Origin of the sequence: Sutcliffiella horikoshii, from assembly GCF_021991925.1 — a bacterium.
Lineage (GTDB): Bacteria > Bacillota > Bacilli > Bacillales > Bacillaceae_I > Sutcliffiella_A > Sutcliffiella_A horikoshii_F.
In genome coordinates this window covers 172161-229831 of the sequence record NZ_RXZI01000003.1, presented here as the reverse complement: position 1 = coordinate 229831, position 57671 = coordinate 172161, and the positions used below count along the sequence as shown (strand labels likewise).

Annotated in this window: 51 protein-coding genes and 2 other annotated features (1 of these 53 only partly in view); of the genes, 7 read left to right on the top strand and 44 right to left on the bottom strand. The window is 42.6% G+C overall.

Annotated elements, in window-relative coordinates; all coding sequences use genetic code 11:
• From rpmI to EKQ44_RS10580, 23 genes are all read right to left on the bottom strand, one after another.
• Nucleotides 1–108 carry the 5' portion of a 50S ribosomal protein L35 gene (gene rpmI, locus EKQ44_RS10690; protein ID WP_010195692.1) on the bottom strand. Its footprint begins 93 nt before the window's first position, so only the first 108 of its 201 coding nucleotides appear in the window; its start codon is at nucleotides 106–108; the stop codon falls past the left edge of the window.
• A 21-nt stretch (nucleotides 109–129) separates the two neighbouring features.
• On the bottom strand, nucleotides 130–648 hold the full coding sequence (infC, locus tag EKQ44_RS10685; protein ID WP_083800939.1) for a translation initiation factor IF-3: 519 nt from the start codon (nucleotides 646–648) through the stop codon (nucleotides 130–132).
• 56 nt (nucleotides 649–704) lie between these two features.
• Nucleotides 705–843 (bottom strand) — a sequence feature (ribosomal protein L20 leader region).
• A 437-nt stretch (nucleotides 844–1280) separates the two neighbouring features.
• Nucleotides 1281–3212 carry a threonine--tRNA ligase gene (gene thrS / locus EKQ44_RS10680; protein ID WP_237663537.1) on the bottom strand — a complete coding sequence of 644 codons (1932 nt, stop codon included), beginning with the start codon at nucleotides 3210–3212 and terminating at the stop codon, nucleotides 1281–1283.
• 219 nt (nucleotides 3213–3431) lie between these two features.
• Nucleotides 3432–3664 (bottom strand) — a binding site (T-box leader).
• Nucleotides 3665–3733: 69 nt separating this feature from the next.
• Nucleotides 3734–4570, bottom strand: coding sequence for a sporulation protein YtxC (gene ytxC / locus EKQ44_RS10675; protein WP_237663535.1), 837 nt, complete (start codon nucleotides 4568–4570; stop codon nucleotides 3734–3736).
• Between the two features lie 120 nt (nucleotides 4571–4690).
• The gene (locus EKQ44_RS10670) at nucleotides 4691–5590 is read right to left on the bottom strand and encodes a diacylglycerol/lipid kinase family protein (protein ID WP_237663534.1); all 900 of its coding nucleotides are present in this window, start codon (nucleotides 5588–5590) and stop codon (nucleotides 4691–4693) included.
• Nucleotides 5591–5977: 387 nt separating this feature from the next.
• Nucleotides 5978–7435 carry a replication initiation and membrane attachment family protein gene (locus EKQ44_RS10665; RefSeq protein ID WP_237663532.1) on the bottom strand — a complete coding sequence of 486 codons (1458 nt, stop codon included), beginning with the start codon at nucleotides 7433–7435 and terminating at the stop codon, nucleotides 5978–5980.
• A gap of 171 nt (nucleotides 7436–7606) precedes the next feature.
• A complete protein-coding gene (gene nrdR / locus EKQ44_RS10660; RefSeq protein ID WP_223490629.1) occupies nucleotides 7607–8068 on the bottom strand; it encodes a transcriptional regulator NrdR in 462 nt (153 codons plus the stop codon).
• A 24-nt stretch (nucleotides 8069–8092) separates the two neighbouring features.
• Entirely contained in the window at nucleotides 8093–8497 is a 405-nt protein-coding gene (locus EKQ44_RS10655) for a cytosolic protein (RefSeq protein WP_237663531.1), read from the bottom strand.
• Nucleotides 8498–8804: 307 nt separating this feature from the next.
• Nucleotides 8805–9179, bottom strand: coding sequence for an adenosylmethionine decarboxylase (gene speD / locus EKQ44_RS10650; protein WP_010195679.1), 375 nt, complete (start codon nucleotides 9177–9179; stop codon nucleotides 8805–8807).
• 325 nt (nucleotides 9180–9504) lie between these two features.
• Nucleotides 9505–10536, bottom strand: coding sequence for a glyceraldehyde-3-phosphate dehydrogenase (locus tag EKQ44_RS10645; protein ID WP_237663529.1), 1032 nt, complete (start codon nucleotides 10534–10536; stop codon nucleotides 9505–9507).
• 150 nt (nucleotides 10537–10686) lie between these two features.
• A complete protein-coding gene (gene coaE / locus EKQ44_RS10640) occupies nucleotides 10687–11286 on the bottom strand; it encodes a dephospho-CoA kinase (RefSeq protein ID WP_237663528.1) in 600 nt (199 codons plus the stop codon).
• 519 nt (nucleotides 11287–11805) lie between these two features.
• Nucleotides 11806–12447 (bottom strand): sporulation membrane protein YtaF, encoded by a 642-nt coding sequence (gene ytaF, locus EKQ44_RS10635; protein WP_237663527.1) that lies wholly within the window; start codon nucleotides 12445–12447, stop codon nucleotides 11806–11808.
• Between the two features lie 219 nt (nucleotides 12448–12666).
• On the bottom strand, nucleotides 12667–13497 hold the full coding sequence (gene mutM, locus EKQ44_RS10630) for a DNA-formamidopyrimidine glycosylase (protein WP_237663525.1): 831 nt from the start codon (nucleotides 13495–13497) through the stop codon (nucleotides 12667–12669).
• 38 nt (nucleotides 13498–13535) lie between these two features.
• Nucleotides 13536–16166, bottom strand: coding sequence for a DNA polymerase I (polA, locus tag EKQ44_RS10625; RefSeq protein WP_237663523.1), 2631 nt, complete (start codon nucleotides 16164–16166; stop codon nucleotides 13536–13538).
• Between the two features lie 296 nt (nucleotides 16167–16462).
• The gene (gene hflC / locus EKQ44_RS10620; protein ID WP_237663522.1) at nucleotides 16463–17395 is read right to left on the bottom strand and encodes a protease modulator HflC; all 933 of its coding nucleotides are present in this window, start codon (nucleotides 17393–17395) and stop codon (nucleotides 16463–16465) included.
• Nucleotides 17388–18356, bottom strand: coding sequence for an FtsH protease activity modulator HflK (gene hflK / locus EKQ44_RS10615; protein WP_237663520.1), 969 nt, complete (start codon nucleotides 18354–18356; stop codon nucleotides 17388–17390). Before hflK ends, hflC begins: the two co-directional genes overlap by 8 nt.
• Nucleotides 18357–18743: 387 nt before the next feature.
• Complete coding sequence (gene pnpS, locus EKQ44_RS10610; protein ID WP_237663519.1) at nucleotides 18744–20513, bottom strand: two-component system histidine kinase PnpS; 1770 nt, start codon at nucleotides 20511–20513, stop codon at nucleotides 18744–18746.
• Entirely contained in the window at nucleotides 20506–21234 is a 729-nt protein-coding gene (locus tag EKQ44_RS10605) for a response regulator transcription factor (protein ID WP_237663517.1), read from the bottom strand. The genes pnpS and EKQ44_RS10605 overlap by 8 nt, the downstream gene beginning before the upstream one ends.
• A 390-nt stretch (nucleotides 21235–21624) precedes the next feature.
• Nucleotides 21625–22101, bottom strand: coding sequence for a MaoC/PaaZ C-terminal domain-containing protein (locus EKQ44_RS10600; RefSeq protein WP_237663516.1), 477 nt, complete (start codon nucleotides 22099–22101; stop codon nucleotides 21625–21627).
• Between the two features lie 251 nt (nucleotides 22102–22352).
• Nucleotides 22353–23291, bottom strand: a complete 939-nt coding sequence (gene mdh, locus EKQ44_RS10595) for a malate dehydrogenase (RefSeq protein WP_237663515.1) — start codon at nucleotides 23289–23291, stop codon at nucleotides 22353–22355.
• A 241-nt stretch (nucleotides 23292–23532) separates the two neighbouring features.
• On the bottom strand, nucleotides 23533–24801 hold the full coding sequence (icd, locus tag EKQ44_RS10590) for an NADP-dependent isocitrate dehydrogenase (RefSeq protein WP_060664806.1): 1269 nt from the start codon (nucleotides 24799–24801) through the stop codon (nucleotides 23533–23535).
• 115 nt (nucleotides 24802–24916) lie between these two features.
• Nucleotides 24917–26035, bottom strand: coding sequence for a citrate synthase (citZ, locus tag EKQ44_RS10585; protein ID WP_237663513.1), 1119 nt, complete (start codon nucleotides 26033–26035; stop codon nucleotides 24917–24919).
• 354 nt (nucleotides 26036–26389) lie between these two features.
• Entirely contained in the window at nucleotides 26390–26851 is a 462-nt protein-coding gene (locus EKQ44_RS10580; RefSeq protein WP_237663512.1) for a DUF441 domain-containing protein, read from the bottom strand.
• 179 nt (nucleotides 26852–27030) lie between these two features.
• Here EKQ44_RS10580 and ytvI point away from each other — a divergent pair, with 179 nt between their 5' ends.
• Nucleotides 27031–28152 (top strand): sporulation integral membrane protein YtvI, encoded by a 1122-nt coding sequence (gene ytvI, locus EKQ44_RS10575; RefSeq protein ID WP_237663511.1) that lies wholly within the window; start codon nucleotides 27031–27033, stop codon nucleotides 28150–28152.
• Nucleotides 28153–28333: 181 nt separating this feature from the next.
• On the opposite strand, the gene EKQ44_RS10570 is transcribed toward ytvI, so the two are convergent.
• The 9 genes from EKQ44_RS10570 to dnaE form a co-directional block, all read right to left on the bottom strand.
• Nucleotides 28334–29248, bottom strand: a complete 915-nt coding sequence (locus EKQ44_RS10570) for a DUF1002 domain-containing protein (protein WP_237663510.1) — start codon at nucleotides 29246–29248, stop codon at nucleotides 28334–28336.
• Nucleotides 29249–29366: 118 nt separating this feature from the next.
• A complete protein-coding gene (locus EKQ44_RS10565; protein WP_237663509.1) occupies nucleotides 29367–29762 on the bottom strand; it encodes an FxsA family protein in 396 nt (131 codons plus the stop codon).
• Between the two features lie 192 nt (nucleotides 29763–29954).
• Nucleotides 29955–31709 (bottom strand): pyruvate kinase, encoded by a 1755-nt coding sequence (gene pyk, locus EKQ44_RS10560; RefSeq protein ID WP_237663508.1) that lies wholly within the window; start codon nucleotides 31707–31709, stop codon nucleotides 29955–29957.
• Between the two features lie 127 nt (nucleotides 31710–31836).
• On the bottom strand, nucleotides 31837–32796 hold the full coding sequence (pfkA, locus tag EKQ44_RS10555) for a 6-phosphofructokinase (protein WP_237663506.1): 960 nt from the start codon (nucleotides 32794–32796) through the stop codon (nucleotides 31837–31839).
• Between the two features lie 816 nt (nucleotides 32797–33612).
• Entirely contained in the window at nucleotides 33613–34599 is a 987-nt protein-coding gene (gene accA / locus EKQ44_RS10550) for an acetyl-CoA carboxylase carboxyl transferase subunit alpha (protein WP_237663504.1), read from the bottom strand.
• Complete coding sequence (gene accD, locus EKQ44_RS10545) at nucleotides 34593–35456, bottom strand: acetyl-CoA carboxylase, carboxyltransferase subunit beta (protein ID WP_237663502.1); 864 nt, start codon at nucleotides 35454–35456, stop codon at nucleotides 34593–34595. Before accD ends, accA begins: the two co-directional genes overlap by 7 nt.
• Before the next feature lie 252 nt (nucleotides 35457–35708).
• Nucleotides 35709–36323 (bottom strand): FadR/GntR family transcriptional regulator, encoded by a 615-nt coding sequence (locus tag EKQ44_RS21445; protein WP_269151624.1) that lies wholly within the window; start codon nucleotides 36321–36323, stop codon nucleotides 35709–35711.
• A 3-nt stretch (nucleotides 36324–36326) separates the two neighbouring features.
• Nucleotides 36327–37565: an NADP-dependent malic enzyme gene (gene ystJ / locus EKQ44_RS10535; RefSeq protein ID WP_237663500.1), complete on the bottom strand. Its 1239-nt coding sequence runs from the start codon at nucleotides 37563–37565 to the stop codon at nucleotides 36327–36329.
• A gap of 321 nt (nucleotides 37566–37886) precedes the next feature.
• Complete coding sequence (dnaE, locus tag EKQ44_RS10530; protein ID WP_237663499.1) at nucleotides 37887–41213, bottom strand: DNA polymerase III subunit alpha; 3327 nt, start codon at nucleotides 41211–41213, stop codon at nucleotides 37887–37889.
• A gap of 151 nt (nucleotides 41214–41364) precedes the next feature.
• On the opposite strand from dnaE, the gene ytrH reads away from it, so the two are divergent.
• Both ytrH and ytrI read left to right on the top strand, forming a co-directional pair.
• Entirely contained in the window at nucleotides 41365–41700 is a 336-nt protein-coding gene (gene ytrH, locus EKQ44_RS10525; RefSeq protein WP_237663497.1) for a sporulation membrane protein YtrH, read from the top strand.
• Nucleotide 41701: 1 nt separating this feature from the next.
• Complete coding sequence (gene ytrI, locus EKQ44_RS10520; RefSeq protein ID WP_237663495.1) at nucleotides 41702–42202, top strand: sporulation membrane protein YtrI; 501 nt, start codon at nucleotides 41702–41704, stop codon at nucleotides 42200–42202.
• A 49-nt stretch (nucleotides 42203–42251) separates the two neighbouring features.
• Here the strand turns inward: ytrI and EKQ44_RS10515 are convergent, their stop codons facing one another.
• Entirely contained in the window at nucleotides 42252–43202 is a 951-nt protein-coding gene (locus EKQ44_RS10515) for a DHH family phosphoesterase (RefSeq protein WP_237663494.1), read from the bottom strand.
• 181 nt (nucleotides 43203–43383) lie between these two features.
• Between EKQ44_RS10515 and EKQ44_RS10510 the strand changes: the two genes are divergently transcribed.
• Nucleotides 43384–43716, top strand: a complete 333-nt coding sequence (locus EKQ44_RS10510; protein WP_237663493.1) for a YtpI family protein — start codon at nucleotides 43384–43386, stop codon at nucleotides 43714–43716.
• A gap of 204 nt (nucleotides 43717–43920) precedes the next feature.
• On the opposite strand, the gene EKQ44_RS10505 is transcribed toward EKQ44_RS10510, so the two are convergent.
• From EKQ44_RS10505 to EKQ44_RS10490, 4 genes are all read right to left on the bottom strand, one after another.
• Nucleotides 43921–44898, bottom strand: coding sequence for a nuclease-related domain-containing protein (locus EKQ44_RS10505; RefSeq protein ID WP_237663492.1), 978 nt, complete (start codon nucleotides 44896–44898; stop codon nucleotides 43921–43923).
• Nucleotides 44899–45269: 371 nt separating this feature from the next.
• The gene (locus EKQ44_RS10500) at nucleotides 45270–46577 is read right to left on the bottom strand and encodes a CBS domain-containing protein (RefSeq protein ID WP_237663490.1); all 1308 of its coding nucleotides are present in this window, start codon (nucleotides 46575–46577) and stop codon (nucleotides 45270–45272) included.
• Between the two features lie 111 nt (nucleotides 46578–46688).
• Complete coding sequence (locus tag EKQ44_RS10495; RefSeq protein WP_269151623.1) at nucleotides 46689–46931, bottom strand: hypothetical protein; 243 nt, start codon at nucleotides 46929–46931, stop codon at nucleotides 46689–46691.
• Between the two features lie 96 nt (nucleotides 46932–47027).
• A complete protein-coding gene (locus tag EKQ44_RS10490; protein WP_237663488.1) occupies nucleotides 47028–47711 on the bottom strand; it encodes a metal-dependent hydrolase in 684 nt (227 codons plus the stop codon).
• A gap of 314 nt (nucleotides 47712–48025) precedes the next feature.
• Here EKQ44_RS10490 and EKQ44_RS10485 point away from each other — a divergent pair, with 314 nt between their 5' ends.
• Entirely contained in the window at nucleotides 48026–49129 is a 1104-nt protein-coding gene (locus EKQ44_RS10485) for a M24 family metallopeptidase (RefSeq protein ID WP_237663486.1), read from the top strand.
• Between the two features lie 52 nt (nucleotides 49130–49181).
• On the opposite strand, the gene ald is transcribed toward EKQ44_RS10485, so the two are convergent.
• The gene (ald, locus tag EKQ44_RS10480; RefSeq protein ID WP_237663485.1) at nucleotides 49182–50303 is read right to left on the bottom strand and encodes an alanine dehydrogenase; all 1122 of its coding nucleotides are present in this window, start codon (nucleotides 50301–50303) and stop codon (nucleotides 49182–49184) included.
• A 147-nt stretch (nucleotides 50304–50450) separates the two neighbouring features.
• On the bottom strand, nucleotides 50451–51215 hold the full coding sequence (locus EKQ44_RS10475) for an SDR family oxidoreductase (protein ID WP_237663483.1): 765 nt from the start codon (nucleotides 51213–51215) through the stop codon (nucleotides 50451–50453).
• Between the two features lie 132 nt (nucleotides 51216–51347).
• Between EKQ44_RS10475 and EKQ44_RS10470 the strand changes: the two genes are divergently transcribed.
• Nucleotides 51348–52655, top strand: a complete 1308-nt coding sequence (locus EKQ44_RS10470) for a purine-cytosine permease family protein (RefSeq protein WP_237663482.1) — start codon at nucleotides 51348–51350, stop codon at nucleotides 52653–52655.
• Between the two features lie 53 nt (nucleotides 52656–52708).
• On the opposite strand, the gene EKQ44_RS10465 is transcribed toward EKQ44_RS10470, so the two are convergent.
• A complete protein-coding gene (locus tag EKQ44_RS10465; RefSeq protein WP_237663480.1) occupies nucleotides 52709–52876 on the bottom strand; it encodes a hypothetical protein in 168 nt (55 codons plus the stop codon).
• 132 nt (nucleotides 52877–53008) lie between these two features.
• On the opposite strand from EKQ44_RS10465, the gene EKQ44_RS10460 reads away from it, so the two are divergent.
• A complete protein-coding gene (locus tag EKQ44_RS10460; protein ID WP_237663479.1) occupies nucleotides 53009–53359 on the top strand; it encodes a hypothetical protein in 351 nt (116 codons plus the stop codon).
• 42 nt (nucleotides 53360–53401) lie between these two features.
• Here the strand turns inward: EKQ44_RS10460 and EKQ44_RS10455 are convergent, their stop codons facing one another.
• The 4 genes from EKQ44_RS10455 to tpx form a co-directional block, all read right to left on the bottom strand.
• Nucleotides 53402–54262: an EcsC family protein gene (locus tag EKQ44_RS10455; RefSeq protein WP_237663478.1), complete on the bottom strand. Its 861-nt coding sequence runs from the start codon at nucleotides 54260–54262 to the stop codon at nucleotides 53402–53404.
• Between the two features lie 111 nt (nucleotides 54263–54373).
• Nucleotides 54374–55561, bottom strand: coding sequence for an acetate kinase (locus EKQ44_RS10450; RefSeq protein WP_237663477.1), 1188 nt, complete (start codon nucleotides 55559–55561; stop codon nucleotides 54374–54376).
• Nucleotides 55562–55758: 197 nt separating this feature from the next.
• On the bottom strand, nucleotides 55759–56754 hold the full coding sequence (locus EKQ44_RS10445) for a class I SAM-dependent methyltransferase (protein ID WP_237663476.1): 996 nt from the start codon (nucleotides 56752–56754) through the stop codon (nucleotides 55759–55761).
• A gap of 248 nt (nucleotides 56755–57002) precedes the next feature.
• Nucleotides 57003–57503: a thiol peroxidase gene (tpx, locus tag EKQ44_RS10440; protein WP_237663475.1), complete on the bottom strand. Its 501-nt coding sequence runs from the start codon at nucleotides 57501–57503 to the stop codon at nucleotides 57003–57005.
• Nucleotides 57504–57671 lie beyond the last annotated feature (168 nt).

The following is a 57671-nucleotide window of genomic DNA, read 5'->3' as shown; positions in this document are numbered from 1 at the left end:
CTTGTTAGCGAACAAGTGACTTGTGTATGCGTGAGAACGCTTCAAGCTACCAGATCCAGTTTTTTTGAATCTTTTTGCTGATCCGCGATGAGTTTTCATTTTAGGCATTGGAGTTCCTCCTCATATGAATTACTTTTCGTTTTTAGGTGCCAGTATTAAGAACATGCTGCGCCCATCCATCTTTGGATGAGATTCAATTGTTGAAACTTCTGCACATGCTGCAGAGAAACGATCAAGCACACGCTGACCAATTTCTTTATGTGTAATCGCACGTCCTTTGAATCGGATCGATGCTTTTACTTTGTCTCCTTTTTCAAGGAACTTAATTGCATTGCGAAGTTTCGTATTGAAGTCATGCTCATCAATAGTAGGACTTAAACGAACTTCCTTTAAGCTGATTACTTTTTGGTTTTTACGCGCTTCTTTGTCTTTCTTCTGTTGCTCGAAACGGAACTTTCCGTAGTCCATAATTCGGCATACAGGAGGTTTCGCATTAGGCGCAACCATTACTAAGTCAAGGTTAGCACGTGCTGCAATTTCCAGCGCTTCTACTTTTGACTTAATTCCTAGCTGATCTCCATTTTGACCGATAAGACGTACTTCACGGGCACGAATGCCATCGTTTACCATCATGTCCTTGCTAATAATTAGCCACCTCCAAGGTTTTTTCCGAACACCGTTTGACGAACAATTTACTCTTTTGTACAAACAAAAAAGTGTGGGTATACACATACACCCACACTTTACGATTACATAAGTAAAAGATAAAATCTTTCTCGTAAAACCTGCCAACTGCATGAGATGCGTCAATCAGGTGAGAAGCGGGTGCTTCTTCTTGTCCTCAAACAAGTATTCAATTTGACCTTGTATAATATATCATTAATGATGATTGATTGTCAAGAATTCGTATCAAATGAAACAACGTTTTAAATGATATCAGATAAATTGTGATTGTGCAATAGTTTTTTTCTTAAGTGTGAAAAGATAGAATTGTTGCGTTAACCTCCTGCCTCCTTCCGTTCCGGGTGGTCGCTTTCCGCGGGACGGTGCTTGAGCCTCCTCACTGCGTTGCGGGGTCTCAACCAACCGTTATCCCCCGCAGGAGTCGACCACCCTGCACTTCAGTCGGCAGGGGGAAACATTTTAACTTTGTTTATTGTCGGAAACTACCTGGAATACAAGCCGAACCAATAGCATCGCCAATTTCTGACAAGCAAAAAATAAAAGAGAAGAAACGCCCTGGCATCCTCAGCAAGGGCATTCCCCCTTTCATAAAAAGCTTATCTCTTCGCTTCTTTCACCAAGTTATCCACAAATTTCTCTAGGGAAAATGTATCTGATTTTTGTTCGCCGTATTTACGGACGTTTACTGCGCGATCTTGGATTTCATTGTCGCCAAGTACTAGCATGTATGGGATCTTCTGCATTTGTGCTTCGCGGATTTTGTAGCCGATTTTTTCGTTTCTTTCATCCATTTCCACACGGATGCCTTTAGACTTCAAAAGATCTTGCACTTCTTTTGCATAATCAAAGTGCGCATCTGGTGATACCGGGATCACTTGGACTTGTACCGGCGCCAACCAAGTAGGGAATGCACCTTTGTACTCTTCGATCAAGAATGCCACAAAGCGTTCCATTGTGGATACGACACCGCGGTGGATAACAACCGGACGGTGCTGCTTGCCATCTTCCCCAACATAAGTGAGGTCGAATTTCTCTGGAAGTAGGAAGTCAAGCTGTACAGTGGATAGAGTTTCTTCTTTTCCAAGGGCAGTACGGACTTGAACGTCTAGCTTAGGGCCGTAGAATGCTGCTTCGTCGATTGCTTCGAAATAATCTAGACCAAGTTCATCCATTGCTTCCTTCAGCATGCCTTGCGCTTTTTCCCACATTGCATCGTCATCAAAATACTTCTCTTTATTTTCTGGATCACGGTAGGATAGGCGGAAGGAATAGTCATCCAGACCGAAATCTTTATATACTTCAAGAACCAGGTTCACGACACGTTTTAGTTCATCTTTGATTTGATCAGGGCGAACGAAGATGTGTGCATCGTTCAAAGTCATTCCACGTACACGCTGTAGTCCTGCTAGTGCCCCGGACATTTCATAGCGGTGCATTGTTCCAAGTTCAGCAATACGTACTGGAAGCTGACGGTAACTGTGGATGCTATTTTTGTACACCATCATATGGTGCGGACAGTTCATTGGACGAAGAACAAGTTGCTCGTTATCCATTTCCATTGGAGGGAACATGCCGTCCTGATAGTGATCCCAGTGACCGGAAGTTTTGTATAGCTCCACACTACCCATTACAGGAGTATAAACGTGGTCATAACCAAGTTCCACTTCTTTGTCGACGATATAACGCTCGATTACGCGACGGATTGTTGCACCTTTTGGCAACCATAGCGGCAAGCCTTGCCCAACTTTTTGGGAGTTGAAGAAAAGGTCGAGCTCTTTTCCGATTTTACGGTGATCGCGTTCTTTTGCTTCTTCCAACAGGCGAAGGTGCTCATCAAGTTCTGCTTTTTTGAAGAAGGCAGTTCCGTAGATACGTTGAAGCATTTTATTTTTGCTGTCGCCTCTCCAGTATGCACCTGCAATGCTTAACAATTTGAATTCTTTGATTTTCCCTGTCGATGGTACGTGGATACCACGGCAAAGGTCAAAAAACTCGCCTTGTTCGTAGATGGAGATAGTTTCTCCTTCAGGCAGTTCGCGGATCAATTCAAGCTTTAACTCATCATTCAGCTCTTCGTAGCGGCGCAATGCTTCTTCTCTACTCACTTCTACACGGACAACGTCCAAGTTCTCGCTGACGATTTTTTTCATTTCTTTTTCGATTTTTTGAAGGTCTTCTGGAGTTAGTGATTCCTCCATGTCGATATCGTAGTAGAATCCGTTCTCAATTACTGGACCGATTCCTAGTTTTACGTTGCCGTATAGGCGTTTGATCGCTTGTGCCATCAAGTGGGCAGTACTGTGACGCATGATTCCAAGCGCTTCGTCGGAGTCTTGCATGATGATACTGATTTCTCCGTCTATTTCAATCGGGGAACGCAGGTCAATGAGTTCTCCGTTTAGTTTTCCAGCGATTGCTTTCTTTTTCAGACCCGGACTGATGGATGCAGCGATATCTTCTGTTGTCGTACCACGTTCAAACTCCTTTACCGCTCCGTCTGGAAATGTGATCTTCATTAATTCCGACATCTCTGTCACCTCTTCTTTAGAATTTTTTAGGTTCTGTTAGACACCGCTGTTGATTTCCGCAAATGGCTTCGCTTTCCTAGGGGCGCTGCTGGAGCCTCCTCGGCTTCGCCTGCGGGGTCTCCACCAAGCGCTATCTCCCTCAGGAGTCTTCGCCTTTTGCTCCAATCAACAGCTAGAGATTAACTGAACCAAAATAAAAAAACCCGCCCCTTATATAATATAAGGGACGAGTTTAATATCCGTGTTTCCACCCAAGTTCCCATCTTTTAAAAATCTAAAAGACGGCTTCATTTTTAGATAACGAGGGATTTCCCCGTCAACAGCTACTGCATTGTTCACCGTTGAAGTTCAGAGGTGGTTAGGGTTTTAATCGTGATAGGAAGCTTACAGCCGGTGACTTCCCTCTCTAAAATCCGTTTTAAAAACACTCTTGTCCTCATCGATACTTTTTGAGCTATGAAGTTAAAATTGATTATGTAGGTTATTATATTCTCCTGTTACAGGAAAATCAAGTAGTCACTTTAATCAATTTTACTTTTATTATGCCCAAAATAATGAAAAGGTAAAACAACGGCACGTTCGTCAAAGATGTTCCGGATCGTTTCCACCAATTGATGCTCTGTATTGTCTGTATACAGGTAGAGTTTTTCTGGTGCAATGGATACGAGAGGAGCTAGCACTACGGAATCAATATAATAGGAATAATTGTTAAAGTGCGTCCTATTCATATATTTAATAAGCTGACTCTTTGGAATATGAGAAAATGCCTTATCATAAAAATCGAATTGGTATTGATAGACGAGATGCAATTCATCCATTTTTGATTCGGTCGTTGCCAATAGATCACGGAGTTGGTGAACGAATGATTGGTACTCTTGTTCCAGCTTGTACTCATCAATTGCCGCCTCCACATAGACTTGAAGACTTTCAAAATACTCTTTTAACCTGAATGTCAGGAATGAGTCAAAAGAAAAAGAGACAGGCTCTAAAAAAAAGGATTCCATCACCTCTTCCAATTGATCCCCTCGATGATCAATAGATGGAAGGTTCGGGATGTCGGACCGTTCTCCTTGAAGGATCGACTGCAGGATACAAAGGATCTGCTCTTGCTCCTCCACCTCTTTGTAGTAAAACGTATTCTCTAATACTTGTAAGATCCACTCTTTTTCTTTCGTCCGTTGAATATATTTCTTCAACACCGGGGTAATGGTGTTCTTGTAAAAATGAATATCCTTTGATTCCAAGACGATTTTTTCTTTATGTAAAGAAAGGATAGAATCACTTTCAGGATTTTGTTCCATGATATTCACATAAATGGCACTTGCATCCGATTCATTTCGAAAGGAAATCTCAAACAAGTTTGTCCCCCCTTTGGTACACCTGATTCTATGTATATGGGTGCAAGGGCGGAAAAATGAATAAATAATGAAAAATAAGCGCCAGTCCACGTAATAGTGGGTTAGCGCTTATTTTACTTGTCATTGCAATGGAAAATCCCCTACAATCACTTCTAAGTGATCAGGTAGAATGATAACGGTGGCTGGGGTGTTGGAAAATTTCTCTCCGTCTGTATCAATCTCTTGATTTGGTGTTGCTTCTATATTCAGTTCTTTGGCACGAAAGTAGACAATATCGTCATTCCCTTCTGCCGGAACCTCCTTTTGCAGCCTAGTCTGTAGCCAAGTCCAAAGCTGTGCAATGGAGGTTTGCTTGATGATCAGTACATCAAGGTGACCATCCTGAACGCTTGAGGATGGGAAAAAGGAACGGATACCTCCAAGAAAAGAACCGTTACCAATCAGAAGCATGACCGCATCTCCTTCATAAGAAGTCGTTTCACTTACGATCTTCAACTGAAATGGTTCCTCCTCCATCACCGTCTGTCCGGCACTAATGTAATACGACAACCTTCCGAGCAATTGTTTCGTCCCGCTGTCAATATTATCTGAGACTTTGGAAACCAAGCCGATTCCCCAGAAGTTCAAAAAGTACTGATTATCGCTCTTTCCTATATCCACTTTTTGCGTTTGTTTAGCCAAAATTTGTTCTACAGCTTTTACAGGGTGCTGATCAATACCTAGGGTCCTTGAAAAATCATTGCAGGTTCCTCCGGGTATGATGGCAAAAACAGGTCTATCCTCGAGCGGGGCAAGTGCATTAATTAGTTCATAGATGGTCCCGTCCCCTCCTGCACCGATCAATAGATCCACATTACCAGCAATCTGCTCTACCAGTTTTGCACCATCTCCTTCTTTTTCCGTTTTGTGGATGGCCACTTCTTCAAACTGGCTTAAAAGCATTTCCTCTATGCGTTCCATGGAATTTGTCAGTTTTTTGTTCCCGGCATTTGGATTCACGATCACCGCAACTTTTTTCAAAGGTTATTTCCCCTTTTCTTTAGTCTTATAGTAAACGATACCCTTTTTTTGTAGTATTAACATCTTTTCAGGATATAGTTGAGGAAGAAATTATAGACATATTTTTAGAATAGGTTATTGGAATCGTAATTATAGGATAATGGCACATTCAGTGGGAGAAATCTTCGCTCGTTATCAAGATGTGGCCAGTCTGAAGTTGATAAAAAAGTTGATTGTAACTTTTCTGAAGGTGATTGTAACTATTTTGGAGATGATTGTAACTTTTCGGGAGGTTATTGTAACTTTTTTTAGTATTATTGTAACTTTTGCCTCTTCCCCTAGCGTTAGTCACTACAAAAAAGGCCACATCACCAAAAGGTAGATGGCAGCCTCCTATGTCTATGCTATTTATTGATCCAGCCTTATCTTCTTCTCTTTCATTTTTGCCAGACGTTCCATCAGCTTCTGCTTTTCGTCCTCTTCCACTTCCTTGAATTTGTCTGACTGTCCCGCTACAGCTTCCGTTTCGCTGCTAGCTACGTCAGAACTGACAAACCGGTTGCGAACCACTTTCCCTGTTTTTGTTTTAGTGGTGCTACCCCCTCCACCTGAACTCTTGGTGGATGGCTTGGTATCTGCCCAATTCTGGTACTGACGGTGCTCTTCCTTGGCAAGCTCCATGGCTTCCCCTACGGTTTTCACCTGTTTGCGTGCCCAGTGACTGGCAATTTTCTCCACATATTTACGATTTAGTTTCATATCCGTTTTCAACAAAACGTAGTAAAGAAGCACATTCACGACACCAGGAGTCAGTTGCTGTTTAAACATGACATCCTCTACGATGCGAAGATCAGCTGCGGATGGTTCTGATCCGCCAGAAAGATCAGTAAGCATCTGTTTCGGTGATACATTTTCCAACTGCTGTATCAACTGTTCATCCTTCGTCGCAGGCTTTTTATCTGAAAACTGCCTCAAGTTCATCGGTTGTGTCTTTTCCACTAGTCCCGGCAACGTATCTTGGTATTCTAGTTGATACCAATCTCTGGCTGCCTTCCTCAGCTTCTCTAAGTCCACCTTCTCCTCCACATCAATCACATTCATCATCAGGTCCCGCATTGAAATGGGATCAATGGAATAGATAAAGGAGAGCTTGACAATCGCTTCCTTTACTTTTGGCGTGATGGATTTTTTCGGTATGACGACCTCGGATAAGCCTGCATAAAAAAGGTCAAAGTCAAACACCTCTTGACCTACCTTTGGCTCGCTCCCTGTCTTTCTATCCAACCATTCTTCCCCTTCTGGCAACGGAAGCTCTTCCATCATCTCTTCATTCGCCGCATAGGCCATATTTTCCGATTGGACGGATTGAAAAACATCACTGAAACTACGAGTCACTTCCTGAAATTCATCCATCGGGATGGCCTTATCGGAAAAGAATTTTTTAACACTTGCATATTTATTTTTTCCTAGACGGTTGTATAAATAGATGGTCAGCATAGGCTCAGAAAAGAAGGCTTCCGGGGAGAGTGGGGGCTGAAGTTCATAAATGAAGGTGCGGATCTGATTTTCTTCTTTGACCCAGGTCTTTAAAAGTCCGATCCCTTCCAACTTGATTCGTTCTTGGTGAATATCTTTTAAGTTGCATTGCATGGTTGTCATAATTCCATGATGCGTAGTCTCCTCGCCCCATAGGCGGTCTTGATCCAGCTCACTCCAAAGGGTCATGAAAAGACTGTATCCTCTGAATCCCAGCAATGGCTGATAAAGCATGGTAAGAAGTTTTTGGTCAAACTGCTGAAGCATTCCATTTGACCGTACGATATACCGGTCAACAGGGACCAGTTCTTTCCAATGGCGATCTGACATGAAACATCCAAACCTTTCTGTTAAAAATAATCGAAAAAGAGAGGCATATCATTTCCTCTCTCTTACATGGGGCACCTTATTGCGAATTACTTATTGAATAACTTCCATCTTACTCAGATAACAAACAATATATTCTTTACTGTCATGTCTTTTCTTGGCTGTCCAGCCTACTTATTTTCGTTCTTTCTCAATGATTTCTTTCAATTCATCCAAAAATACATTTATATCTTTAAATTGACGGTATACAGACGCAAATCGAACATATGCCACTTCATCAATTTTTGATAATCTCTCCATCACCATTTCTCCGACCATGTCGCTCTTTACTTCGGAAATGCCGATATTCCTTAATTCTTTTTCAACTTCCATTACTATGTCTTCAAGTTGTTTAAGGGCTACCGGTCTTTTTTCACATGCACGGATAAGTCCACGCAATACTTTTTCTCTGCTGAACTCTTCTCTTATTCCTTCTTTTTTCACAACGATAAGCGGCATTTCTTCCACTTTTTCAAACGTTGTGAAGCGGTAGGAGCAAGATTCGCATTCTCGTCTTCTTCTGATGGATTTGCCCTCTTCTACAGGGCGTGAATCTAATACCTTCGTCCCATTATGGTGACAGGCAGGACATTTCATGATGGTTTCCACTCCGTTTCCAATCTACTTTTTCCCCGAATTCAGTCCGGATCCAATATAGATCATCGATTTATCAATCCGTTCATACATCTGTTTGATCAGTTGACGACTGTATCCAAAATCGAAAGGTAGCTTGGTTTCTGTTGTAACGGAAAAATCAACCGCTGTTTCAAAAGGGCGGACAGATATAACAGTGACAATGACAAACGCTTTTCTGCCTTTGTTCACTTGCAATGCAATTTCCCCATGCTCATCAGAAACAGATTTAACCGTTACCCCTTCCATATTCTTAAACAATTCTTGTAACGCCTTCATTGCATTCTTATTGGTAGTTTTATAATAACGACTTCGCAGGGATTCTTCCGTATGATTTTCCCGCGTCTCTGAGTGATTGGTCAAAATACCTTTCAGCTTTTGTATCGCTCCCACTTTAGCCTGACAACCCCTTAACTTGTTGTTTTTTTTGTAGGCTCTGTTAAACGTCGCTGTTGATTTCCGCAATAGGCTTCGCTTATCCAGAGGGCGACCTTGAGCCTCCTCGCAACACTTGCGGGGTCTCAAGATTGTCGCTACTCTCCCGCTGGAGTCTACGCCTCTTGCTCCAATCACCAGCTAGAAACAGGTTATTATCAACAACTAGCTTCAACAAAGCCTTTATGTATAATATATTTTGAGTATAATAAAAAGAGGTGCATGCTATACACCTCTTTTTATTTTAATGCATTTAGTTATAATTTTAAAGAGCTTTTGCTTTGTTTACTTGAACAGGACCCATTCCACGTGGAAGTTCGATTGTTTCACGCGTCTGAGCATTTAAAGCAGTTGCAATATAGTCAGCTGAAATATTAGGATCTAATTCTCCGCATGTATAAACATCGATACTTGCATAACCGTGCTCTGGGAAGCTATGAATGGTTAAGTGGGACTCGGAAATAATGACAACTCCGCTTACCCCTTGAGGTGCAAATTTATGAAAAGCTACCTCTCTTACCTCTGCACCTGATTTTAATGCAGCATCGACAAATGTTTTTTCGATGTAATCCATATCGTTCAATTTGTCAAAATCGCAACCCCATAATTCTGAAATAACGTGACGACCTACTGTTTCCATCTCACGTTCCCCCTTTTCATTTTTTAAAATACATGAATTCCTCAAAGGTGAAGAGTGATTGATGTATTACTACCACGGGGGAAAGTTAGTCCAGAGAGGTCCTAACCCTTTAAGTAGCCACATAATCTTTTCAAGAAGTTCACGAAAAATAGTATAATGCTTTTATTTTAGATTTGCAACAGGCATTTATGACTTTTTTTCTAGCAAGCTATGAAATTGTGAAAAAGACAAAAATTATTGCAATTTATGTAAAATGCAAAAAAGCGATTAACATAAAACGTTAACCGCTTACATTTATTTCACTATTATAATGATTCAGGCCTTATTAACCAGCCATCACTTCTTTTGCTTCCACCATTTTTTCTGCCACGAATTGAACAAGATCTACTACTCGGCAGGAATAACCCCACTCGTTATCGTACCACGCTAATACTTTTACTTTTGTATCGCCCATCACCATTGTGGATAAACCATCAATGACTGCGGAATGCGGATTTGTGTTGAAGTCCACTGATACAAGCGGCTCCATAGTTACCCCTAATATACCATCCATGGAACCGATGGAAGCACTTTGGAATGCATCATTTACCTCATCTACCGTTACCGGCTTTTTCAAGTCTACCACCAGGTCAACAAGAGATACGTTAGGTGTTGGAACACGAAGCGCCATTCCATGCAATTTACCTTTCAAGTGTGGAAGCACAAGCGATAATGCTTTTGCAGCACCTGTAGAAGTAGGAATGATGGATTGCCCGCATGCTCTAGCACGACGAAGATCTTTATGTGGATTGTCAATGTTCTTTTGATCGTTTGTATAAGCATGGACAGTTGTCATCAATCCATTTTCGATGCCAAATTGTTGATCCAATACTTTTACCACGGGAGCTAGGCAGTTTGTTGTACATGAAGCGTTGGAAATGACAAAGTGCTCATTCATATCCAATACTTCCTCGTTAACGCCCATCACAATGGTCACATCTTCATTTTTACCAGGTGCAGTCAATACAACGCGCTTTGCACCAGCTAGCAGATGAAGTGCCGCTTTATCGCGAGAGTTAAACTTTCCAGTTGCCTCAATAACGATATCTATGTTCATTTCTTTCCAAGGAAGCTCTTCTGGATTGCGGTTATTCACCAATTGAATGCGCTTACCATTTACGATTAAGGCATCGTCTTGTGCATATACATCCGCATCGAAACGTCCATGGTTTGTGTCATACTTAATTAGGTGAGCTAGCGTTTCCGCTGGATAGCTCGCATTGATTGCAACAATATTTAATCCTTCCTCTTGGATGGCACGTCTGAATACCATTCTTCCAATTCGTCCAAACCCATTAATTGCAACCTTTGCCTTCATGCAAATTCCCCATTTCTGTATATATGTTATACTTATTAATCTTTTTCCCTGCATTTAGTATAACATAATTAAATTCTATATGTCATGTAAAAAATAAAAAAAGGGCACATCCCTATTTTTGGATGTGCCTGGTAAACTTAATCAACTCGGTTACTGGATATGCCAGCTTGATAAGATTTCATTTAATTGTTGTTCTGTTTTGGTTAGGGTGCCGTTGTTGTCTATGACTGCATGGGAGAGTTTTACTTTTTCGGAAAGGGGCATCTGGGATTGAATTCTGTCTGTTGCTTCCTTTTCGGATAGATCGTTCCGCTCCATTAAGCGCTTTAGTTGGATTTTCTCGGTTACATAGACCAGTAAGGTCTTGTCCACGAGATGGGTAAGCTTGCTTTCGAACAGTAAGGGGATATCCATCACTACCACATCATGGCCATCTTCTATGTATTTCTGTGTCTTCTCTTTCATGCTGGTCCTGATACTCGGATGCATGATTCCATTGAGCTTTTCCCGCTTTTCCTGATCTTGAAAAATAATGCTTCCAAGCTTAGGTCGGTTCAGTGTTTTGTCGTCGTTTAGTATATCTTGTCCAAACTCACTGACCAATTTATTGTATGTATCTGTGCCGATTTCGACTATTTCCCTTGCTACTACATCAGCATCCACGATTGGAATATTTTTATCCCGCAGCATATTGGCCACCGTGCTTTTCCCACTGGCGATCCCACCGGTCAGACCTATGATCAATGGCATGTCCACTCCTCCTTTTAAAAGAGAGACTGTACTCCACAGTCTCTCAGACTGTTGACAAACTATAACTTAGTTAGGTTAACTGTTGAAACAGTTGATCTCCGTTGCAGGAGCTTCACTTTCCGCGGGCGGTCCGGAAGCCTCCTCAGGCTACGCCAAGGCAACTGAAAAAGTAATGAATGTTAATAATCAGGTTAACACCGCTGTTAATCTCCGCAAACGGCTTCGCTTTCCGCGGGGCGACCTTGAGCCTCCTCGAGCTGCGCTCTGCGGGGTCTCAAGATTGTCGCTATCCCCCCGCAGGAGTCTGCGCCTATTGCTCCAATTAACAGCTAGAAATCATTTGAACGATAAGTTATTGGGTTTTTCAGTGGCCTCGGCTACGCCTTGCGGGGTCTTCCCTGTCCCTTCCTCCCGCAGGAGTCTCCGCCCCTTCCACTGTGATCAACTAGATGTTTTCATCATTTTGAAACTTTGTCTACACACTGAGAGACTGTACTCCAGAGTCTCTGCTAGTGTTCCTCACATTTTAATAATACCGATAATGATAAGTAATACGCCAGGTAAAAATGAGAATTTATTAATCCATGAAACGGTTGAGAAAATCCTTCCCAATTTTATCCCGGTGATGACAAATAGCGAGCTCATCACTGCCACAGATACCGCCATCAACCAAGGGGAATAACCTAATAAGGCTGCTCCGATACCTGCTCCAAACGCATCCAAGGACAAAGCGATACCAAGAAAAAAAGCCTCCAGTCCAGTGATGGAACCGGAACGATCAAAGTCGGCTTCTGTCGGTTTCCTGAGGATATTGATGACAACCCCCAAGGATTTGATTTCAAGATTGAATAGAATTCGTTCATCCACAAATGATGTGTTGTCATCGGCGGTACTGGCGCGGAAGAATTGATAAAGGACCCAAACTCCCAGGAGTATCAGTATGCTTCCACCAATCGTCTCTGCAAATGCAGGAGAGAGGAAATTCATAAGTATGGTGCCAACAAACATGGCAAGCAAGAGCGAGACGGCCGAACAGCACGCTATGATACTGATAGATTTAAGTGGCATATGCATTTTTCTGAGGCCATATGTCAACCCGACACTGAAGCTATCCAGACTAACTGCAAAAGCTAATAGGATAAGTGAGATGTATGGAATCATATAGAGCTCCTCCCTAACTATCACTACGATAGTATATGGCAGGAGCCCATTCGATGTGTTCTAATAATTTTTCACTCTAAATCCCCTTTGCCTTTCGCTCCGGGTGTTCCCTTTTGTCGGCTCGGTGCTTGATACTCCTTACAACGTTTCAGGGTATCAACCTATAGCTACCTCCCGTTGGAAGTCTCACACCCTGCTATTTGGGCATACTATTGAACCTTAGGGCTTTGGCTGGCAGTTTGGGCAGGTGTGGGTACCTCGCCCTGCTACTACCGTTTTTTCTATTTCGTGTCCGCATTTACGGCATGGCTCCCCTTTGCGACCATAGACAAATAACTCTAGCTGGAACATACCAATTTGCCCCTGTGAGTTGACGTAAGAACGGATGGTGCTCCCCCCTTTGTCGACTGCTTCCTGGAGTGTAAGTACTATTTCACGTTGCAGCTCGATTAGCTCAGCCTCTTTCAGACTGCTGGCCGTTCGTTCCGGATGAATCCCGGCACGGAATAACGCCTCATCGACATAGATATTACCTAGCCCGACCACAACTGACTGATCTAAGAGCACAGCTTTGATGTTGCGGTTTGTTTTGGCAAGCCTTTCTTTTAATAGTTCTAGGTTAAATTCATCCTCAAAAGGTTCTGGGCCGAGGCTAGCTAAAGATTTTGCAGCCAATTCTTCCCCTTTTTTATAAAGATGCAGGGTGCCGAACTTCCTCACATCCTGATATCGCAGTTCGGTGCCGTCCTCAAAATAGAAGAAAACATGTGTATGTTTATTGGCCGGTTCTTCTTTCTGGAACAAACCATATTTCCCCTCCATCCTAAGATGGGACACCATGCAATAATCATTGAGGTAGAAAAGAAGAAATTTCCCTCTTCTGCCGATCTCAAGGATTTCCTGCCCGATGAGCATCTCTTCAAAAAGAACGGCATCATCGGGTTCTTTAATCATTTTGGGCCACAGTACTTTCACTTCACTGATCTTTTTGCCTTTCACAAGCTGCACCAGCGTTTTTCTGACAGTTTCAACCTCTGGTAGTTCAGGCATGGTAAAACACATCCTCTTACTTCTTGTCTGTAGTTGTTCTATTTCGCATCATACCATGTGGAGCCGTAGGAATAATCCACTTTAAGCGGAACCTTCAAATCCACCGCTTGCTCCATCACTTCCGGTACGATTTTCTTCAGTTTTTCTATTTCCTCTTTAGGTGCTTCAAATACAAGTTCATCATGCACTTGCAAAAGAACTTTCGCCTGCATGTTCTCTTCTTCCAATCTTGCGGACATGTCGATCATCGCTTTTTTGATGATGTCCGCGGCACTTCCTTGGATTGGAGTATTCATGGCTGTTCTTTCCGCAAAGCTTCGCAGGTTGAAGTTACTGCTCGTGATTTCAGGCAGATAACGACGACGATGAAGGAGGGTGGTTACATAGCCTTTGTCCTTCGCATCGAGTACACTGTCTTCCATATATTCTTTCACACCCGGGAAACTTTCTAAATAACGGTCAATAAACGTTTTGGCATCTTTCCGCGTAATGCCCAGGCTTTGCGAGAGACCGTAGTCACTTATACCATAAACAATCCCGAAGTTTACTGCCTTTGCCTGGCGGCGCATGTTGGACGTGACTTCCTCCTCTGATACATGGAACACATCCATTGCCGTTTTGGTATGGATATCTGCATCATCCCTAAATGCCTCTATCAGTTTCTCATCGTCTGCTATGTGCGCTAGAACCCTCAATTCGATCTGAGAATAATCGGCAGCAAAAATGACCCAGTCCTCGTGTGATGGGATGAATGCCTCTCTAATCTTTCTTCCTTCCTCTAGACGAACCGGAATATTTTGTAGGTTCGGATCGATGGAGCTAAGGCGTCCAGTTTGGGTTAGCGCCTGGTTAAAACGGGTGTGGATTTTATGAGAATCTTCATGGATAACCTTCAATAACCCTTCAATATAGGTAGACTTTAATTTTCCAAGTTGACGGTAATGCAAGATTTGTTGAATCACTTCGTGTTTTTCAGCCAACTTTTCCAATACGTCAGCGGAAGTGGAGTAACCGGTTTTTGTTTTCTTAACTGGTGGAAGTCCTAGCTTTTCAAAAAGGATGACACCCAGTTGCTTCGGAGAATTGATATTGAACTTTTCACCAGCAAGCTCAAATATCTTCTCTTCTATTCTTTCCAGTTTTTCACCCAAATCGGCTCCCATTTCTTCTAAACGGGCTTTATCCACTTTGATACCAAGCGCTTCCATTTCTGCCAGCACCAATGTTAATGGCATTTCAAGCTCTTCAAACAGCTCGAGTTGCTCATTGTCTTTTAGTTCATGAATAAACGATTCTTTCATTTCCTGCATCGCAAACGTTTTTCGTACAAGGTGGTTGGCCACTGTTTGCTGCTCGGGAACACTACGTTTTGCGCCTTTTCCATAAACCGCTTCTTCTGTTTCGATTTGATAGTAGCCTTTCTTTCGTGCAATATCAGCAAGGTCGGTGGAGGTTTCCGAAGGATTGACGATATAGGAAGCAATGATGAAATCAAAGTCGATTCCGTTCAACTCAATTCCTTTCCACTTCAATGCCACTATAGCTCTCTTCGCGTCAAAGACCGTCTTCTTTTTATTGGAATCTGATGCAAATGCAGCAAACTCCTCCGACTTCAATGCTACTTCTGTTGGAATGAAATAGTTCCCTGTTTCATTAACAAGTGCAATCCCTTGGATGTCTGCACGATGGTAATTTTCATCCAATACTTCCACCATAAAGAAGTTCTCTTTGGCAAAGTGTTCTTCTTTCACTTCTTCCAGTATGTCGAATGAAATATCCTCCAAGTCCTCCGTTACCGTTTCTCCATCTTCCCCAAGCTTGTCCAATAGGGAGTTGAAGCTGAGCTCTTTAAAAATATCAATCACTTTCTTCTTGTCGAAGCCCTCATAAAGAAGTTCCTCCACTGTGACTTCCACTGGTGCTTCAGTCATGATGGTGGCTAACTCTTTACTCATGATTGCCTGTTCTTTATTGTCCTCTAGCTTCTCCTTTAGTTTCTTACCGCTGACTTTATCAATGGATTCAAGTAGAGTTTCAATCGTGCCGAATTCTTTTAACAGCTTGATAGCCGTCTTTTCCCCAACTCCAGGCACACCAGGAATATTATCTGAGGAATCCCCCATCAGTCCTTTCATGTCAATGATTTGGTCTACGTTCAGGCCATATTTCTCTTCAATGAAGGCAGGTGTGTAGGAATCCACGTCTGTAATTCCTTTTTTCGTAATATCCACTGTGATTTTATCTGTTGCAAGTTGGGTTAAATCTTTATCACCAGAGATGATTTTCACTTCAAAATCATCCTTGGCAGCCTGCTGTGCAAGGGTACCGATGATATCATCTGCTTCATAATCAGGTAGCTCGTAACGTTTGATGTTGTAGGCGTCTAGAAGCTCTCTTAGGAAAGAAAATTGCTCAGATAGTTCAGGTGGCGTTTTTTGACGGCCGCCTTTGTATTCCCCGAACGTCTTATGTCGGAAAGTCGTCTTACCTGCATCAAATGCCACCAGCATATGTGTAGGTTTTTCCTCTTCCAGGATGCGCATCAGCATCATAGTGAACCCGTAAATAGCGTTGGTATGTATCCCTTTTTCATTACTCAATAGTGGTAGTGCGAAGAAAGCACGATAAGCAATGGAGTTCCCATCAATCAATACTAATTTGTTTGCCAAGTTGACTCCTCCTTGTACCTTTTTTCTTATGTATAATCTAATGTAAAAAAGCCGCAATTCTTCCTCTATTCTATCATGGATAGGAATAGAAACAAAAATTGTGGCTTTATTGTTATGGCTGGAGTTTTTAGCTTTTGAGTAGGCCGTTGCTTTCCGCTACAGGCACTCGCTTTCCGCGGGACAGTGCTTGAGCCTCCTCACAACGCTTCAGGGTCTCTACCTACCGTTACTCCCCCGCTGGAATCGAGTTCCGTTCGCTCCATTTCACTCATCCTATTTCATTTAATTTACTCTTTTTATTCCATTCCACCCATTAGGAGCTTGGCATATGGAGAATCAGATGGGAGGACAATGACCGTTTCACCGTCAATGGTCTTTTTATAGGACTCAAGAGTACGGTATAACTCGTAGAATTCTGCATCCTTAGAGAACGTATCATTATAAATTTTTGCCGCTTCCCCTTCACCTTGCCCGCGGATGGTATCAGCATCAGCTTCCGCTTTTGCAAGGATTTCCCTTACTTCACGATCAGTATTTGCCATGATTCTGTTTTTGTCAGCATCCCCACGAGAAAGATATTCCTGTGCAGTTGATTGCCGTTCGGAAATCATTCGTGTGAATACAGCATCTTCATTTTCTGGTGGCAGATCCGTTCTTCTCATTCGTACATCTGTCACCACGACTCCATAATTATTTCCTGCTAGCAGTTGGTTCACTCTTTCCGTGACTCGATCATTCAGACTACCCCTAGAAGATTTTTCATCGTTGATGATATCATCATAATTTAATTGACCAAGCTCTGTTCTGACGACAGAGAAAACAAATTCAGACATTTTTGTTTCGGCGTTCACAAGACTTGCAAGGTTGCTGATCATCAATTGTGGATCTTCGACTCGCCAAACCACATAGTTATCGATTAACATCCGCTTTTTGTCGCGAGTGTTTATCTCTGCACTTGCTTCATCATATAGCATCTGGTACTTAGGGACAGTCGTAACAGATTGGATAAATGGTGTTTTGAAATTCAACCCGGGTTCATCCACAATTTTGACTACTTCCCCAAACTGTCTGACCACCTTATATTCGCCTTCTTTTACTACAAAGACATTGGCCAGGATCACTCCCAGGATAACAAGGACTATAACTCCAAATAATCCACCACGGATAATGGTCTTCCATTGGACATCAGGCTTTTTCTTTTCGAGATTGATGATGTTTTGATCACTCATTGTTCCCACTTCCTTCCGGGTTCGCTGGTGGTTTTGGTGCAGGGTTTTCCGTCCGGAGCGGGAAGTATTTCATCGTATTGCCATCATCATTCATAATGTAGATCTCCGCATATGGTAATACTTCTTCCATTGTTTCCAAAATGAGACGCTTCTTCGTCAATTCCGGAGCGTTCACATATTCATTATATAAGGAGTTGAATTTAGCAACGTCTCCACGAGCACGCTCAATTCTTGCCGCCTTCTCCCCTTCCGCTTTGGAGATGATGGCGTCCTTTTCCCCTTCTGCCTCATTCATGCGCTGGTTCTGATATCTTTTTGCTTCATTGTTTTTGGTGTTCTCCATTTCACGTGCATCTGTTACGTCTGTAAAAGCTTTACGCACCTCTGCGTTCGGCAATTCCACGTCTTGAAGATTGACGGATGTGACAGAAATACCAATATCATAGGTTTCCATCAGGGTTGTTAAGAGGTCAAACACCTCCACTTCAATCTGTGCTTTACCAGAAGTAAGTGCTTCATCAATTTGTGTGCTTCCAATAATGCTTCTTAAAGAGGCAGACGTTGCATTATATAGAACTGCCTGCGGATCATCACTATTAAATAAGTATTTACCTGGTTCGCTTATTTTCCACATGACAACCATATCCGCCAATACGATATTTTCGTCACCTGTAATCATTTTGGTATCATTGGTGTATTCAACTACTTCTCCGTTTCTCTCTTCATAGCCGAATTGTAAGCTGAATGTCTCCTTTGATAACTTTTTTACGTCCTGGATAGGCCACGGCATTTTAAAGTGCAGCCCAGGCTCACTGATTCCTTCTTCCACTTTTCCGAAAGTCAGGATTACCGCTTGTTCGGATTGGTCGACCGTGTACCAGGATGTCAAGGCAACCGACCCGATAACCGCAGCAAGGACCACTAGAAAAACGGTCATATAAATGCGCTTTAAACTTATCAATGTTGTAATCTCCCCTTTTTATGTTCTCGTTGATTTATACGTTAGGGAGTGGAGAAAGTTTCGTTTTTTTTAAAAAGCTTTATTAAAGGATTAGATTGATTTAAGAGAGTCTTATAGCTGGGGATTGGAGCACAGGGCGTAGACTCCTACGGGAGGTAGCGCTTAGCGGAGACCCCGCAGGCCAAGCCGAAGAGGCTCCGCAAGCGCCCCGTGGAAAGCGAAGCTCAGTGTGGAAATCACCAGCGGTGTTTAACAGAGCCCCCCAAAAAAAAGAAGGAGAGAGCAGGGTGGGCTCTCTCCTCTTCCAAAATTGGCTCCTTGGATGAAGGGGTTTTCATAGATTATAGTAACAAAGCTTTGTTAAGGTGTTATGAAAGGTGTGTAAAGCTATTGTAAATCTTTGTTTTCTTTAGACAATTTTACCGTAAAGATCGTACCTTTATTTAATCTACTTTTCACAGAAATTGTGCCATGATGAGCTTCCACAATGTGCTTTACAATGGCCAAGCCAAGTCCGGTTCCACCTGAATTTCGACTTCGCGCTTTATCCACCCTGTAAAAGCGCTCAAAAATTCGTGGAATTTCTTCTTGTTCCATCCCGACACCTGTATCTGAAACTACTATCACAATCTCTTCCCCAACCTCTTCCACGTTCACCTTCACTTCGCCACCAGCCGGTGTATAGGCGATGGCATTGTTAATAAGATTAATGAAAACCTGTTTCACCCTTGAAGCATCAGCAAACAAAAACAAGTCTTTTTGCGGCCGATTTAAGATAAGCTCGATTTCCTTTTCCTTTGCCTTTCCTTTCAAAATCACAAAGATTTCTTCTAATATACCACTGATCTCGAAATACTCCGGATTAAGTTTGAAGCCTTGCTTTTCAATTTTAGAAAGATCTAGCAAGTCTTCTATCAAGGATTGCAGCCTGTCGCTTTCTTTTAAAATGATGGAAAGGAAATATTCTAATGTATCTTTGTCATTCATTGCGCCATCCAGCAATGTTTCGGAAAAACCTTTGATCGAGGTGATCGGTGTCTTCAATTCATGGGATACATTCGCAACAAAGTCCTTCCGCATCTGTTCGAGCTTCTTCAATTCCGAAATATCATGGAAAACAAGCACAATTCCTTTCCACTCATCATTGACACCTATAATGGGCGCTCCATACACTTCAAAGTGCCTTCTCTCGATTTTCAGAGGGAGAAGAAGCTGTTTGCGGACGTTCACCTCTGTCATGAATATCTCCTCTATCAAGCTGACGATCTCTTTATGTTCAATCGCTTCATAGTATAATCGGTAGAGATAATCAGAAGAGTCTGCATCAAATGTTTCCTTATAGGCCCGGTTAATTAGATTTACATAACCACGACCGTCAATCAAGATAAGTCCGCTTCCCATACTCTCAATAAGGGTGCGCAGTCGATCCTGCTGCATCTCCTGTGCTTTCGTCATATCCTGCAGATTTCTTGCGAGTATATTGATGGATTGACTCAGCATCCCTGTTTCATCCACATGTTCTTCAAAGGTCCTGGCCTTATAGTTTCCTTTGGCAAGCTCCATCGCTACCTTTGTCGCAGATTCTATTGGACGTGTGTATTGGGAGGTGATTTTGACACCTAGAAGTAAAATAACCACAAATGCCGCACCAAGGCTTGCAATAAGCAATCCCCATATTTGCTGGTTCACCCTTTGCAAAGAATCAATCGGCGTACTTAGCATGACATATCCATCCCGGACACCGTCACGTGTAATGGAGCTACCATAATAGTAAAACTCATTATTCTGCTCATAGAAGATTTTGTCTTTATCTTTATTGTTTTGGATTGTGTCCCTAATAATATCCTGATGCGAATCCTCTCCTGTTGGAGAAGGGCCATTTGTGTCATAGAGGACGATTCCATCTTTGTCGGTAATACTTATTCTCGCGGACAATGTACCACTTACGTCATCCAAGTGCTTCTGCAATTCGTTGGTGATCGTGGTCTCCTCTTCCACTAGCATCGTTACTAGGTTTGTTTCTTTTACCAACCTTTGATTGAACGTATTCAAATAGAAAGTCTTAAAAAGTTGACCGAGTAACAATCCAAGGCACACAAGCACCACTATAATCAACGTGATGAGTGCAAATAGGAGTCTAGAGCGGAACCTATTCATGTATTTTCGGTTCCTCCAACTTGTAACCAAGTCCTCTGATTGTTTTTATATATGTAGGTTTTTTCGTGTCTGTTTCTATTTTTTCACGCAAGTGACTGATATGGACATCCACAATCCTTGTATCACCGGCAAAATCATAATTCCAAACCGCACTGAGCAATTGATCTCTCGTCAACACTCTTCCTTTATTTTTTGAAAGATACACAAGTAGTTCAAACTCTTTCGGAGTCAGTTCCAGACGATTTTCACGGAAGTATGCTTCATAATGTTCCGGGAGTATTTTCACGTCACCAATCACAATCTTTTCGGAAGTATCTTCTTCCTCCTTCGGTGTTTCCATTACAGTCGTATGCTGTTGCATCCTACGAAGAATCGCTTTGATCCTTGCAACCACTTCCCTTGGGCTGAATGGTTTGGTCATATAATCATCTGCACCAAGTTCAAGTCCAAGAACTTTATCAAATTCGTCATCTTTAGCGGTAAGCATCAAGATTGGTGTATGAATTTTATGCTGTCTGAGCTCTTTGCAAACTTCAATTCCATCTTTCTTTGGGAGCATAAGATCAAGAACAATCATGTCAAACTTTTCATTCATCGCCTTATTCAAGCCTTCTTCTCCGTCCATTGCCACGGAAACATCATAGCCGGCCTGCTGTAAATTGTACTGTAACAATGTCACAATGGATTGTTCGTCGTCTACTATAAGAATTTTCTTATTCATTCTTTTCCTCCACCAACTGTTTTGGAAAACCCTTTTTCCACCCTGATGCCAACTCTATTAATTTATCTATCATTACGTATCCATTTTACACGTAAACATTATTCATCACAACATGGAACGATAAACGAAAAAAAAGAGCTTAGAAACTAAGCTCTTCAGACTGTTGACAAACTATAAACTAGTTATGTTATCTGTTGGAAGAGTTGATCTTCGTTGCAGGAGCTTCGCTTTCCGCGGGCAGTCCGGAAGCCTCCTCGGGCTACGCCCTGCGGGGTCTTCCATGTCCTTTCCTCCCGCAGGAGTCTTCGCTCCTTCCACTGCGATCAACTTGAAAACTGCTATGAATTTTTCTTTGTCTACACACTGAGAGCTTAGAAACCTAAGCTCTTCTTAAAAGTTTTCCATTGCACTGCTTTCCATCGGTTCTAGTCGATGGGGCGGGCAGATTGTAATGGTGCCTTTTGCGACCGTTTGATTATCTTCGTTTGTTCCATGGACACTCATTACGATGCTGTGATCTTGATCGTTGACCTCCACCACTTCAAAAAGAAACTGAATGGTTCCGTAATGATAGACAGGCTTCGGAAAAGAAATATCCTGACTGATGACATGACTTCCGGGTCCGGGCAAATATTTGGAAACAGCTGATGTAATGATACCAGTTAGCATGATGCTAGGTACGATCGGTTTTTTGAAAGGAGTTTGCGACGCATAATCGTGTTGGATATACAATGGATTTGCGTCATTTGTCAGTCCTAGATAAAGTAGTAGGTCTTTATCTTCTATTTTTTCGGTCAACTCCAGCTTTTCTCCCACTTGGATCTCGGCCAGCTTTCTCCCAAGCTTTCTCTTTTTACCAAGTAACATATAGACACCCCCTGCTGATGTGAAAAAAATTCCCTTTGTATAATTTGAAAACGGTTACAATAGTATGGTAAAAATTTGGGGAAAGAATTCCCCGTTGAAAGTTACAGTAGACTTCGTTAAAGGCTCTTTGCTTTCCTGCGGGCGGTCCGGGAGCCTCCTCACAACACTTGGAGGTCTCCCCTGTCCCTTCCTCCCGCTGGAGTTTACGCGCCTTCCACTACGAACTTGGTTATTGATTTTTCTCGCTTCTGTTAGGATAAAACATTCATGACGTTTTTGACGGATTCGACTGATTTGGAAAGTGCAGCTTTTTCTTCTTCTGTTAATTCCAGTTCAATAATCTTCTCGATTCCACCAGCACCAAGAATGGTTGGAACGCCAAGGTAGATTCCCTCATGTCCATATTCGCCTTCCAAGTATGCGATGGAAGGGAGGATACGGCGTTGATCTTTAAGGATTGCTTCCACCATTTCCACCATGGAGGCTGCAGGAGCATAATAGGCACTACCGTTACCTAAAAGGTTTACGATTTCTCCGCCGCCTTTTCTGGTTCTTTCCACAATCGCGTCCAATCGATCTTTCGGAAGCAATGTTTCTAGTGGGATCCCCCCCGCATAGGAATAGCGGACAAGTGGAACCATGTCATCGCCATGGCCACCAAGTACAAATCCAGTAACGTCTTTTACAGAAAGGTTAAGTTCTTGAGAAACGAATGTACGGAAACGTGCCGTATCCAATACACCAGACTGGCCGATTACGCGATTTTTAGGAAAGCCGGATTCTTTGAAAACGGTATATGTCATGGCATCTACTGGATTGGTCAACACAATGATATAGCAATCAGGAGAGTGCTTTACAATTTCCTTTGTTACGCTTTTCATGATGTTCTGGTTAGTAGTTACTAGGTCGTCACGACTCATACCTGGTTTGCGGGCAATACCGGCAGTGATGACGACAATATCGGAATTAGCTGTATCTTCATAGTTGGATGTACCTGTGATATTTGCATCAAATCCTTGCACTGGACTCGCTTCTAACATGTCTAATGCTTTCCCTTTTGTAGGGTTCTCCATTTGCGGGATATCTACAAGTACAACGTCTGCGAGTTCTTTTTGCGCGAGTAAGAATGCAGTGGTTGCGCCTGTGAAGCCTCCACCGATAACCGATACCTTTTTACGTCTCATTGTCATATTCATTCCTCCCTAACCTATTTATAAACAACTTTTACACCGCTGTTGTTTTCCGCAAATGGCTTCGCTTTCCGTGGGGCGACCTTGAGCCTCCTCGGCTTCGCCTGCGGGGTCTCAACATTGTCGCTACTCCCCCACTGGAGTCTCCGCCTTTTGCTCCAATCAACAGCTAGAAAATCGTGTAAACAGTACTTATTTTCAAAAAGCAAAAACCCTTCACGAGTTTTTGCTTTTTTGGAAATTACATGTTTTTAATTAGTTCGTCGCCAAACTCGGAGCATTTCACTTCTGTTGCGCCGTCCATTAGACGTGCAAAGTCGTAAGTTACTACTTTAGAAGCGATGGATTTTTCCATAGCATCCACTACAAGTTTAGCAGCTTCTGTCCAGCCAAGGTGCTCAAGCATCAATACACCAGAAAGGATAACAGAAGATGGATTTACTTTATCAAGACCAGCATATTTCGGAGCAGTACCATGTGTAGCTTCGAAAATTGCGTGACCAGTTTCATAGTTAATGTTTGCTCCTGGAGCGATTCCAATCCCACCTACTTGTGCAGCAAGTGCATCAGAAATGTAGTCACCGTTCAGGTTCATTGTCGCAACAACATCGAACTCTTTTGGACGAGTAAGAATTTGTTGTAAGAAGATATCGGCGATGGAATCCTTCACAAGGATCTTGCCTTCAGCTTCTGCAGCTTCTTGAGCTTTGTTTGCAGCATCTTTACCTTCCGCTTCCGCGATACGGTCATATTGTGCCCAAGTGAATACTTTATCGCCGAATTCTTTTTCAGCCAACTCGTAACCCCAGTTTTTGAAAGCACCCTCCGTGAACTTCATGATGTTTCCTTTGTGTACTAATGTTACAGATTTACGGCCATGCTCGATTGCATAGTTGATCGCACCACGAACAAGACGGGACGTACCTTCTTCAGATACAGGCTTGATTCCGATACCGGAAGTTTCAGGGAAACGGATTTTGTTAACTCCCATTTCTGTTTGAAGGAAATTGATTAACTTTTCTACTTCTTCAGAGCCTTTTGCGTATTCAATACCAGCATAGATATCTTCTGTGTTTTCACGGAAAATAACCATGTCAGTATCTTCTGGACGTTTAATTGGAGAAGGGACTCCTTGGAAATAACGAACAGGACGTAAGCATGTGAAAAGGTCCAACTCTTGACGTAAAGCAACGTTAAGAGAACGGATTCCGCCACCTACTGGAGTAGTCAGAGGTCCTTTGATTGCAATTATGTACTCGCGGATATCATCAAGTGTTTGACTTGGCAACCATTCACCAGTTTGGTTGAATGCTTTTTCCCCAGCCAATACTTCTTTCCAAACGATTTCCTTTTCCCCATTGTATGCTTTTTCAACAGCTGCTTCTAAAACTCGGGAAGCAGATGCCCAAATATCAGGACCAATTCCGTCTCCCTCGATGAATGGAATAATCGGGTTGTTAGGTACGTTTAAAACACCATCTGTAACTGTAATTTTTGTTCCTTGTGTCAATGTAAAAACCTCCTAAGAAAATATCATTACGTTAGTTTTCCGGGGAAGGGTTCGCTTTCCCCTATTTTATTATAACAAAGATTTAACTATTGTCGCTCGATGCGACAATAGTTGATTAGCTACGTTTTTCTAATGGTACATAATCCTGTTTTCCAGGACCTGTGTAATCGGCACGAGGGCGGATCAGACGGTTGTTGGAATATTGCTCAAGGATATGCGCCAACCAACCAGATACACGGCTCACAGCGAAAATCGGTGTGAACAGGTCATGGTCGATTCCTAAAGAGTGATATACAGAGGCACTATAAAAGTCAACGTTCGGTGGAAGTGGCTTCTCGGAAGTAACAACCTCTTCTACCTTCACGGACATTTCATACCATTTCGGCTGCCCTGTAAGATGAGTAAGCTTCTCAGACATTTCACGCAAATGCTTCGCACGAGGATCTCCTTGGCGATATACACGGTGACCGAAGCCCATGATTTTTTCTTTATTTGCAAGCTTTTCACGGATATAGCTTTCTGCATTTTCCACTTCACCGATTTCTGAAAGCATCTTCATTACCGCTTCGTTCGCTCCACCATGCAATGGACCTTTTAATGCGCCGATTGCAGCAGTAACACCAGAGTAGACATCAGACAATGTAGCTACACATACACGTGCAGTGAATGTGGATGCATTCAGCTCATGATCAGCGTGAAGCACCAATGCTTTATTGAATGCCTCGATTGCCACTTCGGATGGCTCTTCACCAGTCAGCATGTATAGGAAGTTAGCAGCCATACCGAGGTCTGTTCTTGGCGCAATTGGGTCTAAGCCTTTGCGGATTCTTGAGAACGCTGTCACAATTGTGGGCATTTTAGCTTGCAGACGGACAGCCTTATGGTAGTTTACTTCCGGATCCATATTATCTGCTTCCGCATCATATAGCCCAAGTAGGGATACAGCAGTACGAAGAGCAGCCATCGGATGGACTTTGTCGATTGGGTACGTTTTGAAATGGTTGATCACTTCTTCAGGAAGCGCAGCATTTTCTGCAATCTCCTTCTTAAGGGAAGCTAACTCTTCCTTGTTTGGCAGCTTTTGATGCCATAAAAGATAGATTACCTCTTCGAAGCTAGCATGATCTGCTAAGTCATCAATGTTGTAGCCAACATACGTTAATGTGTCGTCAATAATGGAACTGATAGCGGAAGTTGTTGCTACAATTCCTTCTAGACCTTTAGTTGTTGTCATTTGAAACCTCTCCTTTATGTGAAAATTTCCCCAAATCCTTTTCTACCATTGCTCACCCGAACGCTTGCTCAACATAATGATAAAAATTATATCTCTGCATAATTATTTAGAGTAATTTATCAATTCAGAATCTAGCAAACTAAGAAAATGCTTACATTTCCATTCATAAAAATAAGCGCCATATCCATTACATTCATGGGTGCGCGCGCATTTTCGGCGAACAATGTTTCTGTTGCTAAGTAGGAAGGAAGTGTCCTTGTCCCTATTATAAACAATTTTCAGTCTTTTGTGAATGAAAAGAAGGAAAGTCCTTCAAAAAATATTATTACGAAAAAACAATTTGTGAAATTTCCCTTAGGTGAAATACTCGACTACCTTCATTGCTAGATAGGCTATACCTGCACCAATCAATGGACCGACTGCCACTCCATTGAACAAAGAAACGGCAAGAATGGTACCAAATACAAGGGCTGTGGTGATATGCGGATCGTTGGCAAGCAAGGTCAAACCGCTTTTTGCAATAAGTGCAACCGCTATACCAGCACCAAGTGCCACCCAAGCATAAGAGGATTTCAGCGCCTCCTGCAGCTGCTTGAACCCTATGTCACCAGTAGCAATTGGTACAAGAACCGCTATGGTAATGATCGTTACTCCCCAATTGATTCCTTTAGATTGAAGATAAGGGAATACTTTATTATCCATACCAATAACTTTAATAACAAGCAATACAGCGACAGCAAACATCAAGGATGGATTCTTTGCGATAAAACCTATTAAAAGAAGTACTAGTAAAAATAAAGTAGCTTGACTAAACATTTTGTTTCCATCCTTCCAAACACATGAGCCTAATTCTCATACTACCATATGGAAAAGAGAAAGAAAAAGGATTGGCATTGTACTGAATTTTCCAAATTGTAAAATATAAAACTATGAAAAGTATGGTCTAGGTTGTAAAATTATTTATAAGGAATTTCTGGCAGTAAGGGGTGTTTTTGTTGAACTGGAACTATGTACATATCTTTTTCAGACTCCTCCTGGTTCTATCCATCATCACGATTGGCCTTATCTCTTTTTATTATTTATTCTCCATCGCGTATCCATTCATCATTGCATTAATTCTTGCATTTCTCATTAACCCACTCGTCAATCTCCTTGAAACAAAAGGACGACTTCCCAGGAGTTTGGCGGTTTTCCTATCATTGATGGCTGTATTTGCCACCGTCGCTGGTGTCGTCACTCTGTTGATTGTAGAAATTGTATCCGGTACTGAGTATTTGGCAAAAGTGGTGCCTGGACATTTTGAGACCTTGGTTGTGTATGTAGAGCAATTTGTCGTCATGGAAATACTCCCTTTTTTCAATCAGATCAGCAACATGTTCCACAGCTTGGAAGAAGGGCAACAACAGTCCCTATTGACGAATATTGAAAATATCGGCGCAACGGTAGCGAGCACCGTAGGAGAGTTCATTCAAACCTTCTTGACGAATCTCCCTAAGCTAATTACTTGGATCCCAAGTGTAGCCACCGTCCTGATTTTTTCCTTGCTGGCCACTTTCTTCATCAGCAAAGATTGGTTTAAGCATAAAGCTAGGTTGAAACGGATCACGCCAATGAAAGCACAGGGTAGCCTAGCCAAAGTTTTCTTAAGCCTTAAGAGAGCATTCTTCGGGTTCATGCGTGCCCAGGCAACACTTATTTCCATCACGACCATTATCGTTTTAATAGGATTGTTAATATTACGTGTCGAGTATGCCATTACGGTAGCCTTGATTATCGGACTGGTCGATTTGATCCCTTATCTTGGCACAGGGCTAGTGTTTGTGCCTTGGATAATCTTTTTGGCAATCAGTGGCAACCTGCCCCTCGCAATTGGACTTGGAGTTCTATATTTGATTGTGATTGTACAGCGCCAGTTAATGGAACCAAAGATCTTGTCTTCTAGCATCGGACTTGATCCACTCGCCACATTAGTCAGCTTGTTTGTCGGGTTCAAGTTAATTGGGTTTCTTGGCTTGATCGTCGGTCCAGTTACCGTTGTCATTTTCAATACGCTCTGGAAGGCAGATGTGATAAAGGATATCTATTTGTTTGTTGTAGGAAAAAATAGAATCGTGTAAGGTGATTGGTTTTGTTGGATAGGTATGTGCCTGCTTCTTTAGATGAGGAGCGGGCACTTTTTCCGTTTACCACTGGACGGCTCTAATCCATCATAAAGACTTCCCTACTCCTCCTTGCGTCACAGTGATCTTCATACTAAAAAACCGCTTCCTCCCAAAGAGAGAAAGCGGTCATCCTATCTTATTTGAACAGATTCGCAATAGACTGGAACAAGTCACGGAAGAAATCGGCTACACCTTGCCAGAAGCCTTCATTTCCGACGACTTCTTCAATTCTGTTTTTGATGTCCTTAGAGATATCCTCAAGCTGCTGCTTCACATTGTCAAAATTGATGTTGAGTGAGCGCATCTTTTCAAACAAATCAATCAGTAACTGCCTGTCCTCTTCACTTAGCTCAATTTGGAGTTTAGCAAGCTGCTCTTCTACAATCCGCTCTACATCTTCACGGGTAGCAGGCTTTTGTTCTGCAATCTGTTTCTTGATTTCTGTCAGTAGTTCACTTACCTTTTCGCTATCCATGCCTTCTTCTTCTGCAAGTTTAGTAGCGATGTTCAACTCTTCATTTGCCACTTCCATACGGTCTTTGTTGAGCTCTTCCCCGCTTACCTCATAAGCCTTATAGATGCCGACCAATGCGGAATGGCCGCTTACCTTTACCGGAGAGACGACGATAACTTCTGCATCTTCAATCCCAGCTGTTAATAAGGCATTTGCATACATATCATCGGTTACCTGTGTAATATTTTCAGGAGTTGCCCTCTCTATAACAAGGCCTTCGCCTTTTTCTTTCCTAGTTATTTTAGCCGAAGAGAACATACGTGCATTACGATCTTCTCCGTCGATGTACTTTACAAGATCCTCACCTGTAACTGTTATTTCTTCTACCATTTCAGGATTTTTCACATTCAAGAGGTTTCGAACTTCTTGTTTTTGGTCATCATTCAACGTCCCGCCATACACGACGATTGGCAAGCCGAACTTTTCATTGATACTTTCTTCTTCATCTTTTCCACCGGCAGCTTGTACAACGTTCGTTAAACTAAGTCCAGATAAAACCAAGGTTAACACCAGCACTATTTTCAACCAATGTTTCATTCTATTTCCCCCAAACTAATTTTACAAATTTTACAATGCTCTCTGTCTATTTTTTTATATTATCATGATTTGATGAAAAGGCAATGGAATTTCCACCACCGTCTTTTCGTTACTCTTATCATCTTCTATTGATTACTATAAATTGTCCGCGGTCCATTCTATTTCTAATGACACGCATGATGGATGGCTTAATCAGGTTTCTTGTTGGTGGTAAAAGCAATGCAAAGCCAATGGCATCCGTAATAAAACCGGGAGTAAGCAACACTACGCCTCCAATTAAGATACAGAGACCGTCGATAATGACCTCACCGGGCATCTGCCCGCTATTCATTTTTTGTTGTGCACTTCTGAGCGCGGAAATACCTTGGTATTTTGCTAGCCAAGCTCCCAAGACTCCTGTGAGGATGATTAATAGAATCGTTGGTATCGCACCAATTAGCTTTCCTGCGGTAATAAGGATCCAAATCTCCAATGCTGGTACAACGATTATCAATGCCAATAAAATTCTAAACATAAGAGGACAACCCCATTTCTTTAAAACCAAACTTCCAATCAATTATATCAAAAATACGAGGATTACTCTAATTTGAGTTGTGTACAGAAGATAAGAGTCAGCCTAGACGCGCAAATCATCTTATTTCGGTAAATACAAAAAGACCCCATATATCCTAGCATATGCAGGGATATATGGGGTCATGTCCAACTATTAAAGTACGCTTGCGTGGCCAGAGTAGATGGTGCCTCTAGAAGAGTCTACTGTGATCTCTTGTCCGTCTTTCAGAACAGATGTTGCGAGCTCCACTCCAACAATTACCGGGATGCCAAGGCTTAATCCAACAACCGCAGCATGGCTAGTCAAACCGCCTTCTTCCGTAATTAAGGCAGATGCTTTTTCTAAAGAAGGCATCATATCCTTGTCCGTTCCATTCGTTACGAAGATGGCACCTTGTGTCATCTTTTCAGCAGCTTCTTCCGCTGTTTTTGCCACTACGACTTTACCAAAAGCAGATTTTCTGCCGATGCCTTGTCCACTTGCCAGCACGTCTCCGACAACGTGAATTTTCATCAAGTTCGTTGTGCCTTTTTCCCCAACCGGAACACCTGCTGTAATAACGATTAAGTCACCGTGGGAAACGATACCAGTGTTTAAGGATTCTTCCACTGCTACATCCAACATTTCATCCGTAGAAGTCGCTTGACGGCCAATGCGTGGGTACACACCCCATACTAATGCTAGCTTACGGGAAACCGCTTCACAAGAAGTGACCGCAACGATCGGTGCCTTTGGACGGTATTTGGAAATCATACGTGCTGTATGTCCACTTTCCGTTGGAGTTACGATCGCAGAAACGTCCAAGCTGATTGCTGTATATGCGACAGATTGACCGATGGAATCCGTTACTGTCAGCGCAGCTTGCTTACTGTGCTTAGAAAGGATTTCACCATATGCCAATGCCTGTTCTGCACGGGACGCGATGTTGTGCATTGTTTGAACTGCTTCAACAGGGTAGGAACCTGCAGCTGTCTCACCAGAAAGCATGATGGCATCAGTGCCATCAAAGATTGCGTTCGCTACGTCACTTGCTTCTGCACGAGTTGGACGTGGATTGCGTTGCATGGAATCAAGCATTTGAGTTGCCGTGATGACAGGCTTTCCAGCAAGGTTACACTTTTTGATAAGATCTTTCTGTACAAGTGGTACCTCTTCTGCAGGTATTTCCACACCAAGATCTCCACGTGCAACCATCAAGCCATCTGATACTTCCAAGATTTCGTTGATGTTGTCAACTCCCTCTTGGTTTTCAATTTTAGGGATGATCTGGATGTCGGCAGCATCATGTGCTTCTAATAATTCACGAATTTCAAGGACGTCAGACGCGCGACGCACGAAAGATGCCGCAATGAAATCCACTCCTTGCTCAATTCCGAAACGGATATCGTTCGCATCTTTTTCCGTAATTCCAGGAAGGTTCACTTTTACACCAGGTACGTTTACACCTTTTTTGTTTTTCAATGTACCAGAGTTAAGGACTTTTGTTCTAATCTCATTGTTTCCGATCTCAAGAACTTCCAATCCGATAAGTCCATCATCTAAAAGAATGCGGGAACCAGGTTGTACATCTTCCATAAGTCCAGGATAAGTAATGGAGAATCTTTCCGTTGTTCCGATTACTTCTTCCATGGAAATGATGATTTCTTTCCCTTGTTCTAATTCAATTGCACCATCTTGCATGGTATGCGTTCTGATTTCCGGGCCTTTTGTGTCTAGTAAGATCGCGACATTTTTACCTGTACGCTCAACCGCCTCACGGATGTTGCGGATACGTGCTCCATGCTCTTCATAATCACCGTGAGAGAAATTCAGGCGAGTAACATTCATGCCTGCATCGATCAATTGAATTAACGTCTCGACACTTTCACTGGCTGGTCCAATCGTACAAACAATTTTGGTTTTTTTCATGTAAAGTTTCCTCCTAATTATATACCGTTCTTATCGTCCTTTTTTATTATAAAGCAATAGAGTGTCATTACACCAACATAAGCCTCAAGAACCTGGTAATGAAAACGATTCCAATGCGCTTATATTGCTAGATGGAAAGTTCTTTAGAAAGGTCATACATTTTTGTGTCGATGGAGTGGGATTTAGATAACGCCTCAATGATGTCGTGATCCACCAGCACATTGCTTTGGATTCCTACACATCTTCCACCTTGACCTTCCCTTAATAGTTCCACTGCCCGAGCACCTAAGCGGCTAGCAAGCACCCTGTCAAACGCTGTTGGTGAGCCCCCACGTTGAATGTGTCCCAGCACACTGACACGTGTTTCGAAATTCGTTTCTTCCTCTATCTTCTTACCGAACTCAACCCCGCTGCCGACTCCCTCAGCTACGACGATGATACTATGCTTTTTCCCACGTTCCGTTCCGCGTTTCAGTCTAGCAATGACTTCCTGCATGTCATCTTTCGCTTCAGGGATAAGGATAGTTTCTGCACCACCCGCAAGACCTGCCCAAAGTGCCAAATCTCCTGCATGACGTCCCATCACTTCGATCACATATGTACGTTCGTGAGAAGTTGCCGTGTCACGGATTTTGTCAATGGAATCGATAACAGTATTTAGCGCCGTATCAAATCCAATCGTAAAATCGGTACCTGGAATGTCATTATCAATCGTACCAGGGACTCCGATACAAGGAAATCCATGTTCCGTCAATTTTTTGGCTCCTTGATACGAACCGTCTCCACCAATTACAACAAGAGCTTCGATACCATGTTTTTTGAGGTTTTCAATTCCTTTAAGCTGACCCTCTAAAGTTTTGAACTCTTCACATCTTGCAGAATATAACATGGTGCCACCACGGTGAATGATGTCTCCAACGGAGCCTATTTCAAGCTTCTTGATGTCCCCATCGATCAATCCCGCATACCCACGGTAAATTCCGAATACTTCCATATCATGAAAAATGGCTTTTCTTACTACTGCCCGGACCGCAGCATTCATCCCTGGTGCATCTCCACCACTTGTTAGAACGCCTATTCTTTTCATTTATTTCACCTCTTGAGCTAATTTGCCTATAAACGTATACCCAAACATTTATTTTATTTGAAAAATGAGTGGTATGTAAAGTCTCCATAATAAAAATTACCACGAAGATATGTCGAAAACAACTGAAATCTGTCGATTATATTTATGTATGCGCTTTTATTTGAGGTGGTTTTTTTTGCCATTCTTTAGAGGGACTGATTCCTACCTATTTAATATGGGTGATGTATTCCTGTGATAGCCACAGTCCACTGTGCCTACTTCTAAGGATACCCATATTTTTTCTAAATCAATAATAAGATAAAAGATTTCAGGGAAAAAAAGAGGGACGGGAGTAAAAACCCGTCCTTTCAGACTGTTGACAAACTATAAAACAGTTAGGTTATCTGTTGGAAGAGTTGATCTTCGTTGCAGGAGCTTCGCTTTCCGCGGGCAGTCCGGAAGCCTCCTCGGGCTACGCCAAAGCCACTGAAAAAGTACATTATTTTAGTAAACTGTTCCATACCGCTGTTGATTTCCGCAAACGGCTTCGCTTTCCGCGGGGCGACCTTGAGCCTCCTCGGGCTGCGCCCTGCGGGGTCTCAACATTGTCGCTACCTCCCCGCAGGAGTCTTCGCCTTTTGCTCCAATCGACAGCTAGAAATCATTAGGACCATAAATTATTGGGTTTTTCAGTGGCCTCGGCTACGCCTGCGGGGTCTTCCATGTCCTTTCCTCCCGCTGGAGTCTTCGCTCCTTCCACTGCGATCAACTAGAGAATTTGATTTTACTAGCCTTGTCTACACACTGGAAGGACGGGAGTAAAAACCCGTCCTTCTTTTACTGATTTATCTTTTCGGGCTTTAATTGCTCCTTGAAGGAAAAGGCTCCGATTCGTTTGTATTTTGCATAACGATGTTCGATCAGTTCATCCGCGCTAAGAGGCATCAAATCCTGGAGAGACTCCTTCAAGATTTCACGAATGCCCTTCGCCTGGAAATCTACATTCTTATGTGCCCCACCCATTGCTTCAGGTATGATTTTATCAATGATTCCAAGGTCAAAAAGGTCAGGTGCAGTGATCCTCATTGATTCTGCTGCCTTTTTTGCAAGGCTTGCATCCTTCCATAGAATGGCTGCTGCCCCTTCTGGAGAGATGACCGAATAGGTGGAATTCTCTAGCATATGCACATGGTTGCCGACACCTAGCGCAAGCGCTCCGCCACTTCCACCTTCCCCGATAACGATACAGATGACCGGCACCTTTAATCCGGCCATTTCAAACAGGTTTTTAGCGATTGCTTCACTTTGTCCACGCTCTTCTGCAGCCTTCCCTGGATAGGCACCCTTCGTGTCGATGAAGCATACAATCGGCCTGTTGAACTTTTCGGCTTGGTACATCAGCCTCAATGCTTTTCGGTATCCTTCTGGATGAGGCATACCAAAGTTACGGCGGATGTTTTCTTTCGTATCCTTTCCGCGTTGGTGGCCAATGATGGTGACAGGAACGCCTTCAAATTTTCCGATTCCGCCTACGATGGCCTCATCATCTCCGTAATAGCGATCTCCGTGCAACTCCAGGAAATTAGTAAATACCCGTTCTATATAATCAAGGGTTGTTGGACGTTCAGGATTTCTGGCAATTTGAACACGATCCCATGGTGAAAGGTTGCCATAGATGTCTGCTTCTAGCTTTTCGAGTCTGACTTCTAGCTTTTCTATTTCACTAGAAAGGTCCATATCGCTATTTTTTGTAAATTCCTTCAACTCTCCTATTTTCTTTCGAAGTTCCACAACAGGTTTTTCAAACTCCATTTCTCCTACCATCTCGTCTCCCCCTCTCCTTGGTGAATATCTAGTACATTTGTTAAGGTTTCTTTTAAATCAAGACGAGGAATGACCGCATCCAATTGACCACACTTCAATAAAAATTCTGCTGTTTGAAAGTCTTCCGGAAGATCTTCCCGGATGGTCTGTTCAATAATGCGTCGACCTGCAAAACCTATCAATGCCTTAGGTTCTGCAAAGTTATAGTCTCCTAGTGAGGCAAAACTTGCAGAAACCCCACCGGTAGTAGGGTGGGTCATCACAGAAATGATCAATCCGCCGCTTTCGCTATGCATCTTCAAAGCACTACTAGTTTTGGCCATCTGCATTAAACTTAATACGCCTTCTTGCATCCTCGCACCACCAGAAGCGGTGAAAATAAGGAATGGGACTCGCTTCTCTTTTGCTTTTTCGATAGCACGAGTAATCTTCTCCCCGACTACCGACCCCATGCTTCCCATACGGAAAGTAGAGTCCATGACTGCAATGACAAGCGGATAGCTGTTGATGGTTCCTTCACCTGTTACAACTGCCTCATTGATGCCTGTTTTCTTTTGATCTCCTTCAAGCTTTTCTAGATAGTTAGGGAAGTTCAGTGGGTTTTCAGACACCATTTCCACATCATATGCCTTAAAGCTCCCTTTATCTAATAAGCTTTGAATTCTCTCTTTTGCATTCATTGGATGATGGTGGCCACAGTGCAGACACACCTTCAAATTTTTCATCAATTCTTTTGTATACATGATTTTCTTACAACTTGGACATTTGGTCATGATTCCTTCCGGCACATCTTGGTGTGCTTGTTCGGAGGGAATGGATGCGTATTTTTTCTTTTTTGTGAACAAATCCTTTAACAAAACAACAGAACCTCCCTTTATTTGAGTAAAAAGGATACTTAAGCTGACTAGTATTTTCCCACTCATCTACAATTCAAAGGTTAAAACTCTCAGACATTGTTACTTAGTTTTGGTATTTGGTACTAATAACAGGTCAAAAGATAGGCAAGTAAGGCTGTTAACATTATTTCAATAAACAAATTCCTCTACTTACCATTTTTCTCATACTGTTAATGTAACGGAAACCCCTCGAAGGATGTTGTAGATTCTTGTCTACTTTCCATCGACAAATTCCGCAAAATGTTTTTCATATAACTTTATCGCTTGTTGTGCTTGATTTTCTCTCATCGCCTCTAGTAAATCCTCATACACACCACTCTCTATCATATTATCCTTGACGATAATACGTGCATAACTATTTACAAGCGTCCAGATCCTCAGCATCAAACTGTTATCCAGAGTGGTGACCATTTCTTTGAAAAACTCAGTTCTGCTAGGAGCAGAGTCTATCATACCGCTTAACGTTTGATAGTCTTTGGCAACAGCTTTCTGCATGAATAGCTGTAGGCATGACTTTTCTATTTCCAGCTTTGTTTCCAATAGATCATTCTTGGTTTTATCCTGTTCCAGAATGAACGTCCCCAAAAGTTCTACAAGGTGATGCTCTTTAAAATCTTTGATAAATGTCCCTTCCCCACGCCTTGTTTCAATGAGCCCAAGAAGCTCTAATGCCCGAAGCGCTTCCCGAACGGAAGAACGCCCGACATTCAGCCTGTCGGACAGTTCTCGTTCTGAAGGGATCTTGTCTCCTGTTTTCAAGCCGTCTTCCACGATGATGGCGCGAATCTTTTTGACAATCTCCAAATACATTTTTGTAGGTGTTGTCATGGATTATTCACTTTTTCCGATAACGGCAGCGCGTCTTGTTTTCTCGGCCACTTCTTCCGGATCGACCTGTATCCTCGCTACTCCTGTTTCCATTGCCGCCTTGGCCACTGCTGCAGCAACCGCCGGTGCGACACGTGGATCAAACGGTGCAGGGATAACATAATCGTCACTTAACTCATCAGGTGCCACAAGACTTGCAATAGCTTCAACTGCGGCTATTTTCATTTGCTCATTAATATGGGTCGCCCTGACATCCAATGCTCCCCGGAAGATGCCCGGGAATGCCAATACGTTATTTACCTGATTAGGGAAATCGGATCGGCCTGTCCCGATAACACTTGCCCCGGCAAGCTTTGCTTCAGCCGGCATAATCTCAGGATTGGGGTTGGCCATGGCAAAAATGATGGAGTCCTTGTTCATGCTTTCGACCATCGCCTGCGTCAATGCACCTTCCACGGAAACACCGATAAATACATCCGCACCCTTCATCACATCCGCTAAGCTTCCCTCGACTTTATTGCGGTTTGTGTAAGTCGCCACTTCTGCTTTTACACTGTTCATTCCATATGGACGGCCTTCATAAATGGCCCCTTTGGAATCACACATGGTGATATCCCTTACTCCATAGCGATATAATAATTTGATGATGGCGATCCCTGCTGCACCTGCACCATTAGCTACCACTTTTATTTCCCCGATATTCTTCCCTACCAGCTTCAGGGCATTGACAAGTCCTGCCACGGTTACAATGGCTGTCCCGTGTTGATCATCATGAAAAATCGGGATGTTGGTTTCTTTCTTAAGACGTTCTTCCACCACAAAGCAATTCGGTGCGGCAATATCTTCGAGATTCACTCCACCAAAAGTAGGTTCAAGAAGCTTTACAGTCTCGACAATCTTATCCACATCTGTTGTATTCAAACAGATCGGGAATGCATCAACCCCTGCGAAGCTCTTGAAAAGAACTGCTTTCCCCTCCATGACAGGCAAAGCCGCCTCAGGACCAATATTTCCAAGTCCAAGTACTGCCGTTCCGTCTGAGACTACCGCAACCATATTTCCTTTCATGGTATAGTCATATACTTTATTTTTATCATCGTAAATAGCCTTGCATGGCTCGGCTACGCCTGGTGAATAGGCAAGACTCAAATCTTTTGCATTTCTAACCGGCACTTTGGATTTGGATTCTAATTTTCCTTGATGGACTTTATGCATATGTAATGCTTCTTCTTTTAAAGACACGTTTCTTGTCCCCCTTGCTATTTGTGGTTCTGACTGTACTCGGAAACTGCTATATTACGATTTCATTTATACTTAAGGCTTTGTTAAAGTTAGTTGTTGATAATAACCTGTTTCTAGCTGGTGATTGGAACAAAAGGCGTAGACTCCAGCGGGAGAGTAGCGACAATCTTGAGACCCCGCAGTGAAACGAGGAGGCTCAAGGTCGCCCCGCGGAAAGCGAAGCCTATTGCAGAAATCAACAGCGACGTTTATCAGAGCCATACTTAAAAATCAGGAAAAGGTGGTCTGACCACCTCCCTGTTAACTATATCATAATATTAATCATTGTAAAGATTTTTTGAATACGACATTCCCTTCCCCTAGTAAGGTCTTAAGTTTGAGCAAACACTTTTCCGTAGGTGCCACAAAGAACGATGGTTGCAGCTTTATCGTTTTTTTCGCGCGGATGTAATGAACATATACCGGAGATGGCCCTTGGTGCTGCTTTAATACTTTTTGGAGATGCAGAAATACTTCCTTTTCATGCTTTTCTTCATCTATCTGTAAAAATAGATCTCCAATAAGATGTGCGTGTTCCTCTATAAGGGAATCTATTTCCGTTATGTCTTTTATAATAAGTTGCGTTTTTCCTTCCCTCTCTTCCAGATTACCCTCTACCAATAAGGTCTCCCCCGTTTTCAACAAGTGGGAAAAACGCTTATAAAGTTCTGGAAAAGCGACGGCTTCCATATCACCTGATTGATCAGAAAGTGTGAGGAAGGCCATCAGATCCCCTTTTCTCGTACGTATCACCCGTTCATTGGAAATGAAACTCCCGATTCGTACTTTCTTCAGATTGCTTGAAGGAAGGTCCAATATGAGTAAAGCCCCAGCCAGCTGGAAATAGGAGGAGTATGGTTCTGTCGGATGTTTGGAAAGATAGAAACCTAGCGCCTCTTTTTCTAACTGCAACTGTTCTGTCAGCTGCAATGGCTCCACCTTTACATATTTAGGTTTAATATCAAACTCCGTTTCCATGAAAAAATCTATTTGGTCATCATCGGATGGCATGACAAGTTCAGCATGCTGCAGAGCAACATCCAAGGTTGCCAGAAGTGTCGCCCTGTCTTCCTCGAACTCGTCCATACAGCCTGAATAGATGAGCATTTCCATCGTTTTGCGATTAAGCTTGGATGCGGATCTATTACAGAAATCGAATAGGTCGGCGAAAGGCTTCTTTTTTCGTTCTTCCATCAACGCTTTAATAGCTTGGATACCGACTCCTTTTACGGTCAGCAGACTGAAGCGAACTCCATCCTTTTCCACTTGGAATCCAATTCCGCTTTTATTGATGGATGGGGGTAGGACCTTGATCCCTTTTCTCTTCGTTTCCGTAATATACTGGGAAAGTTTCTGTTCATTCCCCATTACGCTCGATAACAGGGTTGCCATGAATATTTTCGGATAGTTCGCTTTCAGATAGGCCAATTCATAAGAAATCATACTATAGGCTACTGCATGACTCCGGTTAAAACCATAGTCAGCAAAACGGACAATCAGATCGTAGACTGCATTGGCACCTTGGTTGTCATACCCCTTTTTCAAACAGCCTTCCACAAAATGGGCCCGTTCTTGTGCCAACACATCCTTTTTCTTCTTTCCAACCGCTCTTCTCAAAAGGTCGGCTTCTCCTAACGAAAAGCCAGCCATCACAGCAGCAATTTGCATGATCTGCTCTTGATAGACGATGACGCCAAAGGTTTTCTCGAGGATGGGAATTAAGTCTGGGTGCGGGTAATCAACCTGTTTTCTTCCGTGCTTCCGGTCAATGAATAAAGGAATTTGTTCCATCGGACCTGGACGGTACAAGGCGTTCACCGCGACGATATCTTCTAAGTTTGTTGGTTTGAGCTTTGTCAGCACTTTCTTCATGCCTGGCGATTCAAGCTGGAAGATCCCCGATGTGTCCCCGTCACTTAAAAGTCGGAAGGTTGCCTTGTCATCCGTTGGGATGACATCCACTTCTGCTCTGGTCTCTTTTTTCACCTGATAGCGAATACTTTGGATCATGGTCAGGTTCCTTAAACCGAGGAAGTCCATTTTCAGAAGCCCAAGTTCCTCCAACGTCTCCATCGTAAATTGCGTAAGATAAATTTCTCCTTGTCCCTCTTGTATAGGAATCATTTCCGTCAGCGGACTTTCCGTAATGACCACACCTGCTGCATGGGTAGAGGAATGACGCGGCAATCCTTCTATCTTTTTGGCAGTATGAAATGCGCGTTGTCTTTCTTTTGTCTCATTTATCGCTTTTTGCAACCTGTCATTTTCCTTATATGCTGCCTCAAGCGTAATTCCTGGTCTTGAGGGGATCATTTTCGAAATCATTTCTAGTTCTTTTCCCGACAGATTCAACACTTTCGCTACATCCCGCCATGCTGCTTTGGCTGCCAGGGTTCCAAATGTGATAATTTGCGCCACATGGAGCTGCCCGTACTTATCCGCAACATACTTTATCACTTCATCCCGCTTATTATCCTGAAAATCAATATCAATATCAGGCATCGTAATCCGTTCTGGATTTAAGAATCGTTCAAAAAGCAGGTCATGACGAATGGGATCCACATCTGTAATAAACAAGCTGTATGCAACAAGAGAGCCTGCCGCGGACCCCCGTCCTGGACCTGTCAGGATGCCTGCATTCCTTGCAAAGTACATGAAATCCCATACAATCAGGAAGTAGTCACTGAACTTCATCCCTTTTATTACTTCAAGTTCATACTCCAAGCGAACTCCATACTGTTGCGGGACCTCGCCAATACGAGCCTTAAGCCCTTCCCAACACAGCTTTTCAAGGTAAGAATCCGCTCTCTCTCCATCTGGCACAGGGTAGCTTGGAAGTGCCGATTGATTGAACTCGATTTCCACATGACACTGATTGGATATCTTGATGGTATTTTCCAATGCATCCGGAATATCTTCAAACATCTGGACCATATCCCCTGCTGTGCGCAAGTAATCCGGCGACTCTTTTGGAAGTGATTCTAGTTTCGTTCCCTGTTTGATGTTACGAAGGCATTCATAAACAAACACATCTTCCTTTTGAAGATAATGCACCTTGCTCAAAGCGACGATCGGCAAGTCAGTATGTCTATTACGGGTGTTTTCCGACTGCACACGAGCTGTATCGGAATTTCGGTCGATACCGAGGTAAATATGGTCTTTCCCGAACATTTCTTTATATACAACTGCCGTCTGTTCCTCCATATGCGCCAATTCCGAATCTGCCCCCGATAAAATCGCGATAAGCCCACTTGCGTAATGCTTCAACCACCTTTTCGGCACACCTTGAAGGGCTTTCGTCTGAACAATACTGGACAGTTTCATCAGATTGGTAAATCCCTGTTTATTTTTTGCCAAAAGAAGGACAGGGTACGCAGACTCCTCGTCCTCTTCTTTTGCTAGGACAGAAAGAGTCAGCCCCATAATAGGCTTTATGTTCGCAGACTTGCATGCTTTGTAAAAGTCCACCGCACCGTACATAACATTTTCATCTGTCAGGGCAAGGGAGGTTAACCCCAACTCCTTCGCCCGCTCCATCAGCTTAGAAAAGCGGACAGAACTATTCAGTAGACTGTAGCTGCTTTTTATATGTAAATGAACAAAACTCACTAATCATCACACCTTACTTAACGCTTCCATTTATTACATTCATTATAGGGTCTTTCCTGTCACAAAAACAATCATGAAACTTCTCCATTAACATCACATACTTGCCACTTCCTGTCCATATATATGATTAAGGACAGAAAGGATGATGAAAATGGACGTAAAAGATCCATTTGTCGCAACCCTGATATTCAGTTTTTTCATCGCAGTCGGGGTCATACTTGGAGGTGCCATTATCGGAGGCATTGCCGCCTTCCTAGTCGGAGACCCTCCTCTTACAAGAATGTGGCGTTTGGCTAACAGCCTGAAAATATGGGCCATTGTGGCAGCCATCGGTGGCACCTTTGACACCTTTTATAATCTGGAAAAGGGATTGTTTAATGGAGAGACAAAATTCCTTGTCAAACAGTTGCTTCTAATCATTTCCGCTACCGGCGGAGCCCAAACAGGGGCACTAATCATTAGCTGGTTGACACAGGAGACATTGTAATATGAGGGTGCCTCCGTATAACCGGGATCCGGGATGGCAACGATTCTTTACCGGGGTAGTGATTGGGGCCATTATTGGATGGCTGATATTCATGCTGATGTACGGAATTACATTGGAGAAAAATCTCAGCGATTTGAAGAAATATCAAGATGAAGTAAAAAGTTACAAGGACAGGATTCATATTCTTACAGAGGACAATGACAAGCTGAAGGAAGAAAAAGATCAGCTGAAAATTGAAGACTTCAAGATTTCCATCATCAATCATGAGAAATACATGCTCAACTCTTTCAGCCGCTCCTCCATCGTCGCAAGGATCACCGACGACCTGAATCATCTGGTCTCAAAAGATATCGCAAGTATAAAAGACAACAAAGAGTTGCTGATTAAGGTGATTGAAAACAAGAGTTACTCGTTGGATGATAAAAAATACTACTTTGAGGTTGATTTCCTCTACGTCGACACAACGATAGAGATTGATTTGCTGATTGTAAAAATGGAATAAAAGAGGAAGCGTCTGGCTATTCATCGACACTTCCTCTTTTTACTGGGTTCTATTCTCCCTGTAGTTGAGCCCTGGATGCTTCTATTAAATCAGCGAGCACAAGGTCCGCATCTTCCCATTTGTAGATGGAAGCACCTGAGGCAAGCGGATGACCTCCACCATTATATTTCTTTGCGATTTCATTGACGACCGTCCCCTTTGAACGGAGTCTGACACGGATCTGATCAGATTCCTCGATGAAAAATGCCCACGCCCGGATGCCTTCAATATTCCCAAGCATCCCCACCAGTTGAGAAGCTTCAGATGGCAAGGCATTGTAGCGTTGCAATATATCTGGTGTAAGCTTCATGGAAGCAATACCGTTCTCATGCAAGGAAAAATTCTCCAATACATACCCGCTTAATTTAGCGATATGCAGCTTTGTACGATACAACTCATCGTAAAGTTCTGTCATGGAAAATCCGTAGCTCAACAACTCGCTCGCATATTGGAATGTCTTCGTATTCGTACTCTGGAAAAGAAACCTGCCTGTATCGCCAATGATTCCAGCGAAAATCAACCTCGCAGCTTCTTTCGTCATCACCCATCCCTGATTTTTCCCGGCCAGATACAATTCGTAAATCATTTCACTCGTGGAACTCGAATCCGTATCCACCCACATCAGATCCCCATATCTATCTTCATTCGGGTGATGATCAATCTTGATCCATTTAGCGGCAAGCTTATAGCGCTGATCACAAATTCTAGCCGTATTTGCGGTATCACAAACAATCACAAGCGCACCTTCATAACTGGAGTCTGGTATCTCATCAAGCTTGCTCAAGAAGTTCAATGACTCCTCTCCCTTACCTACTCGATACACCTTCTTTTCCGGGTAACTCTCCTTAATCAATTCCGCCAATCCACATTGAGACCCATATGCATCTGGATCCGGTCTCACATGACGGTGGATGATCACCGTATCATGCGCCTTGATTTCATCTATAATTTGCTGCCTCATCGTATGTATCCCTCTTTCACCTGTATCTTTTCTTTTATTTAATCACAGTTTGCTACGTTCTCAAAGGATTAACCATTTGAATGCAAAAGTAGAATTTTGTTCACGAACACGTTACAATATAGCTTGTATGCTTATGTTAGAATTATAAGTAAGATAATGAATATAGAAGGAGTGTGTCCTTTTGGCTATTTTTGTTTTTCTCATCATCTTTTCCCTGATGTTCTACTTGATGTATAAAGTGAAATACTTCCGCACCCACCTTCCTGCTGAGAAGAAGTGGCTAAGCGCAAAATCCAGCATCGCCCTTGGAAGCTTTGTATTCTTCTTTGGAATCAATACACTGATCGACCCAATGTCCACTGTTGCGATCGTGGTCGGAATTGTCCTTGTACTTGTGGGACTCGGCAGCATCTGGGCCGGCTACAAAGCCTACCGTTTCTACCTACCATTTGCGATAGAAGAAGCGGAAGCGGTGAAAGAAGCGGAAATGAAAGAGAAGACCGTTACGAATTAAGATTTATGAGTCGCCCTTAGAGTGGGGCGGCTTTTTTTATTAGGCTCTTTTCTCAAAGATTGTTGCTATTTACTTGCTCTCATACTCTATAAGGTGCAAGTAGTTTCTTAAGTACTGCGGGGAAAAGAGCACGACAGTAAGTAAAATAACGGGTGATGTATCCATCCGAAAAGCAACAAAGTTTACGAAAAGAGCCTTTTATTATTACTTAGGATTGTATTGAAAATGATCCAATAAGTATTTTCTGCCTTTGTGGGTTCCTTTGGCAGGTAGACTCATGGAGGATAATAGATAACTTGCTACATTTGGTGAAGGAAGAAGAAAGAAATCTCTTATCATTTTGTTTGTAATGGTATTACCAACTAATAATTTATAATCCATTAAATCTTTTAAGTGCGCTGTTTTGGAATACACCCCGCAATTCCTACATATCCAACCCCCGTGCTTTTGTGACATAGGTAAGTGGGCGCAAGCAGGACAAAAAACTCCCTTTCTAAGTTCATGGTAATGGATGCCAAAATGGTTGAATATCGAAAATTCATCAGGTGTATGTTTTTTAATAAGGACCTTAGAAAGTTTTTTGTATGTGGGGTTATCCAGCAGAGGCTGAAACTTCTGATTATCAATAGCCTGGAGCTTGTTTGGAAGATTTGTATGAAATGTAACTTTTTTCATAAGGGATGGTGTTGCATTGATTAAGGTGGCATTGGAGTGAGTCAGAACTATTTGTCCGCCAATCGGTAAAGGGGGAAAATTATGCTTATCCAACCATAACGTGAATTGATATTTTTGACGCTCAATTTGGGATAAAGGATCTCCAAACTTCTCCCTCTCCTCTCCTCTACGCCTTATTAAATGATTGGTTGTCTGATCAAACTCTAGTGCACCAGAAACATATTTTGAATCTAAAATTAGACCATAACCGGGAGTAATCAAAAGGGTGTCCATTTGAAAGAATCGATTTAGAGGATCCTCTATACGTAGTCCGTGTAGCAATTGGGTATTTTTATTGGGGAGGAAAGTGAGGAAATAATCAAGGGCTTTCTCACCGATAAAACCGTAATGCAATTTACCATGTTCCTTCTCTATTAAATGATATTTTGGATGTTCAGGAGGCACTCTTCTGATTGCTGCTTCGAGAGTCAATAACCTTACTGACTTTTCCCTTGATTTCTTTATCATTTCATCTCTCCTTTTAGTATGTTGTTGGATATAATTCGATAGGGAGACGTGAAATCCTTTAGAAATTTTGGATATTAGGGAAAATCGAATTTTATCATGAATTCTGAGGATATATCATGAATTTTGAAGATATATCATGAATTCTGAAAATATATCATGAATTCTGAAAATATATCATGAAATTTTGACTTATATCATGAAATAATCCAATATATCATGAAGTCGGCTAGTTTCCACAAATTCCACCCACCCCCACCCTGCTCCCCACCACACCCCTTAATCTTAATCTTAGTTCCCCCGCTTCCCAATATCCCAACCAACACCAAAAAGCGCCCCCACCACAATCGGTGAGCGCGCAATCCCAAACAAGCTTATTGTATCAACTGCACCATCATCATCGCCTTGCCGACGACATTGCCATCATGGTACACTTCCACGTCCACTTTTCCGAACTTGCGGCCGACCTCCAGCACTTTTGGACGAATCTCAATTGTACTGTCGATCTGGACTGGCTTGATGAAATAAATCGTGATATTCTCCACGACCATATCACTCTTTTTCAAATTCCGTATCACACGCTTTGCAGCCTCTGTCACGATGGTGGTGAACACACCATAAGATATCGTCCCCACCGAATTGGTCATCTGTGGTGTGACTTCACTTTGGTAGGCCTCTTCCCCTTTGGATTCTGTGACATCCACAAATTGGTTGGTCACAATATCATCAAGTGTTTCGCCTACCTGTGGCTGCCTTTGGATCATTTGCAAAGCCTTCAGTACGTCCTGACGACTGATGATTCCAAGGAGTCGATGGCTCGGGTCCACGACCGGCAGCATCTCAATTCCTTCCCATACCATGATATGGGCTGCAGAAGCAACCGAAGTCTTACCATTTACAGTGATAGGGTTTTTTGTCATCACTTTTTCGATAAGCGTGCCCGAATCCTTCCCAAGTACATCCTTGGAGGTAACCACACCTTGGACTTTCAGGTTCTTATCAATGATAGGAAAACGGCTATGTTTGATTTCCTCATTCACTTTGTACCATTCTGCAATGGTGTCCTCTGTCGTTAAGTAGGTCGTCGCCTCAATTGGTGTCAAAATATCCTCCACCAACACGATCTCCTTTTTAATCAACTGATCGTAAATAGCCCGGTTGATCAAGGTTGCAACGGTGAAAGTATCATAGCTACTCGAGATGATCGGTAGTTTCATTTCATCAGCTAGTCGCTTGACCTCTTCATCCGTATCAAAGCCACCGGTAATCAATACGGCCGCTCCCGCCTCGATTGCTAACTTATGTGCATTATAGCGGTTACCGACAATCAAAAGGTTTCCAGCATCCGTATAGCGCATCATCGCTTCAAGCTTCATGGCACCGATGACAAATTTGTTTAGTGTTTTATGGAGTCCTTCTTTTCCTCCAAGAACTTGTCCATCCACAATGTTGACCACTTCGGCGAAAGTCAGCTTTTCGATATTCTCTTTCTTTTTCCGTTCAATACGAATAGTACCAACGCGTTCGATGGTACTAACATATCCTTTGTTTTCGGCATCCTTGATCGCTCTGTATGCTGTACCTTCACTGACCGTCAAAGCCTTGGCTATTTGTCGTACTGATATTTTTTCCCCAATAGGAAGTTCTTCGATATATTGGAGAATCTGTTCATGCTTCGTCACACTCTTCACCCGTCCACATAGTTATTGGCTGTTCTCAAATACTTTCGCATCTACCTAACAACCGTTATTATACCTTCATTATACGGGTGTGAAGCCTTGTATTCAACGTGTTTACTGATATTGACGCAATCGGACCTTTTTCACCTGTGCCAATTTCGCTTTCTGTACCATTCGTTTTCTCTTAGGTAAGTACATGATCGCTGCCATATTCCCCCCAACGGCCATTAATGCAAGCACTATCCAAGCAATGGCAAACCAACCTGCAAGTCCATCTTCTATTACTGGCAAACGTGGGACGGCCACATACAAAAGGGCAGCGATACATAACAACGATAATAATAATCTGTTTTTCAACACATGACACCTCCTTCCAAACTCGGGTAGCTTGTATCATGTATATTCATGACAACAAAAAAAAGAAGCAAAACCGCTTCTTTTCTTTGCATCTCCCTATAACTCCATTGATTCCCCTGGCTCTAGAACCTTTCCCACACCATTTGGCAACTTGGAAACAAAATCATGAGGATTTTGTTCAATCACTGGGAAGGTGTTGAAATGGATTGGAACCACCGTGGAGGCATCCAGCCATTTTGCAGCAAGTACCGCATCATCTGGACCCATCGTGAAATTATCTCCAATTGGCAGAAACGCCACATCAATGTCATTTAACTCCCCGATCATTTTCATATCAGAAAATAATGCCGTGTCCCCGGCATGGAAAATCGTCTTTCCGTCGATAGTAAGGAGGATCCCGCTGGGCATTCCGGTATAGACGATTGTTTTTGTTTCATAATCTGTATAACTGGAGCCATGGAAAGCCTGGGTCAATTTCACCTTCCCAAAATCAAACTCATGCGCTCCCCCGATATGCATTTGATGTACATTTACACCCTGCCACCCCAAATATTCGGCAAGTTCAAAAGGTGCCACAACCAACGCATCATTTTTAAGGGCCAGGTCCACGGTATCTCCAACATGGTCATTGTGACCGTGCGTTAATAAAATCACATCCACTTTCAAATCATCCGCTTTCAAATCCGTCAAATCATTCCCCGTGATAAACGGATCAAAAAGAATGGTTTTTCCGTTAGCCTCTACTTTTACTACAGAATGTCCATGATAGGAAACCTTCATTCTAACAACCTCTCCTTCTCAAACAAATATTCTTCTCACTCGTTTATCTTCTCTTTTTTTAGGAAAAGTCCTTCTACTAAATAACTGAATCAGGGTTTTTGCGAATGTTTGTCACGTATTATACTCGTGCTCTTTTCCAGTCTTTACAGGATAGACTGCATTCCCATTTTAGAATGGATGAACAGTCTGCCGAATTTTCACCTTGATTAACAATAATCATTTAGAAATTTACAGATGTTTAATTCCCTGATACTCTAAATGTAAACGTATTAATTTGCGCAGTTTTACATTTTCATAAAAAAGGAGTGACTGATTTGAAAGAACATCGTTTGCAACAACTGGTGGATTGGTTGAAACAGGAGGACTTGTCCGGATGTTTCTTGACTTCTACCCCGAACGTTTTTTACATAAGCGGATTTTACACGGATCCACACGAAAGACTTTTAGGGCTTTTGGCTTTTCCTAACAATGAGCCTGCGATTGTCTGCCCGAATATGGAAGTCGAACAGGTGAAGAATACTGGCTGGGCTTATGGCATTGTCGGATATAATGATACCGATGATCCCTGGCAAAAAGTTCAGGAGTATGTGAAGCAGCAGGGCATTACCATGGAAAAGCTTGCTGTGGAGCAGGAGCATATGACGGTAGCCCGTTTACATAAGTTAGAAGGAATTTTCCCAGGGGTGAATCTTGCCGCTGCGGAAGACAAAATGTATCAGCTTCGTCTTGTGAAGGATGAGGAAGAGGTTTCTATTTTGAGAGAAGCTGCAAAGCTTGCCGATTTCGGAGTGGAAGTTGGGGTGCACCACCTCAAGAAGGGCGTCACCGAGCAGGAGCTTGTTGCAACGATTGAGTATGAGCTGAAGAAAAAAGGAATCAGTCAGATGTCCTTTTCGACCATGGCGCTGACAGGTTTGAAGACTGCCGCTCCTCATGGGAAACCGGGCTTGGATCAGGTGAAGGAAGGTGACCTTGTATTATTTGACCTTGGCGTTGTCTTAAACGGCTATTGTTCAGATATCACGAGGACGGTTGCATTTGGAACTGTGAATGAGCAACAAGAAGAAATCTATGAAACCGTACTAAAAGCCCAGCTTGCTGCAGTGGATATCTGTAAACCTGGCGTGGAAATCGGACAGATTGATCGCACAGCTCGCTCGATCATAACGGAAAGTGGTTTTGGGGAATATTTTACACATCGTATCGGCCATGGCCTTGGAATTGAAGTGCACGAGTATCCATCCATGAATGAAACGAATACGATGAAACTGCAAAAAGGAATGGCATTCACCATTGAACCTGGAATCTACAAACCGGGAGTTGGCGGTGTACGAATCGAGGACGATATTTTAGTAACGAACAGCGGAATAGAGCTGTTGACAAGCTATCCGAAAGATTTACAGATTATCAAACCATAATAAAAACAGGTATCCATGCCACTCATGGATACCTGTTTTTTAATAAAACCAATTAGCTTTTAACCAAAAGGTTACTTGCACTCTCATATGCCAAACCGTGAGACTCAGCCACTGCTGCATATGTTACATATCCGTCTAGCGTGTTGATTCCTTTAAGAATCGCTTCGTTATCCAGGCATGCCTGTTTGTAGCCCTTGTTTGCAATCTGCACCGCATATGGAACCGTTACGTTCGTCAATGCAATGGTAGATGTACGTGGAACCGCACCAGGCATATTTGCAACTGCATAGTGGACTACTTCATGTTTCACATAAGTAGGGTCATCATGCGTGGTGATGCGATCTGTCGTTTCAAAAATCCCGCCTTGGTCAATGGCAATATCCACAACCACAGAACCTGCACCCATGGATTGGATCATTTCCTCTGAAACCAGCTTCGGAGCTTTAGCACCTGGAATTAGAACGGCACCGATAACAAGATCGGATTCTTTCACAGCAATTTCAAGGTTCAATGGGTTACTCATAAGTGTCTGAATGTCTTTTCCGAAAATATCATCAAGCTGACGAAGGCGATCCGGGTTCAAGTCAAGGATTGTCACATCCGCACCAAGTCCAATTGCCATCTTAGCAGCATTTGTACCAGCGACACCTCCACCGATGATCGTTACTTTCCCGCGGCGGACACCAGGAACACCACCTAGAAGAATTCCTTTTCCACCTTTGATTTTTTCAAGGAATTGAGCACCGATTTGAGTAGCCATACGTCCAGCCACTTCACTCATTGGTGTCAATAAAGGCAGGGAACCGTTTGGAAGTTGTACCGTTTCATAAGCAATACCGACTACTTTGTTGTCGATCAAAGCTTTTGTTAATTCTGGTTCCGGGGCAAGATGCAGATAAGTGAAAAGGATTAATCCTTCACGGAAATAGTCATACTCGGAAGGAAGAGGCTCTTTTACTTTCATGACCATATCCATGGACCATGCTTCTTCTGCCGTTTCCACCATTTTCGCACCAGCTTGTACATACTGCTCATCTGTAAAGCCTGATCCGATACCAGCTTCTTTTTCTATGTATACTTCATGTCCGAACCCAACTAGGTTCACTACACCTGCAGGGGTCATCGCAACACGGTTTTCGTTGTTTTTTATCTCTCTAGGTACACCAATTCTCATGGATTAAATACCTCCCTCATCATAATCACAAAGCGTTAAGACGTAACTAATATAACATTAAACTAGAAAATGTAAAATAGTTTTTTATCCAATTTTGTAAGCGCTTAAAACAGACGGAATTGTCAAAAAATCTAATTGGCCAATTTCTTAACGAAAACGGTTAATGACCTCCACTCCACCTGTTACCTCAAGTACAGCTCCGGTAATCATATCAGAGCGGTCATCACATAGAAATCCGATGGCCCGTGCGATATCTTCTCCTGTACCGGATCTGCCCACAGGAGTATCTCTCGCATCTCCCAAACTTATTGCCTGATCGATTGTGGCTTCCTTCATATCGCCGACAATATCTCCCGGACAAACCATATTGGCAGTAATACCGTTTTCCGCTTCTTCAAAAGCGATTGTTTTTGTAAGAGATACAAGTCCGACTTTAGCTGCAGCAAATGCTGAACGGTACACCCAGCCAGGAGAAGATTCTGCTCCTTGAAAGCCATAGGAAATAATGCGGCCAAAATGTTGTTTACGCATTACCGGAATTGTTTTTTTGAAAAGGTGAAAAACGGCACTTAAGTTCCCTTCTATCATCTCGTACCATTCGTCATCCGAGTAATCTGCTAATTTTTTCCTTTCAAAAATATATGGGCCTGCATTATTGATTAAATAATCTATTCTTCCATATCTCTCTATTGCTTCTTCAATAAATCGGGACATCTCTTCCTTTTTTGTCACATCACCTTGAAAGAAATGAATTCTATTCTCTCCGATTTCCTTCCATTCCTTTTTAAGGCGCTCAATTGTTTCTGTATCACTTCTATAATTAATGGAGACGGAACACCCTTTATCCAATAGCATTTCCGTCACTTTTCTTCCAAGTCCTTTGGAACCAGCTGTAATCACGGCATGTCTCAAACTGGATTCCCCCTTAATAAAATTACTTACTTCTCTATTTTCTTGTAATTCCACTAAATTTACAACATATAAGCCGTTAAGATGCGATAAAATGATTGTTAGGTACACGAAAGAAAGGAGCCGACACATCCCATGGCAAAAGCTCAACCCGTGGCAATGCCCCCTCAAGGCCGGATTGAACGATTCGGTTTAGAAGCAGTACCACTAGAATTAAGAAAAACAAAATGGTATGAATATACGATTATCCAGATGGCATTTTCCGTGAATGCGGGAAACTTCCTTGTCCCGGCTCTTGCGGTGATACAAGGGGGGCTTAGCTTTTTCGCAGCATTCCTTTCCACTGTGATAGGTGCAACCCTCGCATTTATTTTTGTTTCTTATTTATCATTGCCTGGTGCAGAGCGCGGAATCCCTTCGCAATATGCCATCAGGTCCATCATTGGAATCAAAGGTTCCAGGTTCATTTCTTCTCCCATTCGTACCATCACATCGCTATACTGGTTTTCCGTCCAGACGATAGGTGGAACATTGGTGGTTCAGTTCATTTTGGAGAGGACCTTTCAACTCAATGTCCCTTTTTACATGATTGCCATGCTCTTGGCACTTATCATGAGCGGCCTTGCACTGGTGGGGTTTGATGCAGTAAAGAAAGCAACCAAATATTTTTTGCCACTGTTAATCCTTGGCCAGCTTCTCATGCTTTACCTTTTATTGAATCAAGGAATGGTTGATGGAGGAGTATTCGGAAATAGTGGGGGAAACTGGAACCTGCCGATGATGGGATTTTTCGCTAGCCTTGCATTTGTCCAGTACGTTTCTGGCGTTTCCTCTTCCGCTGACGTTACGAGGTATGCGATTACTACCAGACAGGGGTTCTGGGGCTTGTTTACAGGTAATGTCTTCGGTTTCATACTAACCGCATTTTTTGGTGCCTACACAGCCACCCTGACCGGAAACTTAAATCCGTTTATCGCAACAAGCGACATGACAAACTCAGGTGTATTTACTTTCATCATTCTTGGAGCGGCTATTTTATCGATGATTTCCATCAACTTAAGCAATGCCTATACAGGGGGATTCAGTCTATTGAATTCTGTTCCGGTACTTGGAAGGGTGAAAAGTTCTATCCTTTTTGGTATTGCAGGAATTCTCTTGTCCCTCTCACCTGCCTTGGTAGAGGAAGCTAAACAATACATCTCATTGATTGGAGCATTCGTCATCCCTTTATCTGCCGTGATCATCACAGATTTCCTCTTCATCAAAAAAAAGCAGATTGAGCCTAGTGAAGGACTACCATCCTATAACAAACTGGCTTTCATCTGCATCGGGATTGGAATCCTGGTTTATCTTTCCTTACCGGAATACATGTCCCCAGGATTCTTGGCTTTTATCCTTACCGGAAGTATCTATATATTGGTATGTAAAACTAATCATAAATAGGTGCCCGTGGAGCGGCACCTATTGGATATGCAAAGACCAGGTTGACCGCAGTATTACTCGTTAGGAGTATGTTGGCTTTCCTCTTCTACAGGCTGGTAAGCATTTGCGCTGTATTGCTCGCCTACCACTCCGCTTGAATAAGCATCGGTGATTTGGTTATGCACTTCGTTGACGGCATTATCATCATAAGAGAAAATTTCTTTAGGATCCTTCTTCTTCATCAATTTTTCCACCTTTCTGGTTAAGTATCCATCCTAGTTTGCTTCTAATAGCAAAGATTTAATGGTGGAAAAAATTCCTTTCCTTGCATTTAACTTAGGTATTCATAGAATGTTCGCTGGAGTTATTATACAATGGTGAAAACGGGGAGAAAAAGGAAGGAAGTCGCTATGTTTTCTTTTGAAATGGATCACAGGCTAGGGATCCCCTTGCCAAGACTTGACCTAGAATGGAAAGAATATAGTAAAGAAACGCAGCAGGATATTCTATTGGAATGGGAAAAGATACGAGGAAAAATACCTGATCGCATCAAAGAACTAGAAGAGCAGATCAATACGAAGCAGGCACAACTGAATGATGAAGCCAATTTTGAACGATCCTGCCAATTAAACTCAGAGATCGCCGAATATGCAAGCACCATTAATGATTTATGGCTGTGGTATAGAATGAACCAACATATATCTTCTTCCAAAATACATTCATAATCGAAAAGCGGAGCTCTTGGGGAGCCCCGCTTTTCCTATATTTTAAAACAATTCACATTCTGAATCGTCCAGTTCGCCATTTTCAACCATATGCCTCATCATGTAATAGTAATGGGAGAACTCCGAGACCTCTTTGGTCCAATAATAGTTTGTCCCAGCAGCAGTCACCATCCCGAGTAATGGGATATTGTTCACTTTTTTGCGCCCAATGACCGCAACAAACAAGAGTTTGACCAGATGCATCAGTGGCTGCTGTAGCCATACTGTTGGGTGGTCTTTATCTGTCAAGACATCAAAATAGTGATCGGTATCCTTGCCGAGTTCACTTTTTAAAGCTTCCCAACGCTCATGCTGATACTTCTTTGGGATTGTCGCACCATAAAACAACTGCAAGGATTTCACCATTTCTACCGGTGTACTTGCCCTATAGCCGTACGACATTGCAACGAGCTGGGTTGTACGGATATTCAGAGCGGCGAAAGCTGGAATATCTATGGCAAGGGTCGAAAGCTTCGCTGTACCCGTCATCCCCCCTTGTATCACGGCATAAAGCTTCTGCTTGGCAATTTGTTGCTCTGCGATGAACGCTTTTTGTGATAAGGGCAATTCCCTTATGTCTTCTATCTTTTCTATGTTTTCGTTATAGCTTTGGGCCATTTTGACAATCCGTTCTTCTGCTTGCTGCTGGAAGGAGGACTGCTGAATGAGGCCATGTAAATGGAACAGCCATGTGTCAATTTGCGCGAAAAACAATTCCTTCGTTTCGTTTGGCAATAAGTCGAACGCCTTGTCCACCCAAAGATCTAATGTATCAGAAAACTGGGATGGTTCGTATGTATATAGCTTTTCTTCCCACTGTGAAAGTTTATTTTTCCATTGTTCTGCCTGGTTCCTATTAGACACAGTTCTTCCCCTCACTTTTCCAACTGCTAGTTTTCACTATTATACCATAGCCATTCCACTCAAAAAAATAATCCCCGACCTGTTCATATAAAACAGATCGGGGACTATCAATTATAAAGCTATTTTCATTACGTCTCTTGCAATCATCACTTCTTCATTAGTAGGGATGATGATGACTTTGACTGGGGAGTGTGGATAGTTTATGAACGCTTCTTTTCCACGAACCTTGTTCAATGCAGGGTCCCAGTATACGCCCATGAATTCAAGTCCTTGAAGAACTCTTGCACGGATAACATCACTGTTCTCACCGATACCTGCAGTAAAGATGATCGCATCTACTCCAAACATTCTCGCAGCATAAGAACCGATATATTTATGGATACGGCTAGCGAATACTTCTAATGCCAGTTCTGCACGCTCGTTTCCTTCTTTCGCAGCAGATTCAATATCACGAAGGTCACTGGAGAAACCAGATACCCCAAGGATACCACTGCGCTTGTTCAAGACTTCTAATACTTCGTCAGCTGTCTTGCCTGTTTTCTCCATGATGAATGGAATCAAAGCAGGATCAATATTACCTGAGCGAGTTCCCATTGCCACACCTGCAAGAGGTGTGAAGCCCATTGAAGTATCAATGGATTTTCCGCCTTCGATTGCCGCAATACTTGCACCGTTACCTAAATGACAAGAAATTAGGCGAAGTTGCTCAACCGGTCTGCCTAACAATTCTGCAGCGCGCTCGGAAACGTACTTATGGGACGTACCATGGAAACCGTATTTTCGGATGCCGTAGTCTTCATAGTACTCGTAAGGCAAGCTGTAAAGGAAGGATTTTTCCGGCATGGATTGGTGGAATGCCGTATCAAAAACAGCGACTGCCGGTACACTTGGAAGAATTTCCTTGAATGCCTTAATCCCAACGATGTTTGCTGGGTTATGAAGTGGTGCAAGCTCTGAAAGTTCTTCTAATTGACTTAATACTTCATCCGTAATTAGAACGGAATCATTGAATTTTTCCCCTCCATGTACGACACGGTGGCCAATTCCAGTGATTTCATCGAAGCTTTGGATTATGTTAAGATCGATTAGTTTTTTCAATAAGATTTTTACAGCTACTCCGTGCTCAGGAATGTCTGTGATTTCTGTTACTTTTTCGCCGTTCACAGAGATAGTGAAAACAGCATCGTTTAATCCGATACGTTCCACTAATCCCTTTGTAATGACATTTTCACTAGGCATTTCGAACAATTGGAATTTAAGAGAAGAACTCCCTGCATTAATTGCAATAACTTTTGACATGACGATACGTACACTCCTTTTATATGGTCACACTTGGATGGATGATTAAATGATTTTACACTCTACCTATCTTGTGCAAAGTTCCGTTAATATATATACCTTTTTCATTTAAACACCGTCATACTGCATTTGCAAGAGGCTTCCCTTGATGGTAACGCTTACCTTATATATTCGTTATTTTCTGAAGAATGACATAGTTATTTATTGTTCTTTTGCTCAGAAAACCAATGGTTGATTTGCCCCATGATTTTTTCCATTGCCTGCATGTTGGAGAAGCTTGGAAGATTTACAAGCAAAGCTTCTTTCGGAGGCTCGATCCCAATACCTTTCTTTTGAAGGACAAGGATGCTTTTTGCATGGTTCTTGTTTTGGAACATCGTTTCCGGAAGCTGTAACATCCCTTGTATATACGCTTCCTCTTTTATAAGCGTATTCACCCTTTTTGACTCCTCTTCCTCAAACATCGAGTTTGGCACTAAAAATAAAAGGTGGCCGCCTGGTTTTGTGTAACGCAATCCTTGTTCTATGAACAGATAATGTGCATAGGAATGTCCTTCTTCTGCTCTTAACTTGAAGTTAACTGCATTGTTATCGTCAGGATAATAGCCTACTGGTAGGTCACTCACTACCACATCGACTGGTTCTACAAATAGGTTGCTTAGGCCATCTTGGTTGAATAGACTGATTGCCTGCTCTTGGAGGTTGGCATTATTATAGGCAAGTTTCACTAAAAGGTCGTCCACATCCACACCATACGCCTCTAACTTTTTGTTGGGCTGGTGGTTAAGGACGGCTGTAAGAAGGTTTCCAGTACCGATGGCAGGGTCCAACATAGTAAGCTGTTGCAAATGTGAGGTGTATTTTCCAACGAGGTACCCCATAAACATGGCGATCGCATCAGGTGTCATTTGATGGTTAGCTTGAACAGCATCCTTCATACCTTTTAGTATAGCAAGCTGAAATCCTTTTCTGATTTCTTCCTTTTGAAGTGCAGAGATGGTTTGTTTGCTATACTCTTTTTCCAGTCTTCGTTTGGTTACCTCCGATACTTCTTCTTGGATCACTGCTCCATGGAAGAGATTTTCTGCGGTTTCTGCAAGTGCCTCTAGGTATGTACAATCCAGTTCTTCTTGTAGGATTTGTGCTGTTGTATCAAATAAAGTAAATGTATTTTCTAATTTCGTAATGGACATTATGCCACTCCTTTTCATTGGTAACTTGAGTTTACTCCTGTTGATTTGCCTTGCAGGTGTTCGCTTATCCTTTTTGGGGTGCTTGAGCCTCTTTACTTTACTCCGGGAGTCTCTACAATCCAATCAACAGGGGGGACTACTCCCACCAAATTTCAGTATTCCTATTTTACATGGAGATGGCGCAAAAATAAAGCAGACTGCTATTATGACAGTCTGCTCGTCTTGGTGCGATGGGTTAAAAATGGGTATTATTCTGCAGTTTTTACTGCTTCAATTGCCGCTTCATAGTTAGGGTGGTCCGTACCTTCCCCTACGTATTCTACATAAGTCACTTTGTCATTGGAGTCCACAACAAACGTGGAGCGGGCAAGTAGACGTAGCTCTTGCATCAATACGCCATATGCTTCACCGAAAGAAGCATCACGGTGGTCAGATACTACCTCGACATTGTCAAGTCCGCTAGCTGCACACCAACGTTTTTGCGCGAAAGGCAAGTCCATGCTGACTGTAATAACTTTTACGTTATCAAGCTTAGCTGCCTCTTCATTGAACTTGCGAGTTTGTTGATCGCATACTCCTGTATCGATGGAAGGTACTACACTGATCAATTTCTTGAACCCTTTGTAGTTTTCCAATGTTACTGCTGATAAATCATTTGCAAGAACGGAGAAGTTTGGAGCCTGGTCGCCCACTTTCACTTCGCTTCCGACTAATGTCATTTGGTTCCCTTTGAATGTTACGTTTGCCATGATAATTTCCCTCCTCATTAATGTATGTACACTTGTAATAATAGCTATATTTCGGAAGTTTTGCAATTAATCAAACATTATTGGTGCGGAGGGCAATCGGTGAAGTTTTCGTGGATTTGAGTTGTTTGTCGAAGTGTGTGGAATCCTTGGAATATCATAAAATTTCAT

Coding starts and splice junctions, on each gene's coding strand:
- nrdR (WP_223490629.1), bottom strand. CDS start 8,068: ATGAAATGTCCTGCCTGTCACCATAATGGGACGAAGGTATTAGATTCA.
- EKQ44_RS10665 (WP_237663532.1), bottom strand. CDS start 7,435: ATGTCAGATCGCCATTGGAAAGAACTGGTCCCTGTTGACCGGTATATC.
- EKQ44_RS10445 (WP_237663476.1), bottom strand. CDS start 56,754: ATGTCCATTACGAAATTAGAAAATACATTTACTTTATTTGATACAACA.
- EKQ44_RS21445 (WP_269151624.1), bottom strand. CDS start 36,323: ATGACAACACCTACAAAAATGTATTTGGAGATTGTCAAAAAGATTCGC.
- EKQ44_RS10515 (WP_237663494.1), bottom strand. CDS start 43,202: ATGAGGCAGCAAATTATAGATGAAATCAAGGCGCATGATACGGTGATC.
- EKQ44_RS10605 (WP_237663517.1), bottom strand. CDS start 21,234: ATGAATAAGAAAATTCTTATAGTAGACGACGAACAATCCATTGTGACA.
- ytrH (WP_237663497.1), top strand. CDS start 41,365: ATGGACGTAAAAGATCCATTTGTCGCAACCCTGATATTCAGTTTTTTC.
- pyk (WP_237663508.1), bottom strand. CDS start 31,709: ATGAAAAAAACCAAAATTGTTTGTACGATTGGACCAGCCAGTGAAAGT.
- EKQ44_RS10490 (WP_237663488.1), bottom strand. CDS start 47,711: ATGAAGGTTTCCTATCATGGACATTCTGTAGTAAAAGTAGAGGCTAAC.
- citZ (WP_237663513.1), bottom strand. CDS start 26,035: ATGACAACAACTAAAGGTCTAGAAGGAATTGTAGCAACAACTTCCGCT.
- mutM (WP_237663525.1), bottom strand. CDS start 13,497: ATGCCTGAACTACCAGAGGTTGAAACTGTCAGAAAAACGCTGGTGCAG.
- ald (WP_237663485.1), bottom strand. CDS start 50,303: ATGAGAATTGGTGTACCTAGAGAGATAAAAAACAACGAAAACCGTGTT.
- tpx (WP_237663475.1), bottom strand. CDS start 57,503: ATGGCAAACGTAACATTCAAAGGGAACCAAATGACATTAGTCGGAAGC.
- EKQ44_RS10450 (WP_237663477.1), bottom strand. CDS start 55,561: ATGTCAAAAGTTATTGCAATTAATGCAGGGAGTTCTTCTCTTAAATTC.
- EKQ44_RS10565 (WP_237663509.1), bottom strand. CDS start 29,762: ATGTTTAGAATTTTATTGGCATTGATAATCGTTGTACCAGCATTGGAG.
- EKQ44_RS10580 (WP_237663512.1), bottom strand. CDS start 26,851: ATGTTTAGTCAAGCTACTTTATTTTTACTAGTACTTCTTTTAATAGGT.
- EKQ44_RS10465 (WP_237663480.1), bottom strand. CDS start 52,876: ATGAAGAAGAAGGATCCTAAAGAAATTTTCTCTTATGATGATAATGCC.
- coaE (WP_237663528.1), bottom strand. CDS start 11,286: ATGCCATTGATCATAGGTCTGACCGGTGGGATCGCCAGTGGGAAAAGC.
- pnpS (WP_237663519.1), bottom strand. CDS start 20,513: ATGAATAGGTTCCGCTCTAGACTCCTATTTGCACTCATCACGTTGATT.
- EKQ44_RS10600 (WP_237663516.1), bottom strand. CDS start 22,101: ATGTTACTTGGTAAAAAGAGAAAGCTTGGGAGAAAGCTGGCCGAGATC.
- hflC (WP_237663522.1), bottom strand. CDS start 17,395: ATGAGTGATCAAAACATCATCAATCTCGAAAAGAAAAAGCCTGATGTC.
- pfkA (WP_237663506.1), bottom strand. CDS start 32,796: ATGAAAAGAATAGGCGTTCTAACAAGTGGTGGAGATGCACCAGGGATG.
- speD (WP_010195679.1), bottom strand. CDS start 9,179: ATGGAAACAGTAGGTCGTCACGTTATTTCAGAATTATGGGGTTGCGAT.
- EKQ44_RS10505 (WP_237663492.1), bottom strand. CDS start 44,898: ATGATAAAGAAATCAAGGGAAAAGTCAGTAAGGTTATTGACTCTCGAA.
- mdh (WP_237663515.1), bottom strand. CDS start 23,291: ATGACAATGAGACGTAAAAAGGTATCGGTTATCGGTGGAGGCTTCACA.
- accA (WP_237663504.1), bottom strand. CDS start 34,599: ATGGTAGGAGAAATGGAGTTTGAAAAACCTGTTGTGGAACTTCGAAAG.
- ytaF (WP_237663527.1), bottom strand. CDS start 12,447: ATGATTCCATACATCTCACTTATCCTATTAGCTTTTGCAGTTAGTCTG.
- EKQ44_RS10460 (WP_237663479.1), top strand. CDS start 53,009: ATGGTGAAAACGGGGAGAAAAAGGAAGGAAGTCGCTATGTTTTCTTTT.
- EKQ44_RS10645 (WP_237663529.1), bottom strand. CDS start 10,536: ATGAAGGCAAAGGTTGCAATTAATGGGTTTGGACGAATTGGAAGAATG.
- thrS (WP_237663537.1), bottom strand. CDS start 3,212: ATGTCGGAATTAATGAAGATCACATTTCCAGACGGAGCGGTAAAGGAG.
- EKQ44_RS10470 (WP_237663482.1), top strand. CDS start 51,348: ATGGCAAAAGCTCAACCCGTGGCAATGCCCCCTCAAGGCCGGATTGAA.
- ytrI (WP_237663495.1), top strand. CDS start 41,702: ATGAGGGTGCCTCCGTATAACCGGGATCCGGGATGGCAACGATTCTTT.
- EKQ44_RS10570 (WP_237663510.1), bottom strand. CDS start 29,248: ATGAAACATTGGTTGAAAATAGTGCTGGTGTTAACCTTGGTTTTATCT.